Here is a 53,953-nt window from a genome sequence, read left to right as displayed (position 1 = left end):
AGCGTCTCCTGTAGCGAGCGCACCGCGTCGCGCGCGCGCCAGCTGCTGGGGTAAGGTCCCGCCTCGCCGGGCGATAGCCGGTAACGGTAATTGCCGCGTGCCAGTTTTGCCAGCCAGGCCGGGCGTTCTGCGGCGGGTAAACGATCGAGAATTGCTACGCTGGTGGCGACATCGTATTCAAGATTACCCAGCATCACACTTCTGGCGCTGCTCATCCTTTCTATCATCAGGCTGACCAGCGTGGTGGTATTAGCCAGCAACAAGCCGCCGAGTACAATGATAAGCAGGCGCGACTGCAGTGAACGCGGCCAGAGTTTCATCAATAGGCCTCTTTTATCACTACCGGCACGGCCAGCACATAGCCCTCGCTGCGTACCGTTTTGATATAAGCCGGTTCGCGTGCGTCTTCGCGTAGCCGCTGACGCAGTCGGCTGACCAGCAGATCAATCGATCGCTCGAACAGCTCTGCGTCACGTCCCTGGGTAAGATTCAGCAGCTGATCGCGGTTGAGTACGCGCTGTGGGTGATCAAGGAACACCCGCAGCAGGCGGTACTCGGCACCGCTCAGCGCAACAATTACGCCTGAATGGTCAAGCAAATGGCGCGCAGAGGTGTCCAGCTGCCAGTCGCCAAAAGCGATCAGGCGTCCGGCTTCCGTTATCTGTAAATTGGGCGGGAGCGCGCGGGTGCGGCGCATAATCGCTTTGATGCGTGCCAGTAGCTCACGCGCCACAAAAGGCTTGAGCAGATAATCATCAGCGCCCATCTCCAGCCCGAGAATACGATCGGTATCTTCACTGCGCGCCGTCAGCATCAGCACCGGCAGGTTGCGCTGTGTGTCGCTGCGCAGCTGGCGGCATAGCGTCAACCCATCGTCGCCTGGCATCATAATATCCAGTACCACCAGATCGATGTGTCGGGAGGCCAAAACGGCGCGCATTTCACGGCCGTTGGCCGCAGCCGTGGCACGGTAGCCCGATTTTTCCAGGTACTGCGTCACCAAATCGCGAATATCACGATCGTCATCAACAACCAGAATGTGGTCAATGTGCTCCACAGCATTCTCCTTTTTTGCAGCCTGGACAAACAAAACCGGACCCGGTAATCAGGTCCGGTCATCCGGCTTTATCGTTACAATGCTGCGGCATCCGTTATGGCTTGCACAAAATTGTCGGGATCTTCCGCAGGCGGGTTATGACCGATATTACCGATGAAAGTGCGATGCGCATATTTTCCGGTGAATTTCGCCCGGTAGGATGCCGGTGCCGGGTGCGGCGCGCCATTATTGTCGCCCTCAATGGTAATCGTGGGCACCGTGATGGCGGGCAGAGTAGCTAGTTTTTTCTCATAATTGTCATAGCGTTGCTCGCCTTTTTCCAGTCCCATACGCCAGCGATAGTTGCTGATGGTGATCGCGACCTGATCCGGGTTATCCAGCGCCTGGGCGCTTCGATTGAATGTGGTATCACTAAACTTCCAGCCAGGTGACGCTTGTTGCCAAATCAGACGGGCAAAATCATGCGTATGTTGCGCATAACCTTGCCGGCCACGCTCGGTGGCAAAGTAGAACTGATACCACCACTGCAATTCTGCTTTGGGTGGAAGCGGTTTGGCCCCCAGTTCCTGACTGCTGATCAGATAACCGCTCACTGACACCAGCGCGTTGACGCGTTCTGGCCACAGTGCGGCAACGATATCGGCCGTACGGGCACCCCAGTCAAAACCGCCGAACACGGCCTGTTTGATCTGCAGCGCGTCCATCAGGGCAACCACATCCGCAGCCATTGCTGAGGGTTGACCATTGCGCGGGGTGCGGTCCGAGAGAAAGCGGGTGCTGCCATAGCCGCGCAGGTAAGGCACGATAACCCGATAGCCTTTGGCTGCCAGCTTTGGTGCGACCCCGGCGTAACTCTGAATATCATACGGCCAGCCATGTAGCAGAATCACTGCCTGCCCATTACGTGGACCGATATCCACATAACCGACATTCAGCACGCCGGCATTGATCTGCTGCACATGACGGAACGCTGTCTCGTAGTCAGCGGGTGTTGATGCGGCGAGGGCCGATGTAGCTGTGCACAGTGTCAGCAGCGCCAGCAGGGTGGGACGAAAGCGAATTTTCATGGGATTGGCTCCAGAGAAAGTCAGTGATGGCCGGCGTTTTCAGGCACGGTGAAGGTAATGGTTTTGCTGTCGAGCGGTTTATGGGTGGCATCGGCGAGGATGATCATCACCTTGTGCTGACCCGCGGGCAGGCCAACGAGTATCACCGGTTCGCCGCTGGTATCTGCCCAGTGCCACGGATTGTCATCGACAATGACGTGGATGTGTCCGATACGCGGACTCACCTTCAGCGCCTCAGGGCCAAACACCGGTTCAATGCGCAGATTTTCCGCGCGGTATTGAATAAACACCGCCCCTTTGCGCAGCGGCCCGGCCAGCGGCGCGTCGACAATCAGCCTGGCCGGTGGCTCAGGATGTTCAGGTGGTGCTACCGCCGCCGGGCCCAGCACCGCGCCAGCGCTCAGGCCATCAAGCTGGTTTGCCCACGCGCAGGTTGCGGAAGCGCCCATCAGTAACGCTGAAATAATCAATCGGAAGATCATGGTTGTGTCTCTGTGCAATTGTCTGGTGCGTATAGAACAACATGGCAATGTAGCGGGGATGTTTTCACTTGCGGGAGTTTTGCAACGGTGTGTCTGCGGTGGGCAGTGAGATACAGTGTGATACAGAAATAACCGTGAGAACGCGCGCTGTTCTTGCGCATTGACAAGGCTTATCCGGCCATGCATATTGTTATGTTATAACGTAACAATTAAAGTGCCATGATGAAAAACACGCTCTCCCTGATTATCGCGACGCTGCTGTCGCTTCCTGTTTTCAATGTTAATGCCAGTAACTATCCGCTGACCGTTGATAACTGCGGTGTCCAGGAAACCTTCGCTCATCCGCCAGCGCGCGTCGTCACCGTGGGCCAGCATGAGACGGAACTGCTGCTGGCACTCGGTCTGGCAGATAAGATTGCCGCCACCTCGGTATGGTTTGGCGCGCTGCCCGCCGATTTGCAAGCGCAGGGCAGCCATCTTAAACGGCTGGCCGATAACGCCCCAGGCTTTGAAGCGGTGGTGGCACAGCGCCCGGAGCTGGTGCTGGCGCAGTACAGCTGGCACGTTGGGCCGCAGGGTGAAGTCGCCACGCGCGATCAGTTTGAGCAGTTGGGCATCCGAACCTGGATTTCGCCTGCGGACTGCATCGGCAAAGCGGTCACCGCAACCTCCAATGGTGATGGTGCACGAACAACGCCTTACGGAATCGAGGTGATTTTCGCTGAAATCAGCGCGCTGGCGCGCATCTTTGATGTGCCGGCGCGTGGTGAAGCGCTGAAACAACAGCTGCGCGAGCGTATCGCAAACGTCCAGCAGCATCTTCTGCATCCGTCGTCAGCGCCGCTGAAGGTGGTTTACTGGTTTTCCAGCCCGCGCCTGAAAGGCGATCCCTGGATAGCCGGCAATAAGGGGGCGCCGGGCTGGATTAGCCAGACGCTCGGACTGACGAATATTATTGATTCAGACGAAGAGTGGCCGGCAGTGACCTGGGAGCACATCGTCTCCGCGCAGCCGGACATCATCGTGATTGCCAGCATGGCGCGGCGGCTCTATCCCGCTGATGACGTCGCGGTTAAAAAACACTTTCTGCAAAGCGATCCGGTGACGCGTGAAATGCCTGCGGTGAAGAACGGCCACATCGTGGTGGTGCCGGCGATGTCGCTCAATCCATCCTTGCGCAATGTGGAAGCCGTAGAGCTGATCGGTCAGCAGATCGCTGCCTTCAAACCTGCCCGATGAGCGCTCAGGCTGCCCGTTACTGGCGCACCGGTCTGCTCATCTGCGCGGGCACGCTCAGCCTGCCGGCGATGATGACGCTGGCCGCAGCGACCGGCGATTTATCGGTGAGCTTTACTCTGACCGCGCAGGCCATCACCAACGGGCTTGGCATCACGCATTACGATCTGCCGGCGGTGGAAGCCGGCATTGTCTGGCAATACCGCATGAGCCGCGCGCTGATGGCGGCGAGCAGCGGCGGCGGGCTGGCCCTGTGCGGGCTGGTGTTGCAGTCGTTGCTGCGTAACGCGCTGGCCGATCCTTATCTGCTGGGCATTTCCGCTGGCGCATCAACCGGGGCGGTGTGCGTGATGCTGCTCGGCATCGGCGGCGGTGCTATTACCACCGGTGCCGGCGCGTTTGGCGGTGCCTGCCTGGCGTTTGCGCTGATTGTCCTGCTGTCCGGCGGCATGCGGGAAAATACCGCGCGCATCATTCTGGCCGGTATCGCCGGGACACAATTATTTAATGCGCTGACCGCTTATATCGTCAGCACGGCCGCCAATGCCGAACAGTCGCGCGGCGTGATGTTCTGGCTGCTCGGCAGCCTGAGCGGCGTGCGCTGGGCGGATGCACTGCTGTGCTTTGCCGTAACGCTCGCCGGTCTGCTGATGGTGCTCTACCATGCGCGCGCGCTGGATACCTTCTCGTTTGGCGCGGAAGTCTCCGCGACGCTGGGCACGCGGGTTGCAGCGGTGCGCATCGTATTACTGCTGACCACCGCGTTAGTGACGGCGGTTATCGTCAGCGCGATTGGCGCGGTCGGCTTTGTCGGGCTGGTGATCCCACATATCACCCGCATGATTGCCGGGCATCGTCATCTGGTGACGATTCCCCTCGCGTTTCTGGGCGGCTGCCATTTCATGGTGATTGCCGACCTGGTATCGCGCACGTTAATCACCCATCAGGTGCTGCCGATAGGCGTGGTGACGGCGTTAGTCGGCGCCCCGGTATTCGCCCTGATCCTGTATCGCAACCGGGAGAAATCATGAGCTATATCGCGGTGGATAAACTCAGCGTGACGCTACAGGCGCGTAGCGTGCTGTCTGACGTAAGTTTTGCGGCGCAACAAGGGCAAACGGTGGGCCTGCTCGGTCCCAATGGTTCAGGGAAATCGACGCTGATCCGGGCGATGGCCGGCGTGCAGCCCTGCGCTTACGCCGGGCTGGAGATGGGCGGCACGCGGGCGCGCCAGCTCAGCCGGCGACAGTTAGCGCGCACCGTGGCCTTCGTGCCACAGCATGCCGAGGCGGAGGCTGAAATGCGCGTCATCGACATGGTGCGTCTCGGACGTTCGCCGCATCGCAGCGCGTTCAGTCCATGGCGCACGCCAGATGAAACGGCGGTGCAGCACGCAATGTCACTGATGAAACTGGATGCGCTGGCCGGGCGTTCGTGGCAGCGGCTGTCCGGTGGCGAACGCCAGCGCTGCCAGATTGCGCGTGCGCTCGCGCAGCAGCCCGACATCCTGTTGCTGGATGAGCCGGTTAACCATCTGGACATTCAGTTCCAGCTGGAGCTGATGCGGCTAATCGCTGCACTGCCGGTCACGGTGATTGTGGCCCTGCACGACCTGAATCTGGCGGCAAAATTTTGCCAGCATCTGGTGGTGCTGCAGCACGGGCAAGTGGTGGCGAGCGGTGAGCCCGCCGCCGTGCTGACGCCTGCATTGATCCAGCAGACATGGCAGGTTGAGGCACTGGTTAACCACAGCCAGCGCGGCGTTATGCATATTCATTACGCCTGAGCTGGCCTGCACTTAACGTTCGTCGAACGGTACGCCGCCTTTGGATTTGTGATGCTTCGGGGTTTCGATAATCGACACCGTGACCACATCAGCATCGATCTCAAACGAATCCACTACCGCCTGGGTGATAGCTTTGAGTAATTTTTTCTTCTGCTCAACGCTACGGCCTTCCGCAGCATAAACAACAATCTCTGGCATAACGGCGTTTCCTCACGGGTTAGAGTTCTTCTCAAGCATACCTCAGCCACGCTGCTGCGCGCAGCGTTAACCTGTCGCGACGGTCAAAAGGCAACAAGCGGCTGACAAATTCCCCTGCAAACGCCGTGTGTTAAAGTGTGAATTGTTATGTTATAACGTAATTGATTCGATGATAGTGTAACGATTTATTCGGAAAAAATAATGAAATCAATGCAAAACTTGCTGATAGCTGCGGCGCTCGGCCTGGCTTCCTGCGCCGTTTCAGCGGCGAGTACACCAGAAAAGCCGGTGCGGATTGCCGCGCCGTTTGAGATTAAAGGCAGCGATCCGGCGCTCTCCGGCGACATTTTGTTGCGCATGGATGTGGTTGAAACGCTGGTAGAAGTGAACGAGCGTGGCGAACCGGTGGCGGCGCTGGCGCAGCGCTGGCAGGTCTCAGATGATGGGCTGCGCTGGCAGTTCCAGCTGCGTGACGGCGTGCATTTTCACGATGGCTCGCTGCTGGATGCGGCGGCCGTGGTGAAATCACTCAACACCGCTCGCGGTAAAGCGGGCTTACTCGACAAAACGCCGATCGCGGAGATCAGTGGGGCAGGGCAACTTGTCACCATCACGCTGCGGGAACCCTTCACGCCGCTGCTGTCGGTACTGGCGGAAAGCCGCTCGCAAATCCTGGCACTGGCCAGCTGGGATGCGCAGGGCAACATCACGCGCATCATCGGCAGCGGACCGTTTACGCTCACCGCCTTCCAGCCGCCGCAGTCGCTGACGGTGGCGCGCTTCGCAGATTACTGGGGCGAGAAACCGGCGATTGCCGCCGCCAGCTATCTGGCGACCGGGCGCGCGGAAACCCGTGCGCTGCTGGCAGAGAGCGGTGACGCGGATTACGTGTTTAACCTTGATGCCGCCAGCCGGCAGCGTCTGGCGCGCAAAGCGTCGCTGCACATCCCGGCGATTCCGGTACCGCGCACGTTGATGCTGAAGCTGAATCTGGCCGATCCGCTGCTGGCGGAACAGCCGGTGCGCGAGGCGATCAGCATGGCGATCGATCGCAACGCGCTGGCGCAGGCGGTACTGCGTTATCCGGGCGCGGCCAGCCAGCTGTTCCCCCCCAACATGGCCGAATGGCACAACACCGCACTTGCGCCGCTGCACTATCAGCCACAGCAGGCTGCTCAGTTATTACAGTCGGCCGGCTGGCAACGCGGCGCAGATGGCGTACTGACGCGCAACGGCCAGCGCTTCAGCCTGACGCTGCTGACCTATCCCGACCGTCCGGAGCTGCCGCTGATGGCGATGGTGATTCAGCAGCAACTGCGTAACATCGGCATTGAGGTACGCATCAATGCGACCAACGCCAGCGAGATCCCGGCGCAGCACCACAACAACCGTCTGCAGCTGGCGCTGTTTGCGCGCAACTTTGCCCTGACGCCCGATCCCACCGGGACGCTGCTGCAGGATTATGGCCTCAACGGCGGTGACTGGGGCGCGATGAACTGGCATCCGGCAGGCTTCGACGCGGCACTCCACACGCTGACGCAATCCACTGATGTTGCAGCCCGTGCAGAAGCGCGCAGCGTCATCACCCGCGCGCTGCAGCAGGATCTGCCGGTGATTCCGCTGGCCTGGTATCAGCAGGCGGTGGCGGTTAACAGCCAGCTGCAGGGCGTTAAGCTCGATCCGTTTGAGCGCCACTTCGGCCTGCGCCAGATGCACTGGGGGAGCGATGATTAAACAACTCAGCTGGCGTATGGCGCAGGCGCTGTTCGTGGTGCTGGCGGTAGGATTACTGACCTGGCTGCTGGTGCAGGCACTGCCGGGCGACATGGCGTGGCGCATCGCTTCGGGTCGCTACGGTTACGATCGCGTTGATGCCGAAGCGGTGGCGCGGGTACAGCAGGAGCTGAGCGGCGCGCTCACCGGTGGTAGTGCGCTGCTGCACTGGCTGTTGGATTTGCTGCAGTTCAATTTTGGCCGCTCGCTGGTCTCCGGTGAGCCGGTGATGGATGAACTGCGCTGGCAGCTGGGGCAGACGCTGGCGCTGGCGGGCGTCTCGCTACTGCTGGCGCTGCTGCTGACGCTGCCGCTCGGCATCTGGGCCGGTTGCCACGCCAACGGCCGACTCGACCGCGCGCTGTTCTGGCTGACCGCCTTGCTGAAATCGGTGCCGCATTTCGCGCTCGGCATGCTGCTGATCCTGCTGTTCGCACTGCAACTCGACTGGCTGCCGAGTGCCGGTCACGGCGAGCTGCGCCATTTCCTGTTGCCGGCGCTGACGCTGGCACTGTCGCTGACGGCGGTCGGCGTGCGCGTGGTGCGCGAAGCCACCTGGCAGGTGGTGTCGTCCGGCTACTATCGCTGGGGAGCGCAGAAAGGGCTGGCGCCCACGCGCCTGCTGCTGCGTCACGGCCTGCGTAACCTGAGCGCGCCGGTGCTGACGTGGTTTGGCATGCAGTTTGTCTGGCTGGTGGAAGGGGTGGTGGTGGTGGAAACCCTGTTTGCGTGGCCGGGAATCGGGCACGCGTTAGTGCATGCCATCTTTGCGCGTGACGTGCCGGTGATTCAGGCCAGCGCCATGACGCTCGGGCTGCTGTTTGTCCTGCTGAATATGCTGGTGGATGCCGGTTGCCATCTGCTCGATCCCCGGGGGGCGCGCGCATGAAAATGACACTTTCACGCTGGGTGGGTCTGCTGCTGCTGACGGCCCTGCTGGCATATGCCTTTGTGCTGCCGCTGATTCAGCACGGCGATCCGCTGCAGCAGGATCTGTTGCAGATGCTGCAAACGCCCAACCGCAGCCATTTGCTCGGTTTCGACCATCTAGGCCGCGATATGTTAACGCGCCTCAGCGCCGCGCTGCGCCTGTCACTCGGGCTGGCAGCGTTATGCGTGATCGGTGCGCTGATCGCGGGCGTGTGCACTGGTGTGCTCAGTGCGCTGTACGGTGGCTGGCCTGACCGATTGCTGAGCATCGTCGGCGATATGTGTCTCGCGCTGCCGGGATTGCTGCTGGTGCTGCTGCTGGCGGCCATCGCGCCCGACGCGCCGCAGATGCTGTGGCTGGGTATTTCGCTGGTGCTGTGGGTGGAATTTTTCCGCGTCACCCGTGCCACGCTGCGGCCAATTGTTCAGGCGCCCGGTATGCAGGCCAGCAAGCTGCTCGGGTTCTCTGCCTGGTATCGTTTTCGTCATCATCTGTGGCCGGCGCTGGCACCGGTGCTGCTGACGCTGACCTTGTTCTCTTTCAGCAGCGCCATCATGGCGGTGTCGGCGCTCGGTTTCATCAGCGTTGGCGTGCGTCCGCCCACGCCGGAGCTGGGCCTGATGATGACTGAACTGCTGCCGTTTGCGTGGGAAGCGCCGTGGCTGCTGATGCAGCCGGTAGTCGCACTGTTTTTGCTGTTGATCAGCCTCAATCTGCTGATGAAAAAGGAGCGATGATGAAGGGATTACAGATCACCGGGCTGAGCGTTGCCACAGCGACTGAAACACTGGTTGAGCCGGTAGATGTGCGGCTACAAGCCGGCCGGCCGCTGACGCTGCTCGGCGAAACCGGATCGGGGAAAAGTCTGCTGGCGCAGGCGATCATGGGGATTTTGCCGCCGTCGCTGCAGGCCAGCGGTGAGTTGATGATCAACGGCAGGCGCTTTCAGCTGCCGCAGGATACGGCGCAGTTGCGTCGCCTGTGGGGCAATACGCTGGCTTCGCTGCCGCAGGAGCCGTGGCTGGCGCTCGATCCAACCATGCCGATTCAGCAACAGGTGGCGGAAGGGCATCGCTTCGTGCGCGGCTTGCCGCCAGCGGCCAGCGCTGCGGCGGCGCAGCAGGATCTGCAGCAGCTGGGTCTGGCCGCGGCAGCGCGGCGTTATCCGTGGCAGCTCTCCGGCGGCATGGCACAGCGCGCCGCGTTTGCGGCAGCCCGTGCCGGAGGCGCGCAGATTCTGATTGCCGATGAGCCGACTAAAGGGCTGGATGTGGCACGTCGTGACGAAGTCAGCCAGCTGTTACAGCGCGAAGTGGCCGACGGCGGCATGCTGTTGACCATCACTCACGATATCGCTTTGGCACGCCAGCTGGGCGGCGACCTGCTGGTGATGCACAAGGGCCGGGTGATTGAGCAGGGCCCGGCGCAGCAGGTTTTGCAGTCGCCGCAGGAGTCGTACACGCGTGAACTGCTGGCCGCCGATCCGGCGGAGTGGCCCGCCTGGCAGCAGACGATAATCAGCGCCAGACCGGTGATTAGCGCGCAGGGCATCGCGCTGTCGCGCGGCGGCAAAACGCTGGGCGTGCCGCGCGATTTCACGCTGCACGCCGGTGAAATCGTTGGCCTGCACGGCGCCAGCGGCAGCGGCAAAAGCAGCTTCGGCGACGTGCTGTTGGGGTTGCTCGCGCCGCAGCAGGGCCGCGTAACGCACCACGCTGATGCGGATGCGCTGAAATATCAGAAAATCTATCAGGATCCTTCCGCGCTGTTTCCGCCGCAGCGCACGCTGGGGCAAAGCATCAACGATGTGCTGCGGCGTCACGCTCTCCCGCCGGCACAGCGCGATGCGCTCATGGCGCGGCTGGCCTTGCATCCCGCGCTGCTGACGCGGCGACCCGAGGCGCTCTCCGGCGGCGAACTTCAGCGCTTCGCGCTACTGCGGGTGATGCTGTTGCGGCCGGTATTTCTGTTTGCCGATGAGCCAACGTCACGCCTCGATCCGCTGGTGCAGCAGCAGACCTGGCAGTTAATCGCGGAGCTGGCGCGTGAGCAGCAGTGTGCGGTGCTGCTGGTGAGTCATGACCGCGATCTGCTGGACAAAGGCACACATCGGGTGATCGCCATGGAAGCGGCTTAGCGATCGGGCGGCTGGCTGTCACCGGGCCCGAGGCTCCGCTGCATTACCACGGTGTCCAGCCAGCGGCCATGTTTGTAACCCACCGATTTCATTACGCCGGTGTGCTCAAAACCGAGCGCCCGGTGTACTCCCAGCGAGCCCTGGTTGGCGCTGTCACCAATAATCGCGATGATCTGGCGAAAGTCGGCGGCTTCAGCCAGCGCCACCGCTTTTTGCAGCAGCGCCTTGCCGATGCCGCGTCCGGTTTGCTGCGGGTCGAGATAGATAGAGTCTTCCAGCGTGAAGCGGTAGGCGTAACGCGGACGATACGGCGCGAGGTAACAGTAACCCAGCACCTGATGCTGCTCCTCGGCCACCAGCCAGTAACCGCCGCGCTCATGCACATCATTGATACGCCGCAGCATTTCACTCTCCGCTGGCGGTTCCGTTTCGAAGGTTGCGGTGCCGTGCAGCACGTGCCAGGCGTAAATCTTCTGTATCGCCGCCGCGTGATGCGGCTGCGCGGGAATAATGTCCATATGTTCCTGCTGTTCTGCCAATGATGCTGACAGCATGCCACCGCGCCGCAGCGCAATCATCCGACTTAGTCATAGGAAATTGTGATAGTCAGGCGTAGCGAAATTTCTTTAATTCTGCTCCGACAGCTGGACCGCCATGGTATCGGCGTCGAGCGCCTCGAAGATGTGCGGTTCATCAGCGGGATAACAAATATAATCGCCGGGGAACAGTTCGACCGGCGCGTCCATCGGGCCGACCCGCGCGCGGCCGCGTGCCATGATGATGTGTTCGACTGAACCCGGCGGATGCGGTTTTGACGCGCGCGGTGCGCCGGGCTGGCTGGTGATCAGATACAGATCGCGGCGGCCGCCCGGCGGGCAGCTGGCGAGTAAAGCGGCCTGATAATCAGCCAGTTCAGCTGACACAATCATGCCTTCGCCACGCCGAATTACCTGCAGTCTTTTCACTTCCGGCTCCATCAGCCTGGCGAACGGAATATTCAGCGCCACACAGAGTGACCATAATGTCTCAATGCTGGGATTGCCGTTGCCTGCCTCCAGCTGGGACAGCGTTGACTTGGCGATGCCGGCGCGGCGCGCCACTTCCGTGAGGGAAAGTCCGGCGCGCTGACGTTCGCGCACCAGTCCGGCGGCAATGATAGCAATGGGCGGGGTCACACTTACTCCTGTTCTTTATATCGAACGATTTGTTCATCTTGTAAAACACTGAAGGCGCGTTCATTATAACGGCTTTCTTGTTCGTTATGAGATCAAATTGTGATGCGTCTGGGTGCCGTACCGCTTGATCGCGGCGTAATCAAAGCGATCGTTCTCGTTTGTCTGGCCGACGGTATCGTTGGCCTCTCCTATGGATCTCTCGCCGCTGCCGACGGCTTTCCGCTGTGGGTGCCGATTGCGCTCTCAACGCTGGTACTGGCCGGGGCGTCTGAATTTCTGTTCATCGGCATCGTCGCCGGCGGTGGCAGCCCGATAACCGCTGCTGCCGCCGGCTTACTGGTTAACGCGCGTCATCTGCCGTTTGGTATTGCGGTAAAAGATCTGGTCGGGCAGGGCGGACGCAGTCTGCTGGGCTGCCATATCATGAATGACGAAAGCGTGGTGTTCGGCATTTCACAGCCGAAGCTGGCGCAGCGTCGGGCGGCTTACTGGATTTGCGGACTGGGTATTTTTGCCATCTGGCCGCTCACGGTGATTGCCGGTGCGGTGATCGGACGCTTTATTCCTGATGTAGCGGCGATTGGCCTGGATGCGGTGTTTCCGGCCATCCTGATCGCACTGATTTTCCCGGCGCTGCGCCAGCGTCGCACGCGCATCCCGGCCACCCTCGGTGCGCTGCTGTCCGTACTGGCAACGCCTTTTGTGCCAGCCGGTATGCCGGTGCTGTTTTCTTTACTCGGTTTGCTGAGCTGGCGGGAGCGCAAAGATGCAAAATAGTTTAGTGATTGCCGGCATCGCGCTGCTGGCTGCAGGCACGTATGCGATTCGCTTTGCCGGTTACCGGCTGGGCAGCCGGATGCACATGTCGGAACGTGTGCGCAACATGCTGTCCGACGCGGCAACGGTGCTGCTGCTGGCTGTCGCTGTCACCACCGCGCTGTTTGAGGGAACCCATTTCGCCGGCGTCGCACGGCTGACCGGCGTATTGTTCGCGCTGTTTCTCGCCTGGCGGCGTGCGCCGTTAATCATGGTGATCATCGGTGCGGCGGTAATGACGGCGCTGCTGCGCTATTTTGGCGTGCCCTGAACTGCAGCAGCATGGCCAGCGCAAAGATGACGGCGCGCTGGCCGCTGCTTTGCAGCTATGATTAGGGAGAGTGAGTACAACAAGGACAACGCGAAAATGGTGATTAACTGCGTGGTGTATCGCCACGGCAAACGCGAAGAGCATGTCGAAGTTGATCAAATCAGCGAAGTGCTGAAAGAGGAAAAGTCATTTGTCTGGCTCGGTCTGTATCAACCGGATCCGGCGTTTATGCACACGCTGCAGGAGGAGTTTAGCCTGCATGAGCTGGCGATTGAGGACGCGCTGGTGGCGCATCAGCGGCCCAAAATTGAGCAGTACGGTGAATCGGTATTTATCGTGGTGAAAACCGCGCATATGGAAGATCGCCAGCGCATCAGCTTTGGCGAAACCCACTTTTTCCTTGGTAAAAATTTCCTGATTACCGTGCGTCATGGCTCGGTGGAAGGTTATCAGGCGATCCGCGCCAAAGCCGAAAAAAATCATGCCATGCTGTGTCAGGGGCCGGGCTATGCACTCTACTGCATCCTCGATTTTATCGTCGACAACTACAGCAAAATCACCGAGTCACTAAGCGAACGTATTGCCGATCTGGAAGATGGCATGTTCACTACCCGTTTTGACAGCTTCACGCTGGAAAACGTCTATCACCTGCGGCGCGAACTGCTGTCGCTGCGCAATGCAGCGATGCCGGTGACGGAAATCTGCCCGCAGCTGGTGCGTTTCCATGAAGATATTATTCCGAAGAATCTGCGCGCCTATCTGCGCGATGTGCAGGATCACGCGCACCACGTGATGATTGATGCCGAGGATATGCGCGAAACGCTGGCCAGCGCCATGCAGGTGAATCTGGCGCTGGTGTCAGTGCAGCAGAGTGAGGTGAACAAAAAGCTGGCCGGCTGGGGGGCGATTCTGATTGTGCCGACCATCATCTTTAGTATGTATGGCATGAACTTCTCGGATATGCCCGAGCTGCACAGCCACTTTGGCTATCCGGCGGCGCTGGCGGTCACGCTGGTGATCTGTTGCGTCATGTGGTGGCGGCTGAAAAAAGCCGGCTGGCTATAATCATAACGGCCTCCGCGCCCGTCTGCAGACGCGGTGGCCGGACGCGATTTCAGCCTGAAATCGCCACGCTCCATTAGCCTCAATGCGCGCTGGCAGTAGGGCGCACCGTGATCTCATTGACATCAACTTCGCCAGGCTGATTGATGGCCCAGCTCACCGCCTGCGCAATGGCTTCCGGTTTTAACGCAATCTGTCGATAGCTCTGCATCGCCACGCGCGCGGTCTCGTCGGTGATGGTGTTAGCCAGTTCGGATTCCACCACGCCAGGATTCACCACCGTCACGCGCAGCTGACGCGATTCCTGACGCAGACCGTCCGAAATGGCGCGAACGGCGAATTTTGTGGCGCAGTACACCGCTGCCGTCGGCGATACCGCCAGTGCACCAATCGAGGCGATATTGATGATATGGCCGCTTTGCTGCGCTTCCATCAGCGGCAGCACGGCGGCGATGCCGTACAGTACGCCGCGCACGTTGACGTCGAGCATCTGGTCCCATTCATCGACTTTCAGCGCGCTGAGCGGCGACAGCGGCATCACGCCGGCATTGTTGATCATCACATCAACCCGGCCATACTTGTCGCGGGCAAAATCGGCCAGCTGCTGCGTATCCGCGCGCTGCGTGACGTCGGTGGCCAGATAATCCAGTTGCGCGCCGCTGGCGCGCAGTTCGTCACACAGCACGGCCAGCCGATCGGTGCGGCGTGCGCCCAGCACCAGTTTATGCCCCTGACTGGCCAGCAGGCGCGCTATCGCTTCGCCGATGCCGCTGCTGGCGCCGGTCAGAATAATCACTTTTGCATTGGGATGAGACATGATGTTTTCCTCGTGTTGGTTGACGAGGCTATTGTGGAAAATGCGGGCAAAAGCCAACAGACCGGATTGTGGCGCATCATTGCCTGATTCTCTCGTCATTGTTGTGAGTAAGGAATAAACCTGGTTATGCTTTGCCTGAACCTCTCACCGGAAATCCGTTATGTCGCAAACCGTACAACAGCAAACCTGCGCGCTGCTGCGGCAGCTGGCCCCGCAGGAAGGCTACACCGCTTCACTGCTCGACAGCGTGCGCTTCATGCGTGCCGACCAGCAGTGGGCGCGCACGCCGGTGCTTTATGAGCCGAGCATCATCATTATCTGTCAGGGCTCAAAGCGGGCATTTCTTGCCGACAAAATGTATCGCTACGACGCGCAGCACTATCTGGTGCTGTCGGTGCCGCTGCCGTTTTCCGCTGAGACTGAAGCGACCTCGGCTGAACCGTTGCTGGGGCTGGCGATTCGTCTGGATGCGGCCACGCTGGCGCGGCTGGTGACGCAGGTCGCGGCGGCCGATGTTTCACTGGCGGAGACGCCGGCCAGCATTATTTCGACGCCGCTTAACGAGGCACTGGCAGACAGCACGCTGCGCCTGCTACAGGCATTAAGCGATCCGCTGGAGGCGCAGGTGTTGGGGCCGGCACGGGTGGAAGAGATTTGCTTTCGCGTGCTGCTGGGTGAGCAGGGCGGTGCAGTGCGCGCCGCGCTGACCTATCAGGGGCATTTTGGCCGCATTGCGCGGGCGTTGCAGCGCATTCATGCTGACTGGCGGCAGCCGCTGGATGTGCCGCATCTGGCCAGCGAAGCTGGCATGAGCGTTCCGCGCTTCCATCTGCATTTCAAAAGCGTCACGCAGACCTCGCCGATCCAGTATCTCAAGTCGCTGCGTCTGCATCAGGCGCGTTTGATGATGATTCGCGATAATCTCACCGCCGCCGGCGCGGCCGCACGCGTCGGTTACGAAAGCGACTCGCAGTTCAGTCGTGAATTTAAGCGGATGTTTGGTCGCACGCCGGCTGAAGAAGCGCGGGTGATGAAGCGGGCATTTGCGCTGCTGCCGCCGGAACAGTTACAGGGGCGGCTACAGGCACATTAATTCAGTAAGCGATGGCGATCGTCACTACCACACCAACCCAGAACAACAGGCTGGCAGCCAACGCCAGCTGGCACAGCAACCGGCGGGAAAAATTTAACAGCGCACTAAGGCGCGGAGATAACAGCCATACCATGATGATCCCTCACAATAGCCGATAATGACTTAGCGCAGCCCCATGACGGTGACCACCAGCAGAATCCAGAAAAAAGAACAGCCCGTCAGTAAACACCGCCACACCAGATGACGCTCGGGGGTAAGTAGCGCCGTCAGACGGGTACGAAGAATCGATTGCATAGCGACCTCAAATCAGAAAGTTTTAAAAGAAATATCTGGCAGCTGAGTACAGAAAATTCTGTCAGCGAATAAGAACATTCTGACGTGTTATAAGGTGCAGAAACGACAAGACCAGTCTTGAAAATGCGCTGAAAAAAGCATCAGCAGCGAGGAGGTGGCCGCAGCGGGCAAGGGTGACCACTGCGACCGGCAGGCAAACCCTACGACTAGACGCTGCGCGTGACGCCGCCGTCGACGCGAATATTCTGGCCGGTGATATACGCCGCGCCAGGCGAAGCAAGAAAGGCAATCGTAGCCGCCACTTCTTCTGCGCTGCCGTAACGCTGTAGCGGTACGCTGTCGCGCCGTTGATCCGTTTCCGGCAGGCTATCAATCCAGCCCGGCAGGACGTTATTAATACGAATATTCTTAGCCGCATAGCTGTCGGCAAAGATTTTGCTGAAAGAGGCCAGGCCGGCGCGGAACACCGCCGAAGTCGGGAACATGTCGGTGGGTTCAAACGTCCACGCCGAAGAGATATTAATGATGCTGCCGCCACCCTGTTGCTGCATGATTGGCGTGACCAGGCGCACCGCGCGCACCACATTGAGGAAATAGGTTTCCATTCCCTGCTGCCACGCGTCATCGCTTAATTCGAGGATTGGCGCGCGCGGACCGTGACCGGCGCTGTTGACCAGCACATCGATACGTCCCCAGCGCGCCAGAGTGGCATCCACCAGCTGCTGCAAATCTTCCACTGACTGATTCGAACCGGTAACGCCCAGTCCGCCCAGACGTTGCGCCAGCGCTTCGCCTTTGCCGGATGAGGAGAGAATCGCGACCCTGAAGCCCTCGCTCGCCAGTTTCTCCGCCGCCGCGGCGCCCATTCCGCTGCCTCCGGCAACAATCATCGCTACTTTTTCTACTGTCATGTCCATAACCTCATTAAAGTGAAAAGCATGTAAGGCCAGTATAATGGCGGTACGCTGCAGCAGAGAGTCAGTTCTGCTGCCACTTGACCCCAGGAAAACTACAGGATGAACCAGGGCTTTAAAGCATTGCCGTCGCTGAATGCACTTCGGGTGTTTGAAGCGGTGACGCGGCACCTCAACTTTCGCCTTGCGGCTGAAGAACTCGGTGTGACGCAGGGCGCGGTGGCGCAGCATATTCGCGGTCTGGAGGCCAGTCTTGGCCTGAAACTGTTCGACCGGCTGCCGCGCGCGCTGGCGCTGACCGCTGCCGGGGCGGGCTATGCGGTGCACATTCGTCAGGCGTTCGAGCTGATTGATGAGGCCACGCGCACGCTGCGCCCGGAGCCGGATCGTCTGACGCTGAGCGTAACGCCGACCTTTGCCAGCCGCTGGATGTTGCCGCGTTTACCGGCCTTTACCGCGGCCTGGCCGGATATCGATTTGCGCGTACTGGCTTCCGAGCGGCTGGTGCAGTTCCATCATGAAGGTGTTGACCTCGCCGTGCGCTATGGCCGGCCGCCGTTTGGAAGCGGGCTGGACGCCTCGCTGCTGTTTAGCCAGACGGTGCTGGCGGTGGTCAGCCCGACGCTGCTGGCACAAAATGGCGATGCGGCGCAGCGAGAAAATTGCCTGCGCTACCCGCTGCTGCACGATGGTCATCATCTGTGGCCGGCGTTTCTGGCATTTATGTTTCCCGGCCAGTCGCTGCAGCATCAGCATCATCTGCGCTTTAACCAAACCGCGCTGGCGCTGGAAGCGGCGCTGAGCGGCCAGGGGATAGCACTGACCAGCCCGCACTTTGTACAGAACGATCTGGCCAGCGGCCGGCTGGTTCCCGCCTGGCATCGCGAGATGCCGGTCGATGCCGGCTGGTATCTGGTGGCTCCGCAGCGGCCACGCGCGCAGGCAACGGTGAGCGCGGTCCGCGCGTGGCTACACAGTCAGGTGAAAGAGCACACAGGCTGATGGCGGCGGGCAATGGCGCTTTTATGTTCAATAACGAAATCAGTAAAACTGATGATCCGCGCTGGATTATGAATGTTATGACTGACTGAGCATGCATTTTGCAGGGTTTATCCTGCCTGGGCAGGGTTTTAGAAAAATATCGCGCAAATTCAGCAGTTAAGGGAAGGAATTGTGCGTTGCAATATGACTGGTGCTGTGAATAAATAAAACGCTGAACTTCATAAAAATGCCATAGCGGCCAGGCGACAGCCTGCATAAACGTATTACCCACATGACCGATCATAAAACCATTTTAGCCAGGGATATCAGCGCCAGAAGTGAAAGCATGCAGGCGCACCTCATCGCCATCCGGCGCGACATTCACGCGCATCCGGAGCTCGGTTTCGACACCGTTCGCACCGCAGCCATTGTGGAACAGGAGTTGCTGCGCCTTGGGCTGACGCCGCAAACCGGCGTGGGCCGCACCGGCGTGATGGTAGACATCACCGGTACGCAGCCGGGCAAAACCGTGCTGCTGCGCGCCGATATGGATGCGCTGCCGATTCATGAGCAGACCGGCCTGCCGTTTAGCAGCATCTGGCCAGGTAAAATGCACGCCTGCGGCCACGATATCCACACGGCTACGCTGCTTGGCGTCGCGGCGATCCTCGCAGATCTGCGCAGCCAGCTGCGAGGTACGGTGCGGCTGATTTTTCAGCCGGCGGAAGAGACGCCAGAGAGCGGCGCGCAAGCCATGATTGCTGCCGGCGCAGCGGACGGCATTGATGTGGCGATCACGCTGCACAATAAGCCAGAGCTGGCCGCAGGGGAAATCGCCCTGACGCGCGGTGCCAGCACCGCGTCCAGCGATGAATTCGATCTGGTGATCCACGGCAAATCCACCCACGCCGCCCGGCCGCACATGGGTACCGATCCGATTATTGCCGCCGCCAGTCTGGTGACTCAGCTGCAGACCATTGTGTCGCGCGAGCTCGATCCGGCAAACTCTGCTGTGCTGACGATTGGCCATATCCACGGCGGCACCACCCATAACATCATCTCCGACAGCTGCCTGATCCAGGGCACCATCCGCGCTAAATCACCGCAGGCGCGCGCTCACATGGAAGACGCCTTCCGCCGCATCTGTGCCGGTGTCGCGCTGTCGCTCAATACGCGGATTGAGGTCAACTATCAGCGTGGCGTTCCGCCGCTGATGAACGACGATGCGCTGATTGATGCGCTGGAGCCGATCCTGTCGCACCAGTTCGGCAAGCCGGTGGTGGCAAAACCCAGCAGCAGCTTTGGTGCCGAAGATTTCTCGCTGTTTACCGAGCGTGTACCGGGCTGTCAGATCCACATTGGGTCTGGCGCGCCGGGGCGCGACGACCATCTGCATAACTCCGACTACCAGCCGGACGAACGCAGCATTCACGCTGGCACACAGGCTCTGGCCCGTATAGCGATCGACTTACTCTCCTGATAATAATGAGGTTTTATGATGATGCGTAAAGGGCTGTTCTCCGCCTCCGCGGGCCTGTTGCTGCTGGCCGCGACTGCCGTAGTTCAGGCAAAAGATTTTGGCACGTTAAAATTTGCCACCGAAGCGGCTTATCCGCCGTTTAACCAGTCGACGCCGAGCGGCAAAATTGTCGGCTACGAGCCCGACATGGTGGCCGAGCTGGCGAAACGCGCAGGGTTTAAATATGAAATCGTGGCGCAGAAGTGGTCCGGACTGATCCCCGGCCTCGCCGACGGCAAATATGATGCGGTGGTCGATGCCGTCACCGTGACGCCAAAGCGCGAAGAAGTGGTCGATTTTACCCGTCAGTACACCGTCAGCGTTTCGGGCTTCGTTACGCTGAAGGGCAGCGCGGTGGATACTTTGCCGGGCAACGGTGAAGTAGTGCAGGCCACCGATGAAGCCGGGATGAACAAAGCCATCGACGCGCTGAAAGCGAAGTTCAAAGGCAAAACCATTGCGGTACAGGTGGCGACGATTCAGGCCGATTTCCTCAACAAATACCTCGGTGATGTCGCGACTATCCGTACCTATCAGGCCGGCCCGGAAACCTTCGCCGATCTGCTCATCGGCCGGGTTGATGCGGTCATGGCGTCGCGCACCAACCTCAATGCCTATGTGAAAAAACATGCGGACACGGTCAACAGCACCGGTTATGGCTTTGTGGGCGGCGTGCTGGGCCAGGGGTCAGCGATTGCGATTCGCAAAAACAATCCGGAGCTGAAGGCCGCGCTGGATCAGGCGCTGCTGTCGATGATCAAAGACGGCACGCTGAAGCAACTGTCAGAGAAATGGTTCGGCGAGAACGTCGCGCCTGCGGAGTAATGCTGAGCGCTTATGACTATTGACTGGCAACTGTTAGGGTTTGGTGACGAAGGCTGGGGCGGCGTGCTGCTGGACGCCGCTACCGTCACGGTAACGGTCTCGCTGTGTGCGTGGCTGCTGGGCGCGATGCTCGGCAGCCTGCTGTGCTGGATGCAGATTGGTGGCGGCCGCTGGCAGCAGCGTGTTGCCAGCGGTTACATCACGCTGTTTCGCGGCGTGCCGGAGCTGCTGGTGATCTACCTGTTCTACTTTGGTGGGCGGCAGGTGGTCGGGTTTATCGGTGAAGCCATTGGCCTGCAGGGACCGTTTGACGTCAACGGCTTTGTCGCCGGCGCCATCGCTATCGGGCTGATTTCCGGCGCTTACCAGAGCAGCGTATTTCGCGGTGCGTTTTACGCCATTCCCGCCGGCACGCTGGAAGCCGCTACGGTGACCGGCATGGGCCGCTTTATGCTGTTCCGCCGCATGATTGTGCCGCAGGCGCTGCGCACCGCGCTGCCGGGCATGGGCAATCAGTGGCAATCGGTGATCAAAGAGTCGGCGCTGGTGTCAGTGACCGGGCTGGTGGAGACCATGAACCAGATTTCCACCGCGTCGAATTCCACCCAGATGCCGTTTTTCTTCTACAGCGTGGGCGCCGTGATTTATCTGATCATCACCACCTGTTCGGATTTTTTCTTCCGCTATGTGGAAAAAGTGGCCATGCGCGGGCAACAACGCGCGCGGTTGTAAGGAGCCACGATGGATTTCACCTTTTTACAGCACACGCTGGCGGCACTGCTGCGCGGGCTGCCGCTGACGCTCAATCTGGCGGTCTTGTCGCTGCTGGGCGGCGGGGTACTGGCGCTGCTGCTGAATCTGCTGCGCCAGCATCGCCTCGGCAGTTACGTCACGCGTTTTTACGTCTGGCTGTTTCGCGGTACGCCGCTGCTGATTCAGATCTTCATGATTTACTACGGCCTCGGCAGCCTGCCGGCGGTGCGCGAAAGCGTGCTGTGGCCGCTGCTGCGTGAACCCTACTGGTGCGGTTTGATCGCGCTGATTCTCAACGATGCCGCTTACACCGCTGAAATCCTGCGTGGCGGGCTGAATGCGGTTAGCGTGCAGTCGCTGGAGGCGGCGAAAGTCAGCGGCATGTCACGCTTCACCACGCTGCGGCGCATTACGCTGCCGCTGGCGGTGCGTCAGGCGCTGCCGGCCTACAGTAATGAGATCATCTCGATGATCAAATCCACATCGCTGGTGAGCACCATCAGCCTGATGGAGATGACCGGCATCGCCGACTCCATCGTGTCAGAAACCTTCCGCGCGCTGGAGGTGTTTATCAGCGCAGCGATTATCTATCTGCTGCTGACCGTGTTGGTGAGCAAAGCGGTGGCGCTGCTGGAGCGTCGTTTGTCCCCTTATCATGCTGGAGCACGTTAATGAATAAACCCACTATTGCCCTGAGCCATCTCAGAAAAAGTTATAGCGGGCATGAAGTGCTGCATGACATCAGCCTGACGGCGCAGGATGGCGACGTTATTTCGCTGATCGGCGCCAGCGGCTCCGGTAAAAGTACGCTGCTGCGCTGTATTCCGTTTCTCGAAGTGCCACAGGCCGGTGAAATTACCGTGGGTGATGAAGTGGTCACCATTGATAATCCGGACGAAAAGCTGAGCCGCGAACAGCGCCGCCGCATCAAGCTGATGCGGATGCAGCTCGGTTTTGTGTTTCAGGGATTCAATTTGTGGCCGCACAAAACCGTGCTGCAGAACATCATTGAGGCGCCGATCCATGTGCAGAAGCGCAGCCATCAGGAGGCCGTTGCCGAAGCCGAAGCGCTGCTGCATAAAGTCGGGTTATATGAGAAACGCAACGCGTGGCCGTCGCAGCTCTCCGGTGGGCAGCAACAGCGCGTGGCAATTGCCCGGGCGCTGGCGCAGCAGCCGAAAGCGATATTGTTTGATGAACCGACTTCCGCACTTGATCCGGAGCTGGTGGGCGAAGTGCTGCGCGTGATTCGCAGCCTGGCGGAAGAGGGGCGCACCATGATTATCGTCACGCATGAAATGGGTTTCGCGCGGGACGTGTCCAGCAAAGCGGTGTTTCTGCATCAGGGCAAAATTGAGGAGTCAGGAACGCCGCAGCAGGTGTTTAGCGAACCGATTTCTGCGCGCTGTCGCGCTTTTGTCAGCAGCCACCTGCAACGCAACAGCTAACCAGATTTGTGCCAATGGTGTTCTAAGCCAAATTATGGAAAAATCGCCCTCCCTCAACGGAGGGCTTTTTTATCGGCGCAGGGAGAGTGCTCGTTGCCGCGCACTTCACGTCCATCGATAACCAGCTACCGTCAGGCCTGGATGCTGTTGCGCGACATCGCCGCGACAGAGCCGAAATTTTCCTGATTTTCAACATGCGGAGTACGCGATGGGCGCGAAAGTGTGGTTAGTGGATGATGATGTGTCCGTGCGCGAGTCACTGGGATTTCTGCTGCGGACTGTAGATTATGATGTCGCCGACTTTGCCGACCTGGCATCGTTCGAAACGGCTGCCGCCGGGCAGCAGGCGATAAGCGGCTGTCTGCTGCTGGACGTGCGTCAGCCGGACAACAGTAACCAGAGCTGGCTGGCGCAGCAGGGCGCACGCCATCCGCTGTTGCCGGTAATCATCATGACCGGGCATGACACGCTGGAGGCCTGTCGCCACCTGTTCGCCGGGGGGGCCTTTGCCTTCTTCACCCGGCCGCTGGACATTGAATCACTGCTGCAGACGATTCAGCTGGCAATGCGTGAAAGTGAGCAGCGCGCCCGCCTTTAATGCAGCGCCGTGTTGCCGGGAAGACCGCGCCGGGAAGCCAGCGCACACAGCAGCGGCACCGGCAGGGTAAACAGCAGCAACAGCCACAGCAGTACATACACCGCATCCACTCCGTCGTTTTGCAGATTGTTGTACAGCTGCGCCGGCATACCGTGGGGAAACCAGGCGAAAATCATCACAATGCCGAATTCGCCCATCGCCCGTACCCACGCCAGCGCCGTAGCCGACGCCAGGCCTGGTGCGGCCAGGGGCAGCGCCAGCCGCCAGAAACGCGGCCACGGCGCAGCACCCAGCGTTCGGCCCGCTTCGAGGATCTCCTGCGGCACAGCAAGAAACGCCGCACGTGCGCTGGTGACAAAGTAGGGCAGCGCGCCATACCACTGCGCCAGGATAAAGGCGGCGGGATTGTTCACCAGCGTCCAGCCCAGTTTGCTCAGCAACTGGCCGGGCAAACTGTACGGACCGTACGCGCTGACCAGCAGGATTCCCATCGCCAGCGGCGGCGTCAGCAGCGGAATCATCACCAGCGTTTCCACCAGCCAGCGTATTTTCCCCCGCGCCTGCGACAGCCACCATGCCAGCGGTAAGCCGCTCAGAAAAATCAGCACCAGCGCGATCGCCCCCAGACTGAGCGAAGTGGTGATCGCCGCGCCATCACCCCACGCCAGCCGCAGGTGTTGCCAGTGTGTGACGCCCGTCAGGGTAATAAACGGCACGGCCAGCAGCAGCAGGGCGGGTAGCGACAGCCACAGCGCGGTAGCATGGCGGATTTTCATGGGGTATAAAGCCCATCGCCCTTCGGTGCGGCATAGCCTTGCTGTTTAAACAGCGCCTGGCCTGACTGACTCAGCATGAAATCGACAAAAGCCTGGCCAGCGGCCGTACCGTGCGGCGCGTTCCTCAGCACTGCCGCGTAATAAACCAGCGGCTGGGTGTGCAGCACGTTATCTTTACCCTCGCTGTCTTTGACGCTAAAGCTGACCGTGTCGTACCACTTTGCCGCCATCGCCGGATTGCTGAGGTTGATTTCATCCGGCAGCGCAATGTAAGGCAGATGGGCAGAGATCACTTCGCTTTCATAGCCCGCAGCCGCATCCACCTGACCGCTTTCGAGCCGCGTCAGCAAGCCCCCCTCCAGATGGGTTTGCGCGGGATTCTGGTAACCGCCGAGAATGTGGTCAGCGATGCCGGGCTGCCGGTAATACTTCTGCGCCAGTAACAGGGTGAAAATAATGTTCTGGCCTTTAGGATCGTTGACCGGATCGGTCCGGCCAAATTTCAGACCCGGCGCTGCCAGCAACTGAAGCCAGCGGCCATCGTTGCCTTTGGCGGCGGCAAACTGCGGCGCAAACGGCCCTTTGGGGTTGTAGGCAATCACCATGCTGGTACTGGCCACCGGTACAGCGCGGTCGATCAGCCCGGCGTCTTTCAGGATCTGCATCGGTCCGGGAGTAATAGACACGAACACGTCAGCGGTGATTTTTTTGCTCGCCAGCAGGCGCGCCATGCCGTAAGCCCCCTGGCCCTGACCTTCATACTTACCGTCATGCTGTTGTGCAAATGCCGGGCCCAGTGCCTGATCCATCACTTTTCCCATCGAACCGGCATACGTCACGCGGATATCCATGGCGGCCTGCGCCTGTAAACTCAGTCCGCCGGCGGCAGTGAGTAAAAGTAAGGTAAGCGTCTTTACGCGGAGATTCCTTTTCGCTATATAAATAAGTAGATAGCGATTATCAGAATTCTCCGTTTTAGCGCAAGGTAAAATCTGTTGCGAAATCCTGCGGTCAGGCCAGCGCCGGATTTTAGTGCCATTTCATCGAGCACTAAGAGAAAAAATTCATTTACCGATCCGCGAGCTACCGTAAACGCAGGCGGCCAGCCGTCTGCTGGTGAAATAAGCGGCTATAGTTATCCCAGTTGGATTAATTTGCGTGCCGCTGAGAGTGCACCTTTTCCTCATTTGCCTGGAGCCAGTTAAGTTACTACGTCACGAGGTTCAACGTGTTTGCCGATTTCTCCTGGAAAATCATTCATCAGATCATCAGTCAAACCATCGCTGAGATGGTCGATGAACAGCAAACGCTGGACGTGCTAAGCCTGCGCAGGCGCCTGAGGGAGATGGCGGAAAACGAAACCAATGAGGAGATGGTGCTGTGCTACTGGCAAGCCAGCAAGGTGCTGATGCGCCTGCCGCCCACCGTTACCGCCAGCCAGCTGATAGAAGAGGCACGCCATGCTTTTCGCAGTCCACCCGGTCACGATCCGCTTTAACGTGAAATGCTTTTCTTGCCCCGTTGCGCTTATCCTGCGCTAATTGACTGAAATTTAATCATAATCATGCAATACGCTCTGCTAAACTTTATCGGTCAACAACGCTGAAAACAGAGGACAGTAATGAAAATCAAAAGTTATGCCGCACACAACGCCGGTGACGCGCTGGTACCGTACGAGTACGAAACCGGTCCGCTGGCGGCGGAAGAAGTGCTGGTTGAGGTCGATTACTGCGGTGTGTGCCATTCCGATTTGTCGATGATTGATAACGAGTGGGGCATCTCCTCTTATCCGGTGATTGCCGGTCATGAAGTGATTGGTCGCATCAGCGCACTCGGCGATGCGGCGCAGGATAAAGGACTGAAGGTCGGCCAGCGTGTCGGTATCGGCTGGACAGCCAAAAGCTGCCAGCACTGCGATGCCTGTATCAATGGCGAGCAGGTTAACTGTGAGAACGGTTCAGTGCCGACCATCATGAACAAAGGCGGTTTCGCCAGCCATCTGCGCGCCGACTGGCAGTGGGTGATCCCGCTGCCGGAATCCATGGACATCACCTCGGCCGGTCCGCTGCTGTGTGGCGGCATTACCGTCTTTAAACCGCTGCTGATGCACCATGTAACGGCCACCAGCCGCGTCGGTGTCATCGGGATTGGCGGGCTCGGCCATATGGCAATCAAGCTGCTGCGCGCCATGGGTGCTGAAGTCACGGCGTTCAGCTCCAATGCCAGCAAAACCGAATCCATCAAAGCCATGGGCGCCGATCGCGTGGTCAACAGCCGCGATCCGCAGGCGCTGAACGCGCTGGCCGGGCAGTTTGATTTGATTATCAGCACCGTAGCCGTCGATCTCGACTGGCAGCCGTACTTCCAGGCGCTGGCTCCGCACGGTAAGTTCCACACCGTGGGCGCGGTGATGAAGCCGTTTGAGGTGCCGGCGTTCAGTCTGATTCTGGGCGATCGCGCGGTAACGGGTTCTTCTACCGGTTCCCCGGGCCAGCTGCGTAAGCTGATGCGTCTGGCGTCACGCGCCGATGTGGCACCACAGGTGGAAGAGTTCCCGATGTCAAAAATCAATGACGCGCTGGAGCACGTGCGCGCCGGTAAAGCCAATTACCGCGTGGTGCTGAAGGCCGATTTCTAAGCCGAAATCTGGTGCGGATAACACCCTGACCGATGTCAGGCAAAACGGCGGATAGCGGGATTATCCGCCGTTTTTTTTGTTTATCCCTGCGAATCATCCTTTTCGCCGAGGAAGAAATACCACAGCGGAATCGACATCAGCGCGGTAAACACCGTGGTGTAAAGCGCGATCATAAAGCCCTGCGTCAGGTACATGGTCAGCGACCAGTGGCTGAACGGAATGCCGTACTGATCGATCACGCCGCCGATAATCGCATTACTCATCACCGTGCCCACCACCAGCGCCAGAATGAACAGCCCGCGCAGGTAATAGCGCATCTCCTTGCGTTTCACCGTAAAGCGCGCCCGCACGATGCCGAGCGGCGACTGCTGCGCGGCGAGAATTTCCGCTTCGCTCATCGGTGTGCGCTGCTGTCTGCGCCAGCGCAGTATATCCACCAGCACGAAGGCCAGCAGGCTGACGCCCATCACCGGCAGGGCATAACCGAGCGCCAGCGCCAGCATCAGGCAGACGCCTTTGACATAGTGCGGTAGCGCCAGCCAGCTTGCGCTCAGGGTTTGCGCCGGGCTGGCCTGATCCAGCGCCGGACGGCGCAGCCACCACATGCGATAACCGAGCACAATCATGCTGCACAAACCGAGGCCAAATAGCGCCAGCAGCAGCTGATTAGGCCAGCCGAACAGCACGCCCATGTGCGCATCGACGCCCCAGCGCGTCAGTTTTGCCACCAGCGGGAAGCGATCAAACCACACGTGATCGACAATCGCGAAGCTGTGCGGATTCACCGAGACCGCATCCACCTGCGTGGGCCAGCTGCGATCAATCTCGCTGACCGTCCAGGCTTTGCCCTCGCTCTTCGGCTGGCGCAGCTCCACTTTGGCCGCGCGGATGCCATCCTGACGCGCTGCATCCAGCACGCGATCCCAGTCAGCGTCGGCGGCATTTGCCGGCAGCGACTTCGCCGGCTGCGCCGCCGGTTTCGCCATTGACGACATCGGCATGCTGGTCATGTCCATATCCGGCATACTGCGGTGATCGGCGTGGGGATCGGCCGGCGCGGCGGGTACATCACCGCTGAGTGCCGTATTCACCTGCGGCGTCAGCCAGTTGAGTTCGCTGCGCATCTTATCGATATTGCTGCCTGCCCATTGTGACCAGGTGAGGCCGGTAACGGAGAAGAACAGCAGCCCGAGCAGCAGCGTCAGCCCGAGCGTGATGTGCCAGTGCCGGGTGAAGGCAACCCCCTTACGCACGGTTTTCAGCCGGCGTTTTGGCCGCGTGCCCAGCCACAGCACGACGCCGCCGAGCGCAGCCACCCACAGCCAGCTCGCCGCCAGTTCGCTGTAGTTGCGACCAAAGTCGCCGAGCAACAGGCTGCTGTGCAGCAGATCGAGCGTGGTGCGCAGCGGCAATACGCCGCTGGTGCCGTACACCGTCATATCGCCGGTCACTTTCAGGCTGTAGGGATCGATAAATACCGCGCGAGACTGTGATGGGCCGAGCGTGGCGTCACTGAACTGAACGCGCGTAGTATCGCTGGCAGCAGGTGCCGGACGAACCGCATAAATATGCTGATTTTCGCCCGCATAGGCGCGTGCCGCGGCGATCTGGGCAGACAACGGTTGTGCATTGCCCTGCGGGTGCGCGGTGAGCGCATCGGCATAGATCAGATTTTCCAGCTGCGGCGTCAGCACATAGAGCGTGCCGCTGAGCGCCGCCACAAAGATGAACGGCGCAACAAACAGGCCAATGTAAAAATGTAAGCGGCGTAGCAGATTAAGCACCGCGCCGCGCGGTGCTGCAGAGTGAACAGCAGACAAAGCCGTCTTCCTTCCGATAAGAGAATGTCAGGGCACAGCGCAGGCGTTGTACCGATTAATGAGATTCAGCAGGAAAGTAAAGCCGGTGGCGCGCGCGGACGATGCGTGACGCTGAAGCGGCGCGGCCGGGGGGCCACCAGCGGCGGCAGCGGCGGGGCGCGGGAAATCACCAGCATCAGCCAGATAAACGGGATAAACACCCACATCATCAGCGGCACATGCACCAGCAAATCACAATAGCCGCAGGCAAATTCGCCGTCGTCCATGTTGTGATGCATCATGCCTGGCATCGCCATCTCCATCGGCATATCGTGATGGTGCATGGGCATGGCAGATGAAGGGCTGTGCGACGCCACGGGTTCAATGCGCGTTTGTCGCTCCAGCAGCGTTTTCGACACAATCGGCGCGACGAACAGCAGCAGCACCGCCACAATGGCGACGCAGGCGGTCAGGCGCTGGCGAAAGTGATAGGAAAACGTCATGGCAAATACTGAGTGCTTCAACAAATGAGGCCGAAGTGTAACGCGATTGCCGCACAAGGGTTAATAAAAGTGAGGCTGGTAGCGACAAAATTCGCACCTTTTGAAAAGGGTCACTTAACGTGGTGCGTTTGTTAACTTAATTGCAACCTGATGAGTACATTAGAGAAACACTCTAAGCTGTATAGCGAGATCTGACTGTCAGCAACGATGTGCTGCAATTAACAGTGTTTTCTATTGTTGTTGCAACAGTGTGGAACCTGTACTATTGACCTGTACAAGTCGGAGGCAGTTATGAATAAATTTACCTATACCAGCGCGCGTGAGAATTTCTCTCAGGTGCTTGACCAGGCCATTGCGGGCGAAGCTGTGGAAATCACACGTCGCAGCGGCGATTCTGCCGTCGTCATTAGCAAAGCGCATTTTGATGCCTATCGTAAAGCTGCGCTTGATGCAGAGTTTGCCGAACTGATCGGGGAGTTTGATGCCTCAAATCAGGCGCTGGCCGATAGATGAATCATGTTTCAGCCGATGAAGTCATTGCCCTTCACGATTATGTGTTGAGACGTTATGCCGGTGTTAAGGGAATGCAGGATCCGGGCCGTGCGGAAGCCATCGTTACCCGAGTCATTAATCGACAGTTTTATGAAGGTGTGCAGGATGTATACGAGCTTGCTGCAACCTACTGGGTTGCTATTTCTCGTGGTCACATTTTTGCTGACGCTAACAAACGGACTTCTCTCAACGTCACAATGCTGTTCCTGAAACGCAACGGTGTAAAGGTGCATGATCGGCCAGAGTTAGTTGAACTGACCGTTATGGCTGCCACAGGTGAAGCGGGCATTGACGATCTTGCCCGCGCATTGCGCTCATTCTTTAGCGCTCACTAACCCACATCAAAATATCGATCGCCCCAGCCGATCGGTGAGTTTCTCCAGCATAGCGGTGCCGGCCAGCGAGTTACCGGAATGATCCAGTGCCGGTGACCAGACCGCAATACTCATCTCGCCGGGAATCACTGCGACAATCCCGCCGCCGACGCCGGATTTAGCCGGCATGCCCACGCGCCAGGCAAACTCACCGGCACCGTCGTACATGCCGCTGGTCATCATCAATGCGTTCACCTGCCGCGCCTGGCGTGCAGAGATCACCGCCCACTCATCATCCAGCGTGCGGCCGTGACTGGCGAGATAGAGAAACGTGCGCGCCAGTTCGCTGCAGCTCATCGCCAGCGAGCAGTAATGAAAGTAGGTTTCCATCACTTTACTGACATCATTATGAAAGTTGCCGAACGACTTCATCAGCCAGGCAATGGCGGCGTTACGCGCCGAGTGCTCATATTCGGAGCGCGCGACCACACGGTCATACTGAATGTCCGGCTGCTGTGCCAGACGCCGCACAAACTCCAGCATGCGCTGGCGCGGCGCGGTGAGCCGGCTTTCGAGCAAATCGCACATCACCAGCGCACCGGCGTTAATGAACGGATTGCGCGGCTTTCCCTGTTCCAGTTCAAGCTGCACCAGTGAATTGAATGCCTGGCCGGATGGCTCTTTGCCGACGCGCTGCCAAATCTCGGCGTCCTCGTACAGCGTCAGCGCGACGGTGAGCGATAGCACTTTGGAGATAGACTGGATGGAGAAGCGCGTGCCCGCATCGCCGGCCTGATAGCTGCGGCCATCGGCGGTGGCAATGGCGATGCCCAGCTGATCGGGATCTACGCCCGCCAGCGCCGGGATATAATCTGCCACCTTGCCCTGGCGGGTGAGTGGGCGAACGTCCGTGATAATCTCTTCCAGCAATGCATTACTGAGTTCCGACACCTTGTGGCTCCGGGGTGACTAATCCTGGCGCGATCATGGTGATTTGCCACCGGCGCGTCAATCCGTCGCGCAAAATTCTGTGAGCCTGCTGCGACGAGCGTGCGTAAGCGTGAAGGTTTTCTGCCCGATTATGGCTGCAACTGACAGCACGGCATATCGTCCCAATAGCGCATGTACCATGCCAGGTAAAATAATGTTGCGAATGATTGAGTTACCGGTCAGGCAATTTTGGTTATGCTATGCCCGACTTCTTGCCGGCGCAGCCAATGCGCTCAACCGTTGTAAATAAGGATGCCGATGTCTGCCTTACCTGATGCCACCGAGCCTGCCAACGCGATGCGCGCCGGGCGCTTTATGCTGCTGCAAAAACTGCTGCGGCGCGATAAAACTCCGCTGGCATTGCTGCTGCTGGCCGCGCTGGTCGGTATCCTCACCGGGCTGGTGGGTGTGGCTTTCGATCGCGCGGTCAATTTTATTCTCCACCTGCGGCTTGGCTGGCTGACAGAGCGCTCGGGTAACATGGCCATAACGTTACTGAGCGCATTTTTTATCTCGGCGCTGCTGGGCGGCATCGGCTATTTCCTGGTGCGGCGCTTTGCACCGGAGGCGGGGGGCTCGGGCATTCCGGAAATTGAGGGCGCGCTGGAAGAGCTGCGTCCGGTGCGCTGGTGGCGCGTGCTGCCGGTTAAATTTATCGGCGGTATGGGCGCGCTGGGTTCCGGCATGGTGCTGGGACGCGAAGGTCCGACGGTTCAGATTGGCGGCAATATCGGCGGTATGTGCCTCGATCTGTTTCGCGTGCGCGATTCGGAATCGCGTCATACGCTGCTGGCGACCGGTGCCGCGGCGGGGCTTTCGGCGGCGTTCAACGCGCCGCTGGCCGGCATTTTGTTCATTATCGAAGAGATGCGCCCGCAGTTTCGCTATAGCCTGATATCGATTAAAGCGGTGTTTGTCGGCGTGATCATGTCGAGCATTGTCTTTCGTGTGCTCAACGGTAACGAAGCCATCATTAATATCGGCCAGCTGCGTGATGCGCCTACCGGGACGCTGTGGCTTTATCTGCTGCTGGGCGTGCTGTTTGGCGGTTGCGGCGTGGCGTTCAACCGGCTGATATTTGTTGCGCAGGACCAGTTTCAGCGCCTGCACCTCGGACGTACCGGGCGCTGGGTGCTGTTCGGTAGCCTGCTGGCCGGACTGTGCGGGGTGCTGGGTTTACTGCTGCCGCAGGCGGTGAGCGGCGGAACGACGCTGATTCCGGATTTCGCTACCGGGCACTATGGCGCGCTGGCGCTGTTTGCTCTCTTCGCGCTGCGCACGCTGGTCACCATTTGCTGCTTCTCTTCCGGCGCGCCGGGCGGCATTTTCGCGCCCATGCTGACGCTGGGCACGCTGCTGGGCACCTGCTTTGGTCAGCTGAGCGCCGACTTGTTCCCGCATTATCAACTGGAAGCCGCCACCTTTGCCGTCGCCGGAATGGGCGCGCTGTTCGCCGCCTCGGTGCGTGCGCCGCTCACCGGCATTGTGCTGGTGCTGGAGATGACCAATAACTATCAACTGATTTTGCCGATGATCATCACCTGCCTGGGCGCGACGCTGGCGGCGCAGTTCTTTGGTGGTAAACCGCTCTATTCCTCAATTCTGGCACGCACCCTGGCGAAAGCACAGCTCAGTGACCGCGCCAGCGCCCGGACGGAATAGACGTTTTTCTGTCTTATCGAAGTGCGACTCAAGCCGGGTGGAAAGATATCACCTCACGCCCGGCTTTTAACCCATCTGATGCGCTGGCTGAGGCTCCACAGCATCAGTGCGGCGAGGGCAATGCTGCCGAGCACGGCGAAAGCGACCTGATAAGACCAGGCGGCGGCGATGCTGCCGGTCAGCGCCGGGCTGCATGCCGCGCCGACGCCCTGCATCAGCATGACAAAACTCTGGCCGGCATTAGTGTGGCCGCTGCCTTCAAGCACGCTGACGATATAGCCTGGCACCGCTACGCCCAGCAGTCCGGCGGCGAGACCATCAAGGATTTGCACCGGCACCATCGCATAGGTGCCGTCGAACATTGAGGCGATGCCGGCACGCACTGGCAGCACCACCAGCGCGAGGGTAATCAGCAGCGGAAAACCGAGGCGGTTCGCGTTTCGGGCGGCGAATAACGCCACGGGAATCATCACACACTGCGAAATCACCACCGTGGCGGCGGTATAAACGCCCGGGCTCAGCTGTCCGCTGTGGGTTGCTGCCGCGCGAATCCCCAGCATCGGTAACAGCGCGGCATTGCCGAGGTGAAACAGCAGCAGCGTCAGGCCGGTTATCAGCAGCACCGGGTTACGCAGCAGGGCAGAGAAGCCGGGAAGCTCTGCGGCCTGATGTCCGGCACCGCCGCGCGCCGCGCGGTCATCGATAGCGTCACGCTGGATGGCTGCTACGGCAAAGCAGGCGCACAGCGCCATGGCGGTCATCAGGATGAAAACCGCATCGGTGCCCCACAACCAGACGGCGAAGCCCGCAAACAGCGCGGCGGTCATGTTGCCGCCGTGATTGAACGCCTCGTTCTTGCCCATCTGCTGGCTGAACCCCTGAGAGCCGGTCAGGCCAAGAGTGACACCGGTCAGTAGCGGGGCGATGAGCGCGGCCGCCAGGCCGGTGACCACCTGCGAGCCAACCACCACGCCGCCATAGGGAAACCACCACAGCATCAGGGTGGCCAGCGTAATTAACAGCGAGGCCACAATCAGCAGCCCTTTTTTATGGTGCGTCGCATCGGTTGCGAGGCCCGCAGGCAGAGTGGCCAGCAGGCCGGCTAAGCCGCCGGCGGTCATCGCCCAGCCGATATCGTCCGCTCTCCAGCCATGCTCGGTAAGAAAGATCCCCAGGAAAGGGCCAAGTCCATCCCGTACATCGGCCATAAAAAAGTTAACCAGACACAACGCCTGGAGAGACCGCAAGGCAGCGGGATGCGCTATCGGGTTTGCATTCATGTTGTGATGAAAAAAGAGTGGAGGATGCTGACAAGCATAGAGCAGCAATGTGACATCGTAAATTAGCGTAGCGCGATTGTCGCACCGCTCGTACTGCGCTATACATCGCCCGCCGACTCAAGGATAATTCGCTGTCTTAAGCCCATACAGAGATAAGCAATGCTGGAAAATCACCCGTCGCGTGAGGCCATCAGGCTGGAGAATGTGCTGGCCGCGTTGGGCAACCCGATGCGCCTGGCGGTCATCGCCCTGCTGGCGGAAGAGGGCGAGCGCAGCTGCGGCACGCTGCTGCAGGGCGTATCCAAATCAACGCTGACCCATCACTGGCGGGTACTGCGTGACAGCGGCGTGATCTGGCAAAAACCGTCTGGCCGCGAAAATTTGCTGTCGCTGCGCCGCGACGACCTGGATGCACGTTTCCCCGGCCTGCTGGATGCCCTGCTGCGTGCCGCTGTCGACGATGCTGTAACGCGTCAGGCTTTGCAGGCGTTTTATCGCACAGAGTAACCCTTTCATTTCATCCGCCGCGGCTGCATTTGCAACAGCCCGGCGACAGGCGCTGCTGCATCAGCAACAGCGCTTAACTCATCTGAATACCATTCAACAGTGAAATCAGGCGGTTAACCTGCAGCGAAAGCTGGCATGCACACTGCATAGCTTCTTATAGCCAAAAGAATTAATGGTCATTATTTTCTGTTAATCCAGCTATAAGAAATATCAGGAGCAAGGTATGTCACAGGTGAAACCGCTACAGTTTGCTTACTGGGTGCCCAACGTGTCGGGTGGTCTGGTCATCAGTCAGATAGAGCAGCGCACGCGCTGGGATGCGGAGTACAACCGCGAACTGGCGAAAATCGCCGAACGCGCCGGCTTCGATTATGCCCTGACGCAGATTCGCTTCACCGCCGGCTATGGCGCTGATAATCAGCACGAATCTGTCACTTTCTCTCAGGACCTGCTGAGCCACACCACCAAACTCAAAGTGATTGCCGCGCTGCTGCCGGGGCCATGGAATCCAACGCTGGCGGCGAAGCAGATCGCCACCATCAGTCACCTGTACGGTCCGCGCATCGCCGTGAACATTGTCAGCGGCTGGTTTCGCGGCGAATTTAAAGCGATTGGCGAACCCTGGCTCGATCATGAAGAGCGCTATCTGCGCTCGGAAGAGTTTATCCGCTGCCTGCGCGGCATCTGGCGCGAAAGCAGCTTTAGCTTCGCCGGTGATTTTTATCGCTTCCGCGACTATTCACTCAAGCCAAAACCGCTCGATCCGCTGCCGGAAATTTTCCAGGGCGGCAGCTCGCGTGCCGCGCGTGATATGGCGTCGCGGGTGTCTGACTGGTATTTCACCAACGGCAATACGCCGCAGGGCGTGCGGCAGCAGGTGGAGGATATCCGCGCCAAAGCGGCAGTGAATCAGCATGACGTCAAAATCGGCCTGAACGGGTTTGTCATCGCCAGGGAGAGTGAACAGGACGCGCAGGCGGTGTTGCAGGAGATCATTGCCAAAGCCAATCCGGAGGCGGTGAAGGGCTTCCAGCATGAGGTGAAAAACGCCGGTAGCGCGTCGCCGGAAGGCGAGGGCAACTGGGCCAAATCCTCGTTTGACGATCTGGTGCAATACAACGACGGCTTTAAAACCAATCTGATCGGCACGCCGCAGCAAATCGCTGAGCGCATTATGGAGCAGAAGCGCGCGGGCGTTGATTTACTGCTGCTGGCGTTTCTGCATTTCCACGAAGAGGTGGAGTTCTTCGGGCGTGAAGTTATCCCGCGCGTGCGTGAGCTGGAACGGCAGGAGGCGCAGACCGCTGTCACCGCCTGAAGTCAGATGTGGCGATCGCGTCCGGCCAGCAGCGCCATCGCCATTTGCAGCGCGCTCACCGCTAACAGCATCAGCAGCGGCAACTGCCAGCTGTTGCTGACATCGTGCAGCATGCCGAAGCACAGCGGCCCCAGTGCCGCCAGCCCGTAGCCCACGCACTGCGCCATGCCAGAGAGTTTCGAGGCCTGGCGATGGTCCCGTGTGCGTAAATTAAACAGCGACAGGCTGATTAACAGTGACGCGCCAGCCCCAAGGCCAGCCAGAATCAGCCACAATAGCGACCACGCCGGCGCCAGCAGCAGCCCGGCAACGGCGATGAAGATCGATAGCGAGGCCAGCAGCCCGATCAGACGCTGATCGCGCAACTGCTTCAGGGCGCGCATGCACGCAAGGTTAGAAACGATCGCCACGATTTGATAGATAAACAACATGCCGCCGGCCTGCAGCTGACTGATGCCATTATCCTGCGCAAACGGGGTGAACCAGCCAATCAGGGTATAAAACAGCAGCGACTGGCTGGCCATGAACAGCGAAACCTGCCAGCCGATGGCGGTGCGCCACGGTGAGCGGGTGACGGTCATTTCTGCCGTGCGCCGCTCATGCACCGTGGTTTTTTTCAGCTGCGGCAGCCACGCCAGCAGTGCGATCAATGCCGGAATCAGCCATACCGCCAGCGACAGACGCCAGCCCGCGCTGCTGAGTTCGGCCAGCGGCACGGCCACGCCGGAAGCGATGCTGGCGGTGATGCCCATGGTCATGGCATACAGCCCGATATAACGCGCGGTGTGCGCGGTATAATCACGCTTAATCAGCGGCGGCAGCAGAACGTTGGCCGCCGCGATACCGCTGCTGAGAATCAACGTCCCTAGCCATAGCGCCGTTTCGCTGCCGCTGATGCGCAGTAACGAACCCACAACAATCAGGAGCAACGAACCCCACAGACTGCGCTCAAGGCCAAAGCGATTACCGAACCACGCGGCTGGCGGTGACAGCGTGGCGAACATCAGCAGCGGTAAAAAGTTAATCACGCCGGCAGCGCTGGCGCTCAGGCCAAACGTCAGGCGAATATTTTCCAGCACCGGCCCGGTGGCGGTGATGGGCGTACGCAAGTTGGCGGCGGTGAGTAACAGCAACAGCAGAAAAAAGCCTGAACGACGCAGGGCAGAATCAGCAGATAAAGCGGAGTTGGACATCCTTTCGCACCATAGAAATGAGGCAGAGACGCTCTGCATATGGTGCGTTGATTAACGTTAACGCGTACGCAGCGGTCTGGCCTGCTGAACAGCTGGCTATACTAACCAGCCACTAACCTGATGTAAAGCCGGCGAAATCAGCGGCCATCAACGAGAAAATCCCTCGCCGCTTTGCTTGTCCGACGATGATGGCACGCCGCCATGTTCTGCCTGGCGTTTAAAAGGCCGGTGCGTTTTTTTGCCCGCGACTTGCGCCTTTCGCTATCCACGTCCACCTTTATACTCTCACTCTTCGCAAATGGACGAATGATGCTCTGGTTATGGAATACGCTTATCCTGCTGGCTACCGTGATACTGATGGAGATCGTCGCGGCGCTGTCGCATAAGTACATCATGCACGGCTGGGGATGGGGCTGGCATTTGTCGCATCATGAACCGCACGAGAGCAAATTTGAGCTGAACGATCTTTACGCCGTGGTGTTTGCGCTGCTGTCGATTGGCCTGATCTGGCTGGGTGTCAACGGCGTCTGGCCGCTGCAGTGGATTGGCGCAGGCATGACGACCTATGGCGCGCTCTATTTTATGGTACACGACGGCCTGGTCCATCAGCGCTGGCCGTTTCGCTATATCCCGCGCAAAGGTTATCTGAAGCGATTATATATGGCGCACCGCATGCATCATGCGGTGCGGGGACGCGAAGGCTGTGTCTCCTTTGGCTTTCTTTATGCGCCACCGCTGCACAAGCTGCAGGCGACGCTGCGCCAGCGCCACGGACGTCGCGTTAACGCGGACGCTGCCACAGACCGGCAGGACGCGCCTGCGGATGAGCAAGGCGTGAGGTAAGCGCCACGCCCGCGCCTTTCACCAGCAGCGCCAGCTTTTCACCTTTACTGGTGCGCTGGCGCGCATCCCACGCCCGGGCACCGGCATGTTCCACCTTCACGCCAATTTCACGGTAAACGCCGCGCGCGGTGGCGATCGCCCACGCCGAGCGCAGCGGCAGTCCGGGCAGACCACTGCGTGCTGACTGATAGTACGGCTCGGCCTCGCGCACCAGTCGCGCCGCCAGCGGGGCCAGCGCCGCGCGATGTTGCGGATCGGCGAGCTGGGCGGCGTTCAGTCCGGCCTCATCCAGCCAGCTCTGCGGCAGATAGCAGCGGCCATTCTCGGCATCTTCAACGATATCGCGTGCGATATTGGTCAGCTGGAACGCCAGCCCCAAATCACAGGCATGATCGAGCACGCGCTCATCCCGCACCCCCATCACGCGCGCCATCATTAAGCCCACGACGCCGGCCACGTGATAGCAGTAACGCAGCGTGTCTTCAAAACGGTAGTACCGCGTTTCGCGTGCATCCATGGCAAAGCCTTCCAGATGATCAAACGCCAGCTGCTGCGGAAGCTGATGCGTCAGTGCCACTTCCTGAAAGGCACGGAACGCCGGTTCATCCATGTGGGCACCGCTGTAAGCGCGGCGCGTTTCAATTTGCAGGTGGCGCATACGCGCCTGCACCTCCTCCACCGCGTGCTGCGTACCGCCTTCGCCCAGCGTCTGGCCATCGATCACATCGTCACAGTGGCGACACCAGGCGTACAGCATCAGCGTGCTGCGGCGCGTCGGGGGATCAAACAGCCGGGTGGCGCTGGCAAAGCTCTTTGATCCCTGCGCCATGGTTTGGGTGACCTGCTCAATCAGCGGCGGTTGGTTCATCCGGTCAGGTCCTCCAGCATCAGCTGGGCGGTCGCTTTTGCAGAGCCGATAACCCCGGGCACACCGGCACCGGGATGCGTGCCGGCCCCCACCAGATAAAGGTTATCGATGTCGGCATCACGGTTATGAGGCCGGAACCAGGCGCTTTGCGTCAAAATCGGTTCAAGCGAAAACGCTGAGCCCTGATGTGCATGCAGCGTGTCGCGAAAATCAAACGGCGTAAACATTCGGTGTGTCACTAACTGCTGTCGCAGACCCGGCATGTAGTGCTCCTCCAGATAAGCAAAAATGCGATTGCGCAAACGCGGTCCTTCCTGTTGCCAGTCAATTGCGGCGGTGCCGAGATGCGGCACCGGTGCCAGCACATAAAAACTGCCGCAGCCTGGCGGTGCCAGCGACGGATCGCTCGAGCAGGGCGCGTGCAGATACAGCGAAAAATCTTCTGACAGCTGGCTGCTGTTAAAAATCTCGTCAATCAATTCGCGATAGCGCGGACCAAAGCACACGGTGTGGTGCGCCAGCTGCGGGTGCGCATGATTAAGTCCAAAATAGAGCACAAACAGCGAGTTACTCATCCGCTTGCGCTTCAGCGTTGTCGCGCGTTTACGTGCCACAGGGTGCTGGCTTAACAGGCGATCGTAGGTATGCACCACGTCGGCATTAGAGGCAACCGCATCGGCATCAAAACGCCGCCCATCCTTCAGCTGCACACCGCTTATGCAATTACCCGTGGTTTCCAGCTGGCTGACTTCGGCGTTGAGCAGCAGTTCACCGCCCAAATCGCGAAACAGCCGCGCCATGCCGTCAACCAGCGCGCCGGTGCCGCCGCGCGGAAACCAGACGCCCCATTCGCGCTCCAGCGCGTGGATTAAGGTATAGATCGAGGACGTTGCAAAAGGATTACCGCCGACCAGTAACGAGTGGAATGAAAAAGCCTGACGTAAATGCTCGTCCTGGATAAATTTCGCCACCATGCTGTAAACGCTGCGCCAGGCCTGCAGCCGGCCCAGCTGAGGCCCGGCACGCAGCATGTCGCGGAAGTGCAGAAAAGGCACGGTGCCCAGTTTCAGATAGCCCTCACGAAACACATCCTGCGAATAGGCCAGAAACTGGCGGTAACCGGCGACATCCTGCGGATTAAAGCGGGCAATCTGCTGCTCCAGCTGCACCTGATTGTTGTCGTAGTCCAGCTGTTTACCGTCTTCCCAGCACAGGCGATAAAACGGCGTGACCGGCATCAGATCGACATAATCACTCAGCTTTTTACCAGCCAGCGTAAACAGCGCCTCGATAGCGCTGGGATCGGTGATCACCGTCGGGCCGGCATCGAAGCTAAAACCCTGATCCTGATAAACATAGGCGCGCCCGCCGGGCTTATCGCGCTGTTCCAGCAGCGTGACCGGCACGCCGGCCGCCTGCAGACGAATTGCCAGCGCCAGGCCACCAAAGCCTGCGCCAATCACATAGGTGCGTTTCATTATTTCTTCCCTGGTAACGGAGAGGTCATCATCAGTGCGCGCAGCGCTTCGCCGAGTGGGACCGGCGGTTTGCCGCACAGAATGCGTGCTTTGTCGCTGAGGCGCAGTTGCCCGGCGTAAAAGCGGCTAATCAATCCGGCGTCGAGCCGGTAAAAACGCTGCATCACGCGCCAGCGCTGCTCGGGCCGTCCGGCCAGAAACAACATGCGGTTTAGCAGGCGGAAAAAACGCTGCTCGCGCCAGTGCTGTCGTGCAAAGGATTCAATGCGCTGGCTCAGCGTAGGGGCATCGGCGGGCAGCGTCCGGGCGATCTCCTCCGCCAGTGCCACTGCTGCAGGCAGCGAATAGCCGGTGGTGGCATGAAACAGGCCGGCACGTAGCCCGCTGCACGGCTGACCGCGCTGCAGTTGCCAGAAGCGTTCGATATCGCCGCTGAGCGTAATGGGTAACGAGCCGTGCTCCTCGCGCAGCATCTGACTTAGCTGCCAGCCGCGCTGCCGGGCGTACTCGTTAATATGCCGGCGCGCCTGCGCGGTATCCAGCGTGACATTGTTGATGTAATGGGTGTCTTCAATCAGCAAGCGATCGGCGGCGAGCGGCAGCGTGTAAACAAAGCGATAACCCTGCTGCTGGTCGACGCTGGCATCCATCAGTATCGGCTGATGCAGGCCGTGCGGCGCCGCCAGCTGCCACTCCTGACCGACAAAAGCCTGATAGCCCAGCTGCAGATGCGGTGTTGGCTGCAGGCCCCGGCCGTCAATCACCGCCTGCGCCTGTAAAATCTCGCCGTTCGTCAGCCTGACTTCGGTGGGCGAAACGTCGCTGACCGGCGCTGCGGTGCGCAGCGCTGAGCCAAGAACCTGCTGTAGATGCTGGGCGAAATCCGTCGAGGCAATCGTGCAGTATTCCCCATCCAGCTGGCGACGCAGGGTAGGAAAGCGCACCTGATAACCGGGCCAGCGCGCCGAGAGCAGCGGTTCGAGCCAGCGGAATTGCGCTTCGCTGACGTCGTCGCGGTGGAATGACCAGGTATGATTGCCGGCCGGCTGCGCCTGGCTCTCCAGCAGCAGAACGTTAAGCGCAGGCTGCTGCTGGCGTAAACGCAGTGCAATCAGCCCGTTGGCGAGGCCGGCACCAACCAGAATGACATCGTAGGGTGTGCGCATCAGGTGGCCTCCGCCAGCACGATTTGCTGCTGACAAAGCGCCTGCTCAACAATATCTGCCGCACGTGTACAGCCACCGGCGCGTTGCAGCTGCGCCTGAATGGCTGACATGCGCAGACGATAGCGATCGTCACTCAGCAGCTGTTGCAGGTGGTGCTCCAGCTGCGCGACGCGGCTGAAGCGCGAGGCGCGCCGGCCGACGCCGTGCCACTCAATGCGTGCCGCCACGCCGGGCTGATCGAAGGCGATCGGCAGCGCCAGCATCGGCGTGCCGCACGCCAGCGCTTCCAGCGCGCTGTTGAGTCCGGCGTGGGTGATGAACAGTTGCGCATGCTGCAGCGCCGCGCGCTGATCGACAAAATCCGTTACCCAGGCGGCTCCGGCCAGTCTGAGCTGATGGGCCTGACTGGCGGTTAACCCGCCGCAGTGGGCCACCACCAGCGACAGCTGCTGATTGCGGCAGGCCTGGGCCAGATGCAGAAACAGGCGAAAACGGTGCCCCTGCAGCGTGCCAAGCGAGGCATAAACCACCGGCTGGCGCAGCGCTGGCCAGGGCGCAGCAAGCGCTTCTGAGGTCACCGCCGTGCGCAGCGGGCCCACGCTGTGATAGCAGGCAGGCAGTTGCTGTCGTGGAAAATCAAACGCCGGCACCAGCTGGCTGATTTGCGCCAGCGGTGACAGACACTGATGTAAGCCCTGACGCTCAGGCAGGCCAAATGCCCGCGCGTGTCGCGCAATCACGGCACCATGACGGCGCATCAGACGATCGTAGATGTCGCTGCTGGCCTGATAGCGCTGCAGCGCTTTTTCGTCCTGGGCAAAGCGGAAAGGCATCACCGCCAGCGGAATAGCCGCTTCGCGATTGACCGGCAGCGCGCAGGCCACCGACACAAACGGCAGCTGCAGCGCCTCTGCCACCAGACCCCCAGCCGCTTCCATTTGGTCGGCAATCACACCATCCACCTGCAGCCGTTGCAACACCGCCGGCAGTTCACGGCACAGCATATCGGTGGTGCTGGCCAGATCGCCAATCACGCGAAACAGCGACAGCCCGCCAGGCGCAGCCAGCCGGCGGAGTTCGCTGGCGAGTGAACCGGCAGGATGCGTGCGTTCACCAACGGCGACAAAGGCGATGCGCTCGTCGCTGAGTAAAGTACGTGCGTCGCTTTGCTGAATAAAGGTGATGCGATGTCCGCGCGCCAGCAGGGTTTGCGCCAGCGCCTGCAGCGCGTGAAAGTGGCTGTAAAGCGGCGGCGCAATAACGGCAAAATGCCCCATAGGTGTTACCGGGTTCAGTTGAACATCGCCAGCTGTTGGTTAAACAGGGCGTGCATGTATTGACGGGTGGCGATACCGCGATGGCAGGCGCAGGCAAGGTGTGCATCGGCACTGCTTAAATGGTCGCGCAGACGGCGTTCAGCGCCTTCCGCACCGAGCATCTGCACCAGCGTGGATTTGCCATGATCCTGATGACAGTCCTTGCCGGTGTGTTTATAGCCATCCGCCAGGTCGTCGAGTAACTGGAACGCCTGCCCCAAATCCTGCGCAAAATAGCTTAAACGCTGGCGCACCTGGGCCGGCGCATCGGCCGCGATCGCCGCCATCTGCAATGTGGCACGAAACAGCACGCTGGTTTTCAGCTCGTTGGTTAAGGTGATGGCTTCCGGACTGCGGCTGTGTGCGCCGTCATGCAGATCCTGGAACTGACCCTGCACCAGTCCCTGCAGGCCCACGGCCGAGGAGAGCTCGGCAATGGCTTCGGCTTTTTGCGATGCTGGCAGGCCTGGCGCGAGGGCAATTACCTCAAAGGCGCGGCTGAGCAGAGCGATCGCCGCCAGAATTGCCACGTTTTCGCCAAATTCACAGTGGATCGCCGGGCGTCCACGCCGCATGCGGGCGTTATCCATTGATGGAATATCGTCGAGAATCAGTGAGGCGGCATGCACCATTTCGACGGCACAGGCGAGATCAAAGATGCCCTGCTGCGCCACGTCGCAGCCCATATCGCGCGCCGCCAGCAGCAGTAAGAGCGGACGAATGCGTTTGCCGGGTGCCAGCGTGCCGGCGCGCATGGCTGCCCGAACGCGATCGGCCTGCTGACCGACAGGCAATAATTGTTCAAGATGTGCCTGCAATGCGTGATGCAACTGGAGGAGATCGCTTTCCTGGCTTGCTGTGGTGTCGACATGGGCGGTCATAGCGGCTTTCCATGGTTAGTTAAATTCTTGTGCTTTTTCAATTAACCGTAGACCCGGTAAGGGGAGTGCGCCAGCGAGCGAAGCGAGTTTCATTCACCGTCAGGCTTTTTTTATTTTATTGAATAACCTGAGAAGTCATTTAAGTGTCTTTCAGGCCAGTTTTTAATACAGTTTGACTATGATGGCGGGCAGCCAGAGGAGAGCATTGATGGCGGTACAAAAAGTGGCGGTAATCGGCGCTGGCGTAACGGGACTGGCCATAGCGCGCGCGCTGGCGCAACAGGGCGTGCAGGTAACCCTCTTCGATCGCCAGCACATCGGCGCGGGTACCAGCAGTACCACGTTTGCCTGGGTGAATTCCAACGGTAAGCAACCCGCCAGCTATCACCGGCTGAACGCGCTGGCGATGGAAGAACATGCCCGACTGCAGCTAACACAGCGCAACGGGTTGCGCTGGCTGGAACCTTGTGGCACCTGGGAGTGGGCTGGCGCGGATGAAGCCGAACAGCAACTGCAGCAGCGTGCCGCCGCGCTGCAGGCGGCGGGCTATGCGGCACGCCAGGTGACGCTGGCAGATTTGCAGCAGGAAATCCCTGAACTGCACGCGTCTGCGGTGAGCGGCAGCATCTGGCATTTCCCGACCGAATCGGTGCTGCATCCGGCGCTGTATCTGGCACGGCTATGGTCAGACGCGCAGGCGCACGGCGCGGTGCTGCATCAGCATCAGGCGATTCAGCAGATCAGTGAAAACGCTGACGGCGTGACGTTGCAGCTGGAGCAGGGTGACCAGTGGCAGGGCGATCGGCTGGTGCTGGCGACCGGGCGCTGGGCCAATCAGCTACTGCATACGCTCGGCCTGGAACTGGCCCTGATTGATACCAGCAAGCCTGATGCAGTGGCCTGCAGCTTTCTGGCGCGCACCGCACCTCAGCCGTTATCGCTTGCGACTAACCTGATTTCACCGCGGCTCAACGTGCGGCCGGACGGTGGTGGACGTCTGCTTTTGCAGGCGCTGGATCTCGACCATCTGGCCGATCCGGCTGCGCCGCCGTCGACGGAGAGTGCCATCGCTGAACAGTTTCGGCAGCGCTACCACGCGCTGTTTGCCAGCGCCGGTGAGTTGCAGATTGAGCAGCTGGTGGTCGGGCAGCGGGCGCGTCCGGCTGATGGATTGCCGGCGCTGGGCTTTGTCACCCCGCATCAGCGCGTGTATGTGGCGGTTACGCACAGCGGCATCACGCTGTCACCGCTGATCGGCCGGCTGGTGGCGGAAGAACTGATCGGCGATAGCCCCAGCGATCTGCTGCAGGACTTTCGTCCGCAACGGCTGATCGGCAAATCCGCCAGCGCGTTTGCTCCGATTCAGCGTAACTTTCCGGCGGCACAGTAATCCCGCGCGGGCACGCAGCCAAACACGATCGGCAGGGTGGTTAATTTTTAACCTGAATTAATGCGCCAGCTGATCGCGATCAAATCCTCCTCTGCAGCGCTGCTCAACCATGAAAGGCGAAATCAAGGCAAGAGGAGGTTGATATGCGTACAACCCTGATGACACTCCCGCAGATGGCACGCTATCTCGATGTGCCCTGTACCACGCTGGCACGCGCGTTTTGTAATCGCGGCACGCTGGAAAAACTGCCGCTGCCAGCGGCGATTGATGACAGCCAGCCGCTCTCCTGTCGCTGCTGGTCAGGCGAAGAGGTCAGACAATTTCGCCATCAGCTACAGCGCCGCCGCCATCAACGCTAAGCGAACCCGCCCTGGCCGGTCATCCTGACCGGCTGAGTGTCAGGCCGCGACCCCATTGGGCTGGGCAGCAACATGGCCAGCCCACAGGCTCGCCACCCATTTCACGCCTTTCGCGGTAAACCGTGCCTGCGAAAAAGCATGCTGGTTTTCACCCATTCCACTGCGCAGCGCGAAATAGCCGGCCTGCAGATGATGCTGCTGTGGCGTCAGGGCACCTTTGTCACGGTACATGATGTTGCGCTCAAGCAAAAACTGCCGAAACTCAGGCTCTTTCACCTTGAGCATTTTGCACAGCTGGCGAAAACCCAGTGACTCATGCACATCAACAAAGCGATCAAAGAATTCTGCCTTTGGGGCGGTCAGCGCCAGCTGCTGTTCCGCTGCACGGCGTTGTTCAAACTGCTCGGCCCAGGCGCGTGCCGCTTCTGCCGGATTGGTGAAATCCGGCAACTGGGTGAATTTCTCCCGCTCCTGCCAGCGGTCCAGCAGTTCGGCGGTAAAGCCAGGGGAAAGACGAGCAACCGCCAGCAGCGAGTCACGTTTATTCAGCTGAAATTCCTGACGTGTCTCACTTTCATGCTCGTAATGATTCACCGTGACAGGCTGGGAAAGGCGCTGCGCGGTTTCCAGGCTTTTAATCAGGCGCTTCACTTCGCCATGCGTGATGCCGGTTATTCTGGCAATTTCACGGCTGCTCATCAGCAGAGTCGCGTTGAGAGCAGCAAGACTTTCCGTTGAGATCATCATCAGTATCACCTCTTACAAACGTGGAACAGTCCATCAGACTGCTGGATAAGTATACAATATACTGGTTGCATATCCAGTATTATTTTTAGCCGTTATTGTAAGAAGCCAACATCTGCGAGACATCGCACAACGCGCGATGGCCCTTAACCCCGCTCAGCACCCGATACCGATACGCTTGCCTAATTGATTATTACCACCAGGCTTAAGCGATTCAGGTTAAATAAAGACAGCCTTTCGTTACGCTTATTTATGAGGAGCTGATTATGAAAGCGTTAACTTATCATGGCCCGCATCGGGTGCGGGTAGAAACTGTTCCTGACCCTATTTTAGAGCAGCCGGACGACATTATTTTACGCGTCACCGCCACGGCTATTTGCGGCTCCGACTTACATCTCTATCGCGGTAAAATTCCCGGCACCGATCACGGGGATATATTTGGCCACGAATTCATGGGTGAAGTGGTTGAAGCCGGAAGTGAGGTCACCAACGTAAAAATTGGCGATCGCGTTGTGGTGCCGTTTGTTATTGCCTGCGGTGACTGCTTCTTTTGTCATCTTCATCAGTATGCTGCCTGTGAAAATACCAATAGCGGGCGTGGCGCCATTTTAAATAAGAAAAATATCACGCCGCCTGCGGCGCTCTTTGGTTACAGCAAACTGTATGGCGGTGTACCGGGCGGACAGGCGGAATATGTTCGGGTGCCAAAAGCCAATGTCGGGCCGTTTAAAGTGCCGCTGGCGCTGCCGGATGAGAAAGTGCTGTTTCTCTCCGACATCCTGCCCACTGCCTGGCAGGCAGTACAGAATGCCGGGCTGGGTAAAGGCTCCAGCGTCGCGATTTTCGGTGCCGGTCCGGTGGGATTACTGAGCGCCGCCTGTGCGCGTCTGGTGGGCGCGGAAGAGATCTTTATGATTGACCATAATGCTTACCGGCTGGAATTTGCCCGCCAGCGCTATGGCGTAACGCCGGTCAACTTTGATGAAATTGACGATCCTGCTGGCTGGATCATTGACCATACTCAGGGGCATCGTGGCGTTGATGCGGTGATTGACGCCGTAGGGTTTGAAGCCAAAGGTAGCCTGACGGAAACGGTGATGAGTAACCTTAAACTGGAGGGCAGCAGCGGCAAGGCGCTGCGGCAGTGTATCGCAGCGGTGCGCCGTGGCGGTGTGGTCAGCGTGCCGGGCGTGTATGCCGGCTTTATCCACGGCTTCCTGTTTGGTGATGCGTTCGACAAAGGACTGACGTTTAAAATGGGCCAGACGCATGTGCAGGCTTATTTACCGCGCCTGCTGTCGCTGATTGAGCAGGGGCTGCTGACGCCGGAAGAGATTGTGACGCACCATATGCCGCTGGAAGAGGCGGCGCGCGGCTACGAGATCTTTGAGAAACGCAAAGAGGATTGTCGCAAAGTGATTCTGGTGCCCGGTATGGCCCGTTCCACGCCGGCGGCCTGAGTGCTGACAGGCTGCCGGATGGCAGCCTGTTTTTGCTTTTTAACGCACAATATCCTCATCGCGGTCGTTAAGTTCCGGCAACGCAATTTGCCGTGACGGCGCGTTGTCCAGCCGATCGCCATAATCGGCGCTGACATCCGGCAGGCTGGTAAACTGACCATCGACGAACAAAAAGCTCAGGTGTTTTTCCACCTCTGCCAGCAGTTCGTCCACTTCCTGTTCCGTCTCTCCTCCGGCATCTTTCCCGTCCAGCTGCCAGCGATAACGATCGCCCACTCTCTCCGCGCCACCAATATCAACGATGTGGCCATCGATATTTTCCACCAGTAAACGCTGACGGGAATAGTAAAGTAAATAAGGCATACGATCGCGGTTACTTTCTGACATAACATAACTCCTTCATGACGTTACCATGGCTAGCGCAGAAAATAATAGCGAAACGCAAATATTGCCCAATAGACGGCATTCAGACCCAAATAAGCCCAGCATCCCCAATAAGCCACAGGCTCACGGCGCGTACGCAGTTTAGGTAAGAAAGCCAGTAAATAACCGGCTGCAGCAATAAGCGAAACGAAATAGAGTAGTTTCATGCGCTCTCCTGAATTTATTATCGTCTGATAAGCATAGTCAGGATAAATAAGGTTGGGGATAGCGCACGTGATTCAGGGATTAATGAGTTGCTGCAACGCCGCTGCGCTGGCGGCATCATCCGGCACATACACCAGCAGGCGGTCGCCGTTGCGTGACGCCGACCACCAGTTGTTCTGACGCAGCGTCATGTCGCCCACTTCGGCACGGTAAAAGCGTTTTACGCGGTTTTCCACCTTGCCCAGCTCGTAGCGCTGCCAGGTGTGCGCGAACTCATCGGAACTGTTCAGCAATCGCGCCAGAAAGCTCTCCCAGTGCGGATCGCCCAGATGCTCGCCCATCTGACCGCGAAACATCGCCACCATCTGTGGCATCACTTCGTCCCAATCGGTCATCACCTTGCGCCAGCCGGCATGATTGAACGCCAGCCAGATACAGTTGCGATCTTCCGGTGCGATCTGCGCCAAATCGACGCCCATCAATGCACACCACGCCTGGTTGTAACCGAGGATATCGAAACGCGGCGTTTCGATGATCGCTGGCAGCTGAATGGCATCCAGCATTTGCTGATTATGGCCGGCAAGTTTGCAGCAGGCAGCGGCGACGCGCGTTGAGGGCAGGCTGTGCCCGGCCAGTGAAAACAGATGCTGTGTTTCCACATCGTTGCACTGCAGGGCGCTGGCGATGGCCGTCAGGGTTTTGGTGGAGGCTTTAATATCGCGCCCCTGTTCCAGCCAGGTGTACCAGGTGACGCCGACATCCGCCAGCTGCGCTACCTCTTCACGGCGTAATCCCGGCGTGCGACGCTGGCGCATGCGCGGTAAACCGAGGCGGTTAGGATCGAGGCTTTCGCGCCGCGTACGTAAAAAGGTACCCAGTAATTTGCGGTTGTTCAGCTCAGCGGGGGTAAGGGTTTGCGCGATGCTCATCAGCAGCTCTCCGGACGAGACGGGTAGAATTTATACCATGATAATCAAGAACTGGTACCCGTTTAACGGTTAGGTGATGCTATGCCGTAGTGAAACTAAAAACAAGGTCAACGCTATGCAAACATCGCAACTTCAACGGGCCGGACTGGTAGTCCTGCTGGCCGGGCAGCTACTGCCGATGATCGACTTTTCCATCGTTAACGTCGCGCTGGATGCGATGGCGCAATCGCTGCGTGCCTCGCCGATCGCGCTGGCGCTGATCGTGGCGGTCTACGGTATCGCTTTTGCTATTTGTCTGGCGATGGGCGGTCGACTGGGCGATAACTTTGGCCGCCGTCGCGTGTTTCTTGCCGGCGTCTGGATTTTTGGCATCGCGTCACTGTTATGCGGTATTGCCAACAGCGTCGGCATGCTGATGTTTGCCCGTGCGCTGCAGGGCGTCGGCGCCGCCTTCATGGTGCCGCAGATTCTCGCCACGCTGCACGTCACGCTGCAGGGCAGGGCGCATGCGCGGGCGATTGGGCTGTACGGCGGTATCGGCGGGCTGGCGTTTATCATCGGCCAGGTGCTGGGCGGTTTTTTAATCAAAGCCGATATTGGCGGCTACGGCTGGCGCAGCGTGTTCCTGATCAACCTGCCGATTTGCCTGTTCGTCCTGCTGACCGCGCGCCGCTTTGTGCCGGAAACGCACAACCACAAGCGCGTGCCGGTGGATGTGAGCGGTACGCTGCTGCTGGCCGGTGCGATCGGCTGTCTGATGCTGGCCCTGGCGCTGGGGCCGCTGCTGCACTGGTCGTGGCCATGCCTGTTACTGCTGGTGCTGTTTCCGCTGTTTCTGCATCGGCTGCGTCACAGCGCACTGCGGCTGGAAGCCGCTGGCGGATCGCCGCTGCTGCCGCCCTCGCTGCTGCGTCTGTCCAGCGTGCGTTTTGGTCTGACGCTGGCGGTACTGTTCTTCTCGTGCTGGAGCGGCTTTATGTTCGCGGTAGCGCTGACGCTGCAATCCGGCATCGGCATGACCGCCTTCCAGTCCGGTAATGCCTTCATTGCTTTGGGCGCGGCCTATTTTATCGGCTCAATGCGTTCTACCCGCATGGTTGAACGCTATGGTAAACGCGCCACGTTACTGTCTGGCTGTGCGATTCAGATGGTCGGGCTGGTGGCCCTGATCGCGACGCTGCAGCTGGCGTGGCCGCAGGTCGGCATTGGCACGCTGATCCCGGCTACTGCGCTGATTGGCTTTGGCCAGTCGTTTATTGTCAGCACCTTCTACCGCATTGGCATGAGCGGGGTGCCGCATCATCAGGCCGGCGCAGGCAGTGCGGTGCTGTCCACGGTGCAGCAATCGGCGCTGGGACTGGGACCGATGCTGCTCGGCGGCGTGTTCACGCAGATCAATCTGCACGGTAATCACCTGGCGGCCATCAGCGGCACGCTGGCGGTTGAACTGCTGATGATGGCACTGCTGGTGGTGCTGACCAGCCTCAACCGCCGGACGTTCCAGCCGGCGCCCGCTGAAGGCTAACGCCGGAGGGAAAAAACCAGCCCTGATGGTCACCGTAAGCGGTGATCCCGCAAGGTGGTACGAGGTTTTTGGGCCGGATGCGCATTGATGCGCACCGGCACCTCAAAAACCGCGCCGCGCTTAATTTTCCGCCAGGCGTAAACCACTTTCAGCGTCGAACAGATGAATTTTTTGTGGATTAAAACCGATGCGCAGCGTCGCGCCGCTGCTGGCCGCGTGCCGTCCGGCCATCTGCATATGCAGCGCGTGGCCGTGCCAGTCGAGATGCAGCAGGGTGGATTCACCGGTGATTTCCACCACGTTCACCGTGGCTGCCGCGCCGTCCTGCATTTCGCGCAAATCGTGTGGGCGCACCCCCAGCGTGACGGCGGCACCTTCCCGCTCGCGGGCTACCGTCTGCCACTGCGCGGGCAGCGGCTGCCACCAGTCCTGACACTGCACGCCCGGTACGCCATCGTGCGTCAGCAGCTGTGCCGGTAACAGGTTCATGGGCGGTGAACCAATGAAACGCGCCACAAAGGTATCTGCCGGACGGTCGTAGATCGCCAGCGGTGCGCCCTGCTGCACGATGCGGCCCTCTTTCATCACCACAATCTGGTCGGCCAGCGTCATCGCTTCGACCTGATCGTGCGTGACATACACCATGGTGGTTTTGAAGCGCTGATGCAGCGATTTGATTTCGGCGCGCAGCTCCATGCGCAGCTGGGCATCAAGGTTAGAGAGCGGTTCGTCAAACAGAAACACCTGCGGATTACGCACCATGGCGCGGCCCATTGCCACGCGCTGGCGCTGACCGCCCGAGAGCGCACGCGGGTAGCGCTGCAGCAGCTTATCAATGCCAAGAATCGCGGCGATGCGCGCGATCTTCTGCTGCTGCTCATCGCGGCGTACCTTTTTCACCTGCATATGAAACGCCAGGTTTTCGGCCACCGTCAGGTGCGGATAGAGCGCATAACTCTGAAACACCATGGCAATATCGCGATCGGCGGGATCGCGATCGTTAATCTGCACCTTATCCATCAGAATCGCGCCGTCGGACAGGCTCTCCAGCCCGGCAAGCAGGCGCAGTAGCGTCGATTTGCCGCAGCCGGACGGGCCGACCAGCACGGTAAAACTGCCGTCGGGGATGGTCAGGTCGAGCGGATGCAGCACCGACTGTTTACCGTAGCGCTTGGCCACTTTAACGAGTTCAACACCGGCCATAATTTAAAACTCCTGTGCGCAAAGTTGCAGTTGTTGCCAGTCGGGATAACGACGTGGCTGCGTGCTGATTGCCAGTGAGGCCACCGCAATGCCCCATTGCAGCGCGGTGGCAAGATCCTGCTGATGCAGCAGCGCGGTGAGAAAGCCGGCGTTAAAGCTGTCGCCGGCGCCGATGGTGTCGACCACCGCGACCGCGCGACCGGGCTGTTGCAGGCTGTGCTGACGCTGCCAGCAGCCCGCGCCCTGCGCGCCACATTTCACCACGCAGCCACCGCGCCCGCTGAGCCGTTGCGCCAGCTGATGCGCGCCGGTATGCAGATCATCTGCGCCACTCAGCCCGAGCGTTTCGACCTCGTTGAGCAGCAGCCAGTCGCACTGCGGCAGCCAGCGGGCGATCTGCGCACGCACCTCATCAATCCAGCCCTGTGGCGGCCAGCCGGTATCGACGGCGGTGATAAACCCGCGCTGCTGCAGTTCGGCCAGCAGCTGCGGATAGTCGTCATACAGTTGCAGGCAGAGAAATGTGCCGCACAGCAGCACGATATCGCCGCTGCTGGCTTGCGCCGGCAGCTGGGCCAGCACATCCTGCGCGCTGAGGCGCACAATGTGGCCGAGGTTGCTGAGGAAAGAGCGTTCGTGATCGGAATGCGTGACGCCGACGGTGAGCGAGGTCTCGCAGGCGTAGCGCGTCCAGTGCGCCGCACTGTGCGGGAAATGGCTTGCCAGCCATGCGCTGAGGCCGTCATCGCCCTGATTAGCGACGGCGCGATGGCGCACCTGCATCGCTTCCAGCGCCAGCGCACAGTTGCCCGCCGAACCGCCCGGACGCAGCTCACTGTGTTGCAGCATCACTTCGGTGCCGCGCTGCGGCCAGCTGTCCAGCGTGCCCATGATTACATCGACATTAATATTGCCCACCACGAACAGCGTGGCGCGGGCTTCCTTGTTTGTCATCATCCTTTGCTCCCGCCACTGGCCAGGCCGCTGACCAGCGTTTTTTGCAGCCAGATAGCAATAAAAAGAGGAGGAACCGACGCCAGAATGCCGACGGCGGCGATCAGCCCATCATCGGTGGCGCGGCCTGCGGTAAAGCCGGCAATGGTGACCGGCAGGGTTTGCGCGGCGATGTTACTGGTGAACAGCAGGGCGTAGAAAAATTCATCCCACGCCAGCAGCCAGCCAAACAGTGCCGCCGCGCCCAGCACCGGTTTCGCCAGCGGCAGCGTAATGCGCAGCAGCACCTGCCAGACGCGCAGGCCATCCAGACGCGCGGCCTGTTCGATATCCTGCGGCAGGGCATCAAACTGGTTCTTCAGCATCCAGGTGAGAAACGGCAAAATCAGCGAGCAGTACACGATGATCAAACCGGGCCGGGTGTTGAGCAGATCGAACTGCTGCAGCAGAAAGTAAAGCGGCAGCACAAATGCCACCGGCGGCACCATATAAATGGCCAGAGAGGCGAACAGCCAGCCGTCGCGACCGCGATAGCGCGAGAAGCTGAACGCCGCCGGAATCGCCAGCAGCAGACACACCAGCGTCGCGCCGGTCGCCACCAGCAGGCTGTTACCCAGCGCATGCAGAAACAGCGCGCCGGGCTGGCCGGGTTCCAGCGAGATCAGTCTGCCGTAGCGGCTGAAATCCCACTGGCGCGGCAGCCACTCCAGCGGCACGCGCGTCAGATCGCTGGTGGCGCTAACGCTCATCAGAAACAGCCAGCCCATGGGTGCTACGACGGAGAGCGCCACCAGCAGCGCCGCCGCGTATTTAGCGCAGGTACGCAGTTTAACCTTCATAGGCACTTCCCCGACGGCGCTGCCGCCACAGTAATAGCATGTAAAGGGTGATCAGCACCGCGCACAGCAGCGTCATCAGCATGGCGTAGGCCGCACCGCTGCCGGCGCGCAGGTAGCTGAAGGATTCCTGATAGACGTAAAAGCTCAGCGTTTTGGTGCTGTCGACCGGACCGCCGCGCGTCATCACGTAGATGATGTCGAAGATCTTAAAGGCGTCGATGGTGCGTAACACCAGCGCCACGCTGAGCGAGCCAACAATCGCCGGAAAGGTGATGGCGCGGAAACGCCGCCATGCCGATGCGCCATCCAGACGTGCCGCTTCATAAAGATCCTCCGGCACCGACTGCAGCGCCGCCAGTACCAGCAGCGTCACCAGCGGATAGTTTTTCCAGATGTCGGCAAACATCACCGCGTTGAGCGCGGAAGCCGGCGAACCCAGCCAGCTGCGGTAGTCATCAATGATACCGAGCTGTGTCAGCAGGGCGTTGATGCTGCCGTAGTCCGGATTGAAATTGAGGCGCCACATCATGGCGTTGACAATGGTTGGCAGCGCCCACGGCAGAATCACCAGTACGCGCAGCACGTTACGTCCGGCGAATTTCTGGTTGAGCAGCAGGGCAACCAGCACGCCGATAACGCCTTCTA

Annotated in this window: 61 protein-coding genes (2 of these 61 running past the window's edge); 30 read left to right on the top strand and 31 right to left on the bottom strand. The window is 59.7% G+C overall.

The annotated features are described in order from the left end of the window. From MXF20_RS06490 to MXF20_RS06475, 4 genes are all read right to left on the bottom strand, one after another. Positions 1 to 320 carry the 5' portion of an ATP-binding protein gene (locus MXF20_RS06490; RefSeq protein WP_325968319.1) on the bottom strand. It extends 1,012 nt beyond the left edge of the window, so 320 of the gene's 1,332 nt are visible here — the first part of the coding sequence; it begins with the start codon at positions 318 to 320; its stop codon lies beyond the left edge, outside the window. Further along, the gene (locus MXF20_RS06485; RefSeq protein ID WP_325968318.1) at positions 320 to 1,057 is read right to left on the bottom strand and encodes a response regulator; all 738 of its coding nucleotides are present in this window, start codon (positions 1,055 to 1,057) and stop codon (positions 320 to 322) included. Before MXF20_RS06485 ends, MXF20_RS06490 begins: the two co-directional genes overlap by 1 nt. 74 nt (positions 1,058 to 1,131) lie before the next feature. After that, positions 1,132 to 2,124, bottom strand: a complete 993-nt coding sequence (locus MXF20_RS06480; RefSeq protein WP_325968316.1) for an alpha/beta hydrolase — start codon at positions 2,122 to 2,124, stop codon at positions 1,132 to 1,134. A gap of 20 nt (positions 2,125 to 2,144) precedes the next feature. Further along, on the bottom strand, positions 2,145 to 2,606 hold the full coding sequence (locus MXF20_RS06475) for a DUF6130 family protein (protein WP_325968315.1): 462 nt from the start codon (positions 2,604 to 2,606) through the stop codon (positions 2,145 to 2,147). Positions 2,607 to 2,828: 222 nt separating this feature from the next. Between MXF20_RS06475 and MXF20_RS06470 the strand changes: the two genes are divergently transcribed. The 3 genes from MXF20_RS06470 to MXF20_RS06460 are packed head-to-tail and all read left to right on the top strand — an operon-like array spanning position 2,829 to position 5,628. Further along, the gene (locus MXF20_RS06470) at positions 2,829 to 3,845 is read left to right on the top strand and encodes an ABC transporter substrate-binding protein (protein WP_325968484.1); all 1,017 of its coding nucleotides are present in this window, start codon (positions 2,829 to 2,831) and stop codon (positions 3,843 to 3,845) included. Next, positions 3,842 to 4,873 carry an iron ABC transporter permease gene (locus MXF20_RS06465; RefSeq protein ID WP_325968313.1) on the top strand — a complete coding sequence of 344 codons (1,032 nt, stop codon included), beginning with the start codon at positions 3,842 to 3,844 and terminating at the stop codon, positions 4,871 to 4,873. The genes MXF20_RS06470 and MXF20_RS06465 overlap by 4 nt, the downstream gene beginning before the upstream one ends. Next, positions 4,870 to 5,628, top strand: coding sequence for an ABC transporter ATP-binding protein (locus tag MXF20_RS06460; protein WP_325968312.1), 759 nt, complete (start codon positions 4,870 to 4,872; stop codon positions 5,626 to 5,628). Before MXF20_RS06465 ends, MXF20_RS06460 begins: the two co-directional genes overlap by 4 nt. A gap of 12 nt (positions 5,629 to 5,640) precedes the next feature. Here MXF20_RS06460 and MXF20_RS06455 read toward each other — a convergent pair whose 3' ends face one another. Beyond that, the gene (locus MXF20_RS06455; RefSeq protein ID WP_021508848.1) at positions 5,641 to 5,826 is read right to left on the bottom strand and encodes a tautomerase family protein; all 186 of its coding nucleotides are present in this window, start codon (positions 5,824 to 5,826) and stop codon (positions 5,641 to 5,643) included. Positions 5,827 to 6,027: 201 nt separating this feature from the next. Here MXF20_RS06455 and MXF20_RS06450 point away from each other — a divergent pair, with 201 nt between their 5' ends. From MXF20_RS06450 to MXF20_RS06435, 4 genes are read left to right on the top strand one after another with little or no spacing between them, the layout of a single operon-like run. Continuing rightward, complete coding sequence (locus tag MXF20_RS06450; protein WP_325968311.1) at positions 6,028 to 7,560, top strand: ABC transporter substrate-binding protein; 1,533 nt, start codon at positions 6,028 to 6,030, stop codon at positions 7,558 to 7,560. After that, complete coding sequence (locus MXF20_RS06445; RefSeq protein WP_325968310.1) at positions 7,553 to 8,488, top strand: ABC transporter permease; 936 nt, start codon at positions 7,553 to 7,555, stop codon at positions 8,486 to 8,488. Before MXF20_RS06450 ends, MXF20_RS06445 begins: the two co-directional genes overlap by 8 nt. Then, entirely contained in the window at positions 8,485 to 9,267 is a 783-nt protein-coding gene (locus tag MXF20_RS06440) for an ABC transporter permease (protein WP_418936835.1), read from the top strand. The genes MXF20_RS06445 and MXF20_RS06440 overlap by 4 nt, the downstream gene beginning before the upstream one ends. Continuing rightward, complete coding sequence (locus MXF20_RS06435; protein WP_325968481.1) at positions 9,267 to 10,667, top strand: ABC transporter ATP-binding protein; 1,401 nt, start codon at positions 9,267 to 9,269, stop codon at positions 10,665 to 10,667. The genes MXF20_RS06440 and MXF20_RS06435 overlap by 1 nt, the downstream gene beginning before the upstream one ends. On the opposite strand, the gene MXF20_RS06430 is transcribed toward MXF20_RS06435, so the two are convergent. Continuing rightward, on the bottom strand, positions 10,664 to 11,185 hold the full coding sequence (locus MXF20_RS06430; protein ID WP_325968308.1) for a GNAT family N-acetyltransferase: 522 nt from the start codon (positions 11,183 to 11,185) through the stop codon (positions 10,664 to 10,666). The two genes, MXF20_RS06435 and MXF20_RS06430, sit on opposite strands and share 4 nt — an antisense overlap. Before the next feature lie 108 nt (positions 11,186 to 11,293). Further along, positions 11,294 to 11,842 carry an XRE family transcriptional regulator gene (locus MXF20_RS06425; RefSeq protein ID WP_325968307.1) on the bottom strand — a complete coding sequence of 183 codons (549 nt, stop codon included), beginning with the start codon at positions 11,840 to 11,842 and terminating at the stop codon, positions 11,294 to 11,296. Between the two features lie 102 nt (positions 11,843 to 11,944). Here MXF20_RS06425 and MXF20_RS06420 point away from each other — a divergent pair, with 102 nt between their 5' ends. From MXF20_RS06420 to corA, 3 genes are all read left to right on the top strand, one after another. Next, complete coding sequence (locus tag MXF20_RS06420) at positions 11,945 to 12,619, top strand: AzlC family ABC transporter permease (protein WP_325968480.1); 675 nt, start codon at positions 11,945 to 11,947, stop codon at positions 12,617 to 12,619. After that, positions 12,609 to 12,929, top strand: a complete 321-nt coding sequence (locus MXF20_RS06415) for an AzlD domain-containing protein (protein ID WP_325968306.1) — start codon at positions 12,609 to 12,611, stop codon at positions 12,927 to 12,929. Before MXF20_RS06420 ends, MXF20_RS06415 begins: the two co-directional genes overlap by 11 nt. A gap of 96 nt (positions 12,930 to 13,025) precedes the next feature. Then, positions 13,026 to 13,994, top strand: coding sequence for a magnesium/cobalt transporter CorA (gene corA / locus MXF20_RS06410; protein WP_325968304.1), 969 nt, complete (start codon positions 13,026 to 13,028; stop codon positions 13,992 to 13,994). A 79-nt stretch (positions 13,995 to 14,073) separates the two neighbouring features. On the opposite strand, the gene MXF20_RS06405 is transcribed toward corA, so the two are convergent. Continuing rightward, positions 14,074 to 14,808 (bottom strand): SDR family oxidoreductase, encoded by a 735-nt coding sequence (locus tag MXF20_RS06405; protein ID WP_325968303.1) that lies wholly within the window; start codon positions 14,806 to 14,808, stop codon positions 14,074 to 14,076. Positions 14,809 to 14,968: 160 nt separating this feature from the next. Between MXF20_RS06405 and MXF20_RS06400 the strand changes: the two genes are divergently transcribed. Then, entirely contained in the window at positions 14,969 to 15,901 is a 933-nt protein-coding gene (locus MXF20_RS06400) for an AraC family transcriptional regulator (RefSeq protein WP_325968302.1), read from the top strand. A gap of 1 nt (position 15,902) precedes the next feature. Here MXF20_RS06400 and MXF20_RS06395 read toward each other — a convergent pair whose 3' ends face one another. From MXF20_RS06395 to MXF20_RS06385, 3 genes are all read right to left on the bottom strand, one after another. Then, positions 15,903 to 16,034 (bottom strand): hypothetical protein, encoded by a 132-nt coding sequence (locus tag MXF20_RS06395; protein WP_325968300.1) that lies wholly within the window; start codon positions 16,032 to 16,034, stop codon positions 15,903 to 15,905. Positions 16,035 to 16,063: 29 nt separating this feature from the next. Further along, positions 16,064 to 16,195, bottom strand: a complete 132-nt coding sequence (locus MXF20_RS06390; RefSeq protein WP_325968299.1) for a hypothetical protein — start codon at positions 16,193 to 16,195, stop codon at positions 16,064 to 16,066. A gap of 206 nt (positions 16,196 to 16,401) precedes the next feature. Then, positions 16,402 to 17,106, bottom strand: a complete 705-nt coding sequence (locus tag MXF20_RS06385) for an SDR family oxidoreductase (RefSeq protein ID WP_325968298.1) — start codon at positions 17,104 to 17,106, stop codon at positions 16,402 to 16,404. Between the two features lie 105 nt (positions 17,107 to 17,211). On the opposite strand from MXF20_RS06385, the gene MXF20_RS06380 reads away from it, so the two are divergent. From MXF20_RS06380 to MXF20_RS06350, 7 genes are all read left to right on the top strand, one after another. Further along, positions 17,212 to 18,111 (top strand): LysR substrate-binding domain-containing protein, encoded by a 900-nt coding sequence (locus MXF20_RS06380; RefSeq protein WP_325968296.1) that lies wholly within the window; start codon positions 17,212 to 17,214, stop codon positions 18,109 to 18,111. 271 nt (positions 18,112 to 18,382) lie between these two features. Further along, entirely contained in the window at positions 18,383 to 19,570 is a 1,188-nt protein-coding gene (locus MXF20_RS06375; protein ID WP_325968294.1) for a M20 family metallopeptidase, read from the top strand. 15 nt (positions 19,571 to 19,585) lie between these two features. Next, complete coding sequence (locus tag MXF20_RS06370; protein ID WP_418936834.1) at positions 19,586 to 20,434, top strand: transporter substrate-binding domain-containing protein; 849 nt, start codon at positions 19,586 to 19,588, stop codon at positions 20,432 to 20,434. Positions 20,435 to 20,446: 12 nt separating this feature from the next. Continuing rightward, on the top strand, positions 20,447 to 21,166 hold the full coding sequence (locus MXF20_RS06365) for an ABC transporter permease (protein WP_058758979.1): 720 nt from the start codon (positions 20,447 to 20,449) through the stop codon (positions 21,164 to 21,166). 9 nt (positions 21,167 to 21,175) lie between these two features. After that, a complete protein-coding gene (locus tag MXF20_RS06360; RefSeq protein ID WP_215481148.1) occupies positions 21,176 to 21,859 on the top strand; it encodes an ABC transporter permease in 684 nt (227 codons plus the stop codon). Then, entirely contained in the window at positions 21,859 to 22,635 is a 777-nt protein-coding gene (locus MXF20_RS06355) for an ABC transporter ATP-binding protein (protein WP_215481150.1), read from the top strand. Before MXF20_RS06360 ends, MXF20_RS06355 begins: the two co-directional genes overlap by 1 nt. Before the next feature lie 208 nt (positions 22,636 to 22,843). Further along, positions 22,844 to 23,233: a response regulator transcription factor gene (locus MXF20_RS06350; RefSeq protein WP_325968292.1), complete on the top strand. Its 390-nt coding sequence runs from the start codon at positions 22,844 to 22,846 to the stop codon at positions 23,231 to 23,233. On the opposite strand, the gene MXF20_RS06345 is transcribed toward MXF20_RS06350, so the two are convergent. After that, positions 23,230 to 24,009, bottom strand: coding sequence for an ABC transporter permease (locus MXF20_RS06345; protein WP_325968291.1), 780 nt, complete (start codon positions 24,007 to 24,009; stop codon positions 23,230 to 23,232). The two genes, MXF20_RS06350 and MXF20_RS06345, sit on opposite strands and share 4 nt — an antisense overlap. Then, positions 24,006 to 24,860 (bottom strand): extracellular solute-binding protein, encoded by an 855-nt coding sequence (locus MXF20_RS06340; protein ID WP_325968289.1) that lies wholly within the window; start codon positions 24,858 to 24,860, stop codon positions 24,006 to 24,008. Before MXF20_RS06340 ends, MXF20_RS06345 begins: the two co-directional genes overlap by 4 nt. A gap of 377 nt (positions 24,861 to 25,237) precedes the next feature. Between MXF20_RS06340 and MXF20_RS06335 the strand changes: the two genes are divergently transcribed. Together MXF20_RS06335 and ahr are read left to right on the top strand one after the other, a co-directional pair. Then, positions 25,238 to 25,507, top strand: a complete 270-nt coding sequence (locus tag MXF20_RS06335; RefSeq protein ID WP_325968288.1) for a hypothetical protein — start codon at positions 25,238 to 25,240, stop codon at positions 25,505 to 25,507. Between the two features lie 123 nt (positions 25,508 to 25,630). Further along, positions 25,631 to 26,647, top strand: a complete 1,017-nt coding sequence (ahr, locus tag MXF20_RS06330; protein WP_325968287.1) for an NADPH-dependent aldehyde reductase Ahr — start codon at positions 25,631 to 25,633, stop codon at positions 26,645 to 26,647. 80 nt (positions 26,648 to 26,727) lie between these two features. On the opposite strand, the gene MXF20_RS06325 is transcribed toward ahr, so the two are convergent. Together MXF20_RS06325 and MXF20_RS06320 are read right to left on the bottom strand one after the other, a co-directional pair. Beyond that, complete coding sequence (locus MXF20_RS06325; RefSeq protein ID WP_325968286.1) at positions 26,728 to 28,467, bottom strand: DUF2534 family protein; 1,740 nt, start codon at positions 28,465 to 28,467, stop codon at positions 26,728 to 26,730. Between the two features lie 65 nt (positions 28,468 to 28,532). After that, positions 28,533 to 28,949: a DUF2946 domain-containing protein gene (locus MXF20_RS06320; RefSeq protein ID WP_325968284.1), complete on the bottom strand. Its 417-nt coding sequence runs from the start codon at positions 28,947 to 28,949 to the stop codon at positions 28,533 to 28,535. 291 nt (positions 28,950 to 29,240) lie between these two features. Here MXF20_RS06320 and MXF20_RS06315 point away from each other — a divergent pair, with 291 nt between their 5' ends. Then, positions 29,241 to 29,462 (top strand): type II toxin-antitoxin system Phd/YefM family antitoxin, encoded by a 222-nt coding sequence (locus MXF20_RS06315; protein ID WP_088517422.1) that lies wholly within the window; start codon positions 29,241 to 29,243, stop codon positions 29,460 to 29,462. Then, positions 29,459 to 29,836 carry a type II toxin-antitoxin system death-on-curing family toxin gene (locus MXF20_RS06310; protein WP_325968283.1) on the top strand — a complete coding sequence of 126 codons (378 nt, stop codon included), beginning with the start codon at positions 29,459 to 29,461 and terminating at the stop codon, positions 29,834 to 29,836. Before MXF20_RS06315 ends, MXF20_RS06310 begins: the two co-directional genes overlap by 4 nt. A 6-nt stretch (positions 29,837 to 29,842) precedes the next feature. Here MXF20_RS06310 and glsB read toward each other — a convergent pair whose 3' ends face one another. Next, positions 29,843 to 30,766, bottom strand: coding sequence for a glutaminase B (gene glsB, locus MXF20_RS06305; RefSeq protein ID WP_325968282.1), 924 nt, complete (start codon positions 30,764 to 30,766; stop codon positions 29,843 to 29,845). Positions 30,767 to 31,063: 297 nt separating this feature from the next. Between glsB and clcA the strand changes: the two genes are divergently transcribed. Further along, a complete protein-coding gene (gene clcA / locus MXF20_RS06300) occupies positions 31,064 to 32,467 on the top strand; it encodes a H(+)/Cl(-) exchange transporter ClcA (protein WP_418936833.1) in 1,404 nt (467 codons plus the stop codon). Positions 32,468 to 32,520: 53 nt separating this feature from the next. Here clcA and MXF20_RS06295 read toward each other — a convergent pair whose 3' ends face one another. Then, positions 32,521 to 33,747, bottom strand: coding sequence for an MFS transporter (locus MXF20_RS06295; RefSeq protein WP_325968281.1), 1,227 nt, complete (start codon positions 33,745 to 33,747; stop codon positions 32,521 to 32,523). A gap of 159 nt (positions 33,748 to 33,906) precedes the next feature. On the opposite strand from MXF20_RS06295, the gene MXF20_RS06290 reads away from it, so the two are divergent. Both MXF20_RS06290 and sfnG read left to right on the top strand, forming a co-directional pair. Then, complete coding sequence (locus MXF20_RS06290) at positions 33,907 to 34,254, top strand: helix-turn-helix transcriptional regulator (RefSeq protein WP_325968280.1); 348 nt, start codon at positions 33,907 to 33,909, stop codon at positions 34,252 to 34,254. A 223-nt stretch (positions 34,255 to 34,477) separates the two neighbouring features. After that, positions 34,478 to 35,572, top strand: coding sequence for a dimethylsulfone monooxygenase SfnG (gene sfnG, locus MXF20_RS06285; RefSeq protein ID WP_325968278.1), 1,095 nt, complete (start codon positions 34,478 to 34,480; stop codon positions 35,570 to 35,572). Positions 35,573 to 35,574: 2 nt separating this feature from the next. On the opposite strand, the gene MXF20_RS06280 is transcribed toward sfnG, so the two are convergent. Then, on the bottom strand, positions 35,575 to 36,765 hold the full coding sequence (locus tag MXF20_RS06280) for an MFS transporter (RefSeq protein WP_325968277.1): 1,191 nt from the start codon (positions 36,763 to 36,765) through the stop codon (positions 35,575 to 35,577). Between the two features lie 309 nt (positions 36,766 to 37,074). On the opposite strand from MXF20_RS06280, the gene MXF20_RS06275 reads away from it, so the two are divergent. Continuing rightward, positions 37,075 to 37,608 (top strand): sterol desaturase family protein, encoded by a 534-nt coding sequence (locus MXF20_RS06275; RefSeq protein ID WP_325968475.1) that lies wholly within the window; start codon positions 37,075 to 37,077, stop codon positions 37,606 to 37,608. On the opposite strand, the gene crtB is transcribed toward MXF20_RS06275, so the two are convergent. Genes crtB through MXF20_RS06250 form a run of 5 tightly spaced genes read right to left on the bottom strand, consistent with a single transcriptional unit; the run spans position 37,547 to position 43,317 of the window. Beyond that, a complete protein-coding gene (gene crtB / locus MXF20_RS06270; RefSeq protein ID WP_325968276.1) occupies positions 37,547 to 38,476 on the bottom strand; it encodes a 15-cis-phytoene synthase CrtB in 930 nt (309 codons plus the stop codon). The two genes, MXF20_RS06275 and crtB, sit on opposite strands and share 62 nt — an antisense overlap. After that, positions 38,473 to 39,954: a phytoene desaturase gene (locus MXF20_RS06265; RefSeq protein ID WP_325968275.1), complete on the bottom strand. Its 1,482-nt coding sequence runs from the start codon at positions 39,952 to 39,954 to the stop codon at positions 38,473 to 38,475. The genes crtB and MXF20_RS06265 overlap by 4 nt, the downstream gene beginning before the upstream one ends. Continuing rightward, a complete protein-coding gene (crtY, locus tag MXF20_RS06260; protein WP_325968273.1) occupies positions 39,954 to 41,120 on the bottom strand; it encodes a lycopene beta-cyclase CrtY in 1,167 nt (388 codons plus the stop codon). Before crtY ends, MXF20_RS06265 begins: the two co-directional genes overlap by 1 nt. Beyond that, positions 41,120 to 42,397, bottom strand: a complete 1,278-nt coding sequence (locus tag MXF20_RS06255) for a glycosyltransferase (protein ID WP_325968272.1) — start codon at positions 42,395 to 42,397, stop codon at positions 41,120 to 41,122. Before MXF20_RS06255 ends, crtY begins: the two co-directional genes overlap by 1 nt. Positions 42,398 to 42,411: 14 nt before the next feature. Then, entirely contained in the window at positions 42,412 to 43,317 is a 906-nt protein-coding gene (locus MXF20_RS06250) for a polyprenyl synthetase family protein (RefSeq protein WP_325968271.1), read from the bottom strand. A gap of 208 nt (positions 43,318 to 43,525) precedes the next feature. Here MXF20_RS06250 and MXF20_RS06245 point away from each other — a divergent pair, with 208 nt between their 5' ends. Further along, positions 43,526 to 44,707, top strand: a complete 1,182-nt coding sequence (locus MXF20_RS06245) for an FAD-binding oxidoreductase (RefSeq protein ID WP_325968269.1) — start codon at positions 43,526 to 43,528, stop codon at positions 44,705 to 44,707. Positions 44,708 to 44,850: 143 nt separating this feature from the next. Continuing rightward, positions 44,851 to 45,066 carry a hypothetical protein gene (locus MXF20_RS06240; protein WP_325968268.1) on the top strand — a complete coding sequence of 72 codons (216 nt, stop codon included), beginning with the start codon at positions 44,851 to 44,853 and terminating at the stop codon, positions 45,064 to 45,066. 39 nt (positions 45,067 to 45,105) lie between these two features. Here MXF20_RS06240 and MXF20_RS06235 read toward each other — a convergent pair whose 3' ends face one another. After that, a complete protein-coding gene (locus tag MXF20_RS06235) occupies positions 45,106 to 45,813 on the bottom strand; it encodes a phage antirepressor KilAC domain-containing protein (protein WP_325968267.1) in 708 nt (235 codons plus the stop codon). Positions 45,814 to 46,076: 263 nt separating this feature from the next. Between MXF20_RS06235 and MXF20_RS06230 the strand changes: the two genes are divergently transcribed. Next, positions 46,077 to 47,270 (top strand): zinc-dependent alcohol dehydrogenase, encoded by a 1,194-nt coding sequence (locus tag MXF20_RS06230; protein WP_325968266.1) that lies wholly within the window; start codon positions 46,077 to 46,079, stop codon positions 47,268 to 47,270. Between the two features lie 39 nt (positions 47,271 to 47,309). On the opposite strand, the gene MXF20_RS06225 is transcribed toward MXF20_RS06230, so the two are convergent. The 3 genes from MXF20_RS06225 to MXF20_RS06215 all read right to left on the bottom strand — a co-directional run bounded on the left by MXF20_RS06225 (position 47,310) and on the right by MXF20_RS06215 (position 48,787). Further along, positions 47,310 to 47,657 (bottom strand): hypothetical protein, encoded by a 348-nt coding sequence (locus tag MXF20_RS06225; RefSeq protein ID WP_325968265.1) that lies wholly within the window; start codon positions 47,655 to 47,657, stop codon positions 47,310 to 47,312. Positions 47,658 to 47,686: 29 nt separating this feature from the next. Continuing rightward, positions 47,687 to 47,860 carry a hypothetical protein gene (locus MXF20_RS06220; protein WP_325968264.1) on the bottom strand — a complete coding sequence of 58 codons (174 nt, stop codon included), beginning with the start codon at positions 47,858 to 47,860 and terminating at the stop codon, positions 47,687 to 47,689. Positions 47,861 to 47,932: 72 nt separating this feature from the next. Further along, positions 47,933 to 48,787 carry a helix-turn-helix transcriptional regulator gene (locus tag MXF20_RS06215; protein WP_325968263.1) on the bottom strand — a complete coding sequence of 285 codons (855 nt, stop codon included), beginning with the start codon at positions 48,785 to 48,787 and terminating at the stop codon, positions 47,933 to 47,935. Positions 48,788 to 48,902: 115 nt separating this feature from the next. Between MXF20_RS06215 and MXF20_RS06210 the strand changes: the two genes are divergently transcribed. Then, a complete protein-coding gene (locus MXF20_RS06210; RefSeq protein WP_325968261.1) occupies positions 48,903 to 50,312 on the top strand; it encodes an MFS transporter in 1,410 nt (469 codons plus the stop codon). 120 nt (positions 50,313 to 50,432) lie between these two features. Here MXF20_RS06210 and MXF20_RS06205 read toward each other — a convergent pair whose 3' ends face one another. The 4 genes in view from MXF20_RS06205 to MXF20_RS06190 are tightly spaced (at most 3 nt apart) and all read right to left on the bottom strand, a layout consistent with a single transcriptional unit that may run on beyond the window. Beyond that, entirely contained in the window at positions 50,433 to 51,515 is a 1,083-nt protein-coding gene (locus MXF20_RS06205; protein ID WP_325968260.1) for a sn-glycerol-3-phosphate ABC transporter ATP-binding protein UgpC, read from the bottom strand. A 3-nt stretch (positions 51,516 to 51,518) separates the two neighbouring features. Next, on the bottom strand, positions 51,519 to 52,469 hold the full coding sequence (locus MXF20_RS06200) for a carbohydrate kinase family protein (RefSeq protein WP_325968474.1): 951 nt from the start codon (positions 52,467 to 52,469) through the stop codon (positions 51,519 to 51,521). After that, complete coding sequence (locus MXF20_RS06195; protein ID WP_021508900.1) at positions 52,469 to 53,308, bottom strand: carbohydrate ABC transporter permease; 840 nt, start codon at positions 53,306 to 53,308, stop codon at positions 52,469 to 52,471. Before MXF20_RS06195 ends, MXF20_RS06200 begins: the two co-directional genes overlap by 1 nt. Next, positions 53,298 to 53,953, bottom strand: the 3' portion of a protein-coding gene (locus MXF20_RS06190) for a sugar ABC transporter permease (RefSeq protein ID WP_325968259.1). Its footprint extends 256 nt past the window's final position; only the last 656 of its 912 coding nucleotides appear in the window; its start codon lies off the right edge, out of view; it ends in the stop codon at positions 53,298 to 53,300. Before MXF20_RS06190 ends, MXF20_RS06195 begins: the two co-directional genes overlap by 11 nt.

Source organism: Pantoea dispersa (assembly GCF_035783935.1).
Lineage (GTDB): Bacteria > Pseudomonadota > Gammaproteobacteria > Enterobacterales > Enterobacteriaceae > Pantoea > Pantoea dispersa_C.
The sequence above is the reverse complement of the archived record's forward strand: the minus strand, read 5'-3'. Positions and strand labels throughout refer to the sequence as shown.

What these genes read in the sequence shown, in the direction of transcription:
- MXF20_RS06480 (WP_325968316.1), bottom strand. Translation starts at nt 2,124, where the DNA reads ATGAAAATTCGCTTTCGTCCCACCCTGCTGGCGCTGCTGACACTGTGC.
- MXF20_RS06475 (WP_325968315.1), bottom strand. Translation starts at nt 2,606, where the DNA reads ATGATCTTCCGATTGATTATTTCAGCGTTACTGATGGGCGCTTCCGCA.
- MXF20_RS06470 (WP_325968484.1), top strand. Translation starts at nt 2,829, where the DNA reads ATGAAAAACACGCTCTCCCTGATTATCGCGACGCTGCTGTCGCTTCCT.
- MXF20_RS06465 (WP_325968313.1), top strand. Translation starts at nt 3,842, where the DNA reads ATGAGCGCTCAGGCTGCCCGTTACTGGCGCACCGGTCTGCTCATCTGC.
- MXF20_RS06460 (WP_325968312.1), top strand. Translation starts at nt 4,870, where the DNA reads ATGAGCTATATCGCGGTGGATAAACTCAGCGTGACGCTACAGGCGCGT.
- MXF20_RS06455 (WP_021508848.1), bottom strand. Translation starts at nt 5,826, where the DNA reads ATGCCAGAGATTGTTGTTTATGCTGCGGAAGGCCGTAGCGTTGAGCAG.
- MXF20_RS06450 (WP_325968311.1), top strand. Translation starts at nt 6,028, where the DNA reads ATGAAATCAATGCAAAACTTGCTGATAGCTGCGGCGCTCGGCCTGGCT.
- MXF20_RS06445 (WP_325968310.1), top strand. Translation starts at nt 7,553, where the DNA reads ATGATTAAACAACTCAGCTGGCGTATGGCGCAGGCGCTGTTCGTGGTG.
- MXF20_RS06440 (WP_418936835.1), top strand. Translation starts at nt 8,485, where the DNA reads ATGAAAATGACACTTTCACGCTGGGTGGGTCTGCTGCTGCTGACGGCC.
- MXF20_RS06435 (WP_325968481.1), top strand. Translation starts at nt 9,267, where the DNA reads ATGAAGGGATTACAGATCACCGGGCTGAGCGTTGCCACAGCGACTGAA.
- MXF20_RS06430 (WP_325968308.1), bottom strand. Translation starts at nt 11,185, where the DNA reads ATGGACATTATTCCCGCGCAGCCGCATCACGCGGCGGCGATACAGAAG.
- MXF20_RS06420 (WP_325968480.1), top strand. Translation starts at nt 11,945, where the DNA reads ATGCGTCTGGGTGCCGTACCGCTTGATCGCGGCGTAATCAAAGCGATC.
- MXF20_RS06415 (WP_325968306.1), top strand. Translation starts at nt 12,609, where the DNA reads ATGCAAAATAGTTTAGTGATTGCCGGCATCGCGCTGCTGGCTGCAGGC.
- corA (WP_325968304.1), top strand. Translation starts at nt 13,026, where the DNA reads ATGGTGATTAACTGCGTGGTGTATCGCCACGGCAAACGCGAAGAGCAT.
- MXF20_RS06405 (WP_325968303.1), bottom strand. Translation starts at nt 14,808, where the DNA reads ATGTCTCATCCCAATGCAAAAGTGATTATTCTGACCGGCGCCAGCAGC.
- MXF20_RS06400 (WP_325968302.1), top strand. Translation starts at nt 14,969, where the DNA reads ATGTCGCAAACCGTACAACAGCAAACCTGCGCGCTGCTGCGGCAGCTG.
- MXF20_RS06395 (WP_325968300.1), bottom strand. Translation starts at nt 16,034, where the DNA reads ATGGTATGGCTGTTATCTCCGCGCCTTAGTGCGCTGTTAAATTTTTCC.
- MXF20_RS06390 (WP_325968299.1), bottom strand. Translation starts at nt 16,195, where the DNA reads ATGCAATCGATTCTTCGTACCCGTCTGACGGCGCTACTTACCCCCGAG.
- MXF20_RS06385 (WP_325968298.1), bottom strand. Translation starts at nt 17,106, where the DNA reads ATGACAGTAGAAAAAGTAGCGATGATTGTTGCCGGAGGCAGCGGAATG.
- MXF20_RS06380 (WP_325968296.1), top strand. Translation starts at nt 17,212, where the DNA reads ATGAACCAGGGCTTTAAAGCATTGCCGTCGCTGAATGCACTTCGGGTG.
- MXF20_RS06375 (WP_325968294.1), top strand. Translation starts at nt 18,383, where the DNA reads ATGACCGATCATAAAACCATTTTAGCCAGGGATATCAGCGCCAGAAGT.
- MXF20_RS06370 (WP_418936834.1), top strand. Translation starts at nt 19,586, where the DNA reads ATGATGATGCGTAAAGGGCTGTTCTCCGCCTCCGCGGGCCTGTTGCTG.
- MXF20_RS06365 (WP_058758979.1), top strand. Translation starts at nt 20,447, where the DNA reads ATGACTATTGACTGGCAACTGTTAGGGTTTGGTGACGAAGGCTGGGGC.
- MXF20_RS06360 (WP_215481148.1), top strand. Translation starts at nt 21,176, where the DNA reads ATGGATTTCACCTTTTTACAGCACACGCTGGCGGCACTGCTGCGCGGG.
- MXF20_RS06355 (WP_215481150.1), top strand. Translation starts at nt 21,859, where the DNA reads ATGAATAAACCCACTATTGCCCTGAGCCATCTCAGAAAAAGTTATAGC.
- MXF20_RS06350 (WP_325968292.1), top strand. Translation starts at nt 22,844, where the DNA reads ATGGGCGCGAAAGTGTGGTTAGTGGATGATGATGTGTCCGTGCGCGAG.
- MXF20_RS06345 (WP_325968291.1), bottom strand. Translation starts at nt 24,009, where the DNA reads ATGAAAATCCGCCATGCTACCGCGCTGTGGCTGTCGCTACCCGCCCTG.
- MXF20_RS06340 (WP_325968289.1), bottom strand. Translation starts at nt 24,860, where the DNA reads ATGGATATCCGCGTGACGTATGCCGGTTCGATGGGAAAAGTGATGGAT.
- ahr (WP_325968287.1), top strand. Translation starts at nt 25,631, where the DNA reads ATGAAAATCAAAAGTTATGCCGCACACAACGCCGGTGACGCGCTGGTA.
- MXF20_RS06320 (WP_325968284.1), bottom strand. Translation starts at nt 28,949, where the DNA reads ATGACGTTTTCCTATCACTTTCGCCAGCGCCTGACCGCCTGCGTCGCC.
- MXF20_RS06315 (WP_088517422.1), top strand. Translation starts at nt 29,241, where the DNA reads ATGAATAAATTTACCTATACCAGCGCGCGTGAGAATTTCTCTCAGGTG.
- MXF20_RS06310 (WP_325968283.1), top strand. Translation starts at nt 29,459, where the DNA reads ATGAATCATGTTTCAGCCGATGAAGTCATTGCCCTTCACGATTATGTG.
- clcA (WP_418936833.1), top strand. Translation starts at nt 31,064, where the DNA reads ATGTCTGCCTTACCTGATGCCACCGAGCCTGCCAACGCGATGCGCGCC.
- MXF20_RS06295 (WP_325968281.1), bottom strand. Translation starts at nt 33,747, where the DNA reads ATGAATGCAAACCCGATAGCGCATCCCGCTGCCTTGCGGTCTCTCCAG.
- MXF20_RS06290 (WP_325968280.1), top strand. Translation starts at nt 33,907, where the DNA reads ATGCTGGAAAATCACCCGTCGCGTGAGGCCATCAGGCTGGAGAATGTG.
- sfnG (WP_325968278.1), top strand. Translation starts at nt 34,478, where the DNA reads ATGTCACAGGTGAAACCGCTACAGTTTGCTTACTGGGTGCCCAACGTG.
- MXF20_RS06280 (WP_325968277.1), bottom strand. Translation starts at nt 36,765, where the DNA reads ATGTCCAACTCCGCTTTATCTGCTGATTCTGCCCTGCGTCGTTCAGGC.
- MXF20_RS06275 (WP_325968475.1), top strand. Translation starts at nt 37,075, where the DNA reads ATGCTCTGGTTATGGAATACGCTTATCCTGCTGGCTACCGTGATACTG.
- crtB (WP_325968276.1), bottom strand. Translation starts at nt 38,476, where the DNA reads ATGAACCAACCGCCGCTGATTGAGCAGGTCACCCAAACCATGGCGCAG.
- MXF20_RS06265 (WP_325968275.1), bottom strand. Translation starts at nt 39,954, where the DNA reads ATGAAACGCACCTATGTGATTGGCGCAGGCTTTGGTGGCCTGGCGCTG.
- crtY (WP_325968273.1), bottom strand. Translation starts at nt 41,120, where the DNA reads ATGCGCACACCCTACGATGTCATTCTGGTTGGTGCCGGCCTCGCCAAC.
- MXF20_RS06255 (WP_325968272.1), bottom strand. Translation starts at nt 42,397, where the DNA reads ATGGGGCATTTTGCCGTTATTGCGCCGCCGCTTTACAGCCACTTTCAC.
- MXF20_RS06250 (WP_325968271.1), bottom strand. Translation starts at nt 43,317, where the DNA reads ATGACCGCCCATGTCGACACCACAGCAAGCCAGGAAAGCGATCTCCTC.
- MXF20_RS06245 (WP_325968269.1), top strand. Translation starts at nt 43,526, where the DNA reads ATGGCGGTACAAAAAGTGGCGGTAATCGGCGCTGGCGTAACGGGACTG.
- MXF20_RS06240 (WP_325968268.1), top strand. Translation starts at nt 44,851, where the DNA reads ATGCGTACAACCCTGATGACACTCCCGCAGATGGCACGCTATCTCGAT.
- MXF20_RS06235 (WP_325968267.1), bottom strand. Translation starts at nt 45,813, where the DNA reads ATGATGATCTCAACGGAAAGTCTTGCTGCTCTCAACGCGACTCTGCTG.
- MXF20_RS06230 (WP_325968266.1), top strand. Translation starts at nt 46,077, where the DNA reads ATGAAAGCGTTAACTTATCATGGCCCGCATCGGGTGCGGGTAGAAACT.
- MXF20_RS06225 (WP_325968265.1), bottom strand. Translation starts at nt 47,657, where the DNA reads ATGTCAGAAAGTAACCGCGATCGTATGCCTTATTTACTTTACTATTCC.
- MXF20_RS06220 (WP_325968264.1), bottom strand. Translation starts at nt 47,860, where the DNA reads ATGAAACTACTCTATTTCGTTTCGCTTATTGCTGCAGCCGGTTATTTA.
- MXF20_RS06215 (WP_325968263.1), bottom strand. Translation starts at nt 48,787, where the DNA reads ATGAGCATCGCGCAAACCCTTACCCCCGCTGAGCTGAACAACCGCAAA.
- MXF20_RS06210 (WP_325968261.1), top strand. Translation starts at nt 48,903, where the DNA reads ATGCAAACATCGCAACTTCAACGGGCCGGACTGGTAGTCCTGCTGGCC.
- MXF20_RS06205 (WP_325968260.1), bottom strand. Translation starts at nt 51,515, where the DNA reads ATGGCCGGTGTTGAACTCGTTAAAGTGGCCAAGCGCTACGGTAAACAG.
- MXF20_RS06200 (WP_325968474.1), bottom strand. Translation starts at nt 52,469, where the DNA reads ATGACAAACAAGGAAGCCCGCGCCACGCTGTTCGTGGTGGGCAATATT.
- MXF20_RS06195 (WP_021508900.1), bottom strand. Translation starts at nt 53,308, where the DNA reads ATGAAGGTTAAACTGCGTACCTGCGCTAAATACGCGGCGGCGCTGCTG.